This is a genomic window from Bacillus cereus group sp. BfR-BA-01383 (assembly GCF_022663495.1).
Classification (GTDB): Bacteria; Bacillota; Bacilli; order Bacillales; family Bacillaceae_G; genus Bacillus_A; species Bacillus_A cereus_AU.
On sequence record NZ_JAKUFP010000014.1, the window covers coordinates 1 to 57,671 of the forward strand.

The window sequence follows — 57,671 nt, forward strand, 5'->3', positions numbered from 1 at the left end:
GGGTAAAATAAATGCTTGATAATAGGAGGTAACGATACTGCCTCGTGTGGAGTGTTATACCCCTCGTCCCTTCGGGGTTGCGAGAACACGATGAAGCACTAACTTGTGTAAATTTGATTGAATTGTATAGATTTAGTTAAGTTTATCGTATCGGAAGTTATTTGCACGGTAATGAAAGAAAACGGTACAATAGAAAGTAGTAATGCGGTATCGGTGTCATATGCGAATCGTTATCAGTGAAAGTACAAGAAGAAGTATACTCATTCTAAAGGTTGCGTTCTTACAGTGAGTTGCTTATGATAAATGAACAGAAGAGAATATTTTTTAGAATTAAAGGAGACGTTTATGCAAAAGTTTGAACAAGCTGTTTCATATATTGAAAATGGAGAAGCGGAAAAAGGGTTACAATTATTAAAAGAACAATTACAAATTGCGAATGATGAAGAGAAGTATGATATCGCTCGCTATTACCATACACTTGGATTTATGGATGAGGCGCTAGCAATTACTGAAGACTTACGTTTACTGTATCCAGAAGAAAGTGAATTTACGGTATTTTTAGCAGAATTATATATTGATCTAGACAAAGAGGATGAAGCGATTGAAGTGCTTCATGATATTCCAGAAAATGATGATTTATATGTTCAATCGTTATTACTTGTTGCAGATTTATTCCAAATGCAAGGCTTTGATGATGTAGCGGAGCAAAAACTATTAAAGGCGAAAGAAATGATGCCTGACGAACCTGTTATTACGTTTGGATTAGCAGAATTATATAGTAGTAAAGGTGAAGAACAAAAGGCAATTACTTATTATGAGTCGCTATTAGCAGAACATAAAGTAATGGGTGGTGTTGTCATTGCGTTGCGCCTTGCGGAAACGTTAAGTGCGATTGGAAACTGGGAAGAGGCAGTCTCTTACTATGAAGCAGGATTAGAGGAGCAAAAAGATATTCACTCATTATTTGGATATGCCTTCACATTATACCAAGGAGAAGAATATCAAAGAGCAATTGGTGCTTGGCAAGAATTAAAAGAATTAGACCCTGAGTATGCATCATTGTACATGTATTTAGCGAAAAGCTATGAAAAAGAAGGAATGCTTCAAGAAAGCTATGAAACACTTCATGAAGGAATTAAAGTAGATGAGCTTTCTGTTCCGTTTTATGTAGAATTAGCTAACATTGCAGCAAAATTAGGGAAAGTAGCGGAAGCAGAAGAAGTGCTTCAAAAAGCGCTTGAGTTAGATCCAGGACATTTAGGTGCAACATTGAAATATGCTTATATTTTAAAAGAACAAGAAAAGTATGAAGAGTTAATTGCAGTTGTAGAGCGTGCAATTGATAGCGGAGAGCCAGATACACAACTACTTTGGGATCTTGCGTTTGCAAAAAAACAATTAGAAATGTATTCGGATGCATTAAAACACTATGAAAGTGCATATACTTCTTTTAAGAATCATCCAGACTTCTTGGAAGAGTACGGTTATTTCTTATTGGAAGAAGGAATGCGAAAAGAGGCGAAAGAAGTATTTACTCAGTTGATACAACTAGACCCGACACAAATTCATATTGAAGAGTTGTTATATAATTTATAGGATTTTTCATAAGTTGGAAGGAAACTGAATGCCGCTTCTTGAATCTAAAAAGAAAAGAGAAAGACAGAGGAGGGACTTAATTGCTATGAATACCCCTGTTTCTGTAAACGAGAAGAAGGATTTTGTAAAATGGTTTTTGAATAATTACCAACTGAAACAGCGTGAATGTGTATGGATTTTGAATTATTTAATGAGTCACGACCAATTAATGCATAAAGTCCACTTCGTAGAGCATGCAAAATATTGTCCGCGTGGCTTAGTGATGTCAGCGAATTGTGTGAAGGATACACCGTTTCACTTTTTTAAACAAAATGTTATGACAACAGATGCTGAAAAATCGTTTCATGATATTCGTTTAAATCGAGATGAAGATATTTATATTCAACTCAACTTTAAATCATCGTTCCAAAATGCAAATTATGTAGCTGTATTAGAAGAAAACCCATATTTACCAAAGCATATTGAAGTAAATGAAAAAGATCGTTTACTTGCAGAGAGATTTTTAGAAGAAAGTGTATTTTCATTTAGAAGAGAACGTCTTTTGAAACAAATTGATGAAGCGTTGGATAAGCAAGATAAAGAAGCGTTTCATAGGTTAACGGCGGAGTTAAAGATTTTATAGAATTTATTTGGATTATTAATTTTTTACAAATTTCAGACTTTTTTAAGAAAAACTACCGATATTAGGTAGTTTTTCTTTTTTTACCCCTTTTAGTATGGTTTAATATATATAAAGTGAAAGTTCTGTTATTTTGAAATGAGGGAGGGAAGAGACTTGAAATGGATTGCAAAAGATGTGGAACAGTTTGAGCAAGCAAGAGAGTATGTTGATACAGGAGTTATACCACTTTTATCAATTTCGGCAGCAAAAGAAATGAAAATGGTTGTAGAACAAGGTGAATTTATCGAATTGTTGAGTATGGAATTGGAAAGAGAATATAAAGGAAGAGTGCTTTTATTACCTGCATTTACGTATTTAGTAGAAAGTCAAAAGAATGAAAAAGGTCGTTTGCAAGAATGGACAGATCATTTACAAAGCCAAGGTTTTAAGCACATTGCTTACGTTACAAGTGATTTTTCATGGAAAGAAGATATGCAAGAATTACAAGGAGATTTATTTTGGTTTCCTTCATTAGCGTTAGAACAATTTAGTGATCAAGCGAAGAGAGAAGTCATTCACGCTCATATAAAAAATATAATGGTAATGTTAGAAGAAAAATGGGGAAAATAATAATAAACAGAAAGTTCCCATTATTATGAGTAGTATGATATTGACCTGCGCATGTGGGTATTATATCATGATAGTGTCCTAGTTTTTATTTTTTATATTATTTTTCACGAGGGGACAATTTCTGATAGAGGGGGGAAATTTTCGTGAGCGAGAAGGAACATCGTGTGTCAAGAAGACAGTTTTTAAATTACACACTTACAGGGGTAGGAGGCTTTATGGCAGCGGGTATTTTAATGCCGATGACGCGATTTGCGCTTGATCCGGTGTTAAGAAAAGAAGCAGGAACGGATATGGTTGCTGTTGCACAAGTGAAGGATATTACAACAGAACCGAAGCGTTTCGACTTTAAGGTGAAGCAGGTTGATGGTTGGTACAAGTCTGACGAGCCAAAATCAGCTTGGGTTCATAAAGATGAAAGCGGAGACATTGTTGCGTTCTCTCCAGTATGTAAACATTTAGGATGTACAGTGAACTGGAATTCAGACAAAGCACATCCGAATCAATTCTTTTGCCCGTGTCACGGGGGGCGTTACACAAAAGATGGGGTTAACATTAAAGGCACACCGCCCCTTGCTCCGCTTGATGTGTACGAGTCTAAAGTAAAAGATGGAACATTGTATTTAGGAAAAGCGAAGCCAAGAGGGGGTGCAAAGTAGATGCTAAATAAAATTTATGATTGGGTAGACGAGCGGTTAGATATTACACCAATATGGCGCGATATCGCTGATCATGAAGTACCTGAACATGTAAACCCGGCACATCACTTTTCTGCATTCGTTTATTGCTTTGGAGGGCTTACCTTTTTCGTTACTGTAATTCAAATTTTGTCTGGAATGTTTTTGACAATGTATTATGTGCCAGATATTAAAAATGCTTGGGAATCGGTTTATTATTTACAAAATGAAGTTGCGTACGGGCAAATTGTTCGTGGTATGCACCACTGGGGTGCTAGTCTTGTAATAGTAATGATGTTTTTACATACACTCAGAGTTTTCTTCCAAGGTGCATATAAAAAGCCTCGTGAGCTAAACTGGATTGTTGGTGTTCTTATTTTCTTTGTTATGTTAGGTCTTGGTTTTACCGGATATTTATTACCGTGGGATATGAAAGCGTTATTTGCTACAAAAGTAGGGATTCAAATCGCAGAACAAACGCCGCTCATTGGTCCTTATATAAAAACATTACTCGCTGGTCATTCCGAAATTGTTGGCGCTCAAACATTAACTCGCTTCTTTGCTATTCATGTCTTCTTCTTACCAGCAGCACTTCTAGGTTTAATGGCCTTCCACTTCATCATGATTCGCAAACAAGGTATTTCCGGTCCACTATAAGAGATTGCTAAATTAAAGGGGAAAGAACTAAAGGAGGGAGATTATGCACCGCGGCAAAGGGATGAAGTTTGTAGGAGATTCTCGGGTACCAGTAGCTCGGAAACCAAATATTCCAAAAGATTATTCTGAATACCCAGGAAAAACAGAAGCATTTTGGCCGAACTTCTTGTTAAAAGAATGGATGGTTGGTGCAGTTTTTTTAATCGGTTATTTATGTTTAACAGTGGCGCATCCGTCACCGCTTGAGAGAATGGCGGATCCTACAGATGCAGGATATATACCACTTCCAGATTGGTATTTCTTATTCTTGTATCAGTTATTAAAGTATTCTTATGCTTCAGGCTCATTTACTGTAATTGGAGCATTTATTATGCCAGGGATTGCGTTTGGAGCATTACTGTTAGCTCCATTTCTTGATCGAGGCCCAGAAAGACGCCCATTGAAGCGTCCTGTAGCAACTGGATTTATGTTGTTAGCAATTGCATCGATTATCTTTTTAACTTGGGAATCTGTAGCACACCACGATTGGGAAGCTGCAAAAAAACAAGGAGCAATTGTAAAAACAGCACCAGTGGATAAAAATGATGACGGTTATAAACTAATGCAAAAAAATACTTGTTTAACATGTCATGGTGACAATTTGCAGGGCGGGGCAGCAGCACCGGCTTTGCAAAACTTAACTTTAAAACCAGAAGAAATCGCTAAAATTGCGAAAGACGGAAAAGGCGCAATGCCTAAAGGTGTATTTAAGGGAACGGATGAAGAAGTGAAAAAACTTTCAGAATTTATCGCAAAGTATAATAAGAAGTAAGAGAGAGCTGACTACAAAATTTGTAGTCAGCTTTTTATTTTGATGATAGAAAGTTTACTATATAATAGAGTAGAGTTCGATGAAAGAATGACTTTGTTTGAAAGGTGTTGGACAGACAGCTTGGTTTACTTGTATGCAATGTTAAGGCAACGTTCGGTACTATTATTTTTATTGATTGTTAACATGTTAGGTACAATTTACGGATTTATATGGTATGGAAATCAATTAAAAGAAACTTCACCTATATTTTGGCCATTTGTACCAGATAGCCCTATGGCGAGTCTCTTTTTTGTCTTTGTTTTAATTGGTTTCTTAATAAAGAGAAACTGGGGATTAATAGAGGCTCTGGCAATTGTTACTTTAATAAAATATGGTATATGGGCTGTTGTTGTAAATGGGGTTTTGATTTATGTAAAAGGTCCTATTGGTCTTATGGGGTATATGTTAATGCTATCGCATTTTGCAATGGCTGTGCAGGGAGTGTTGTATGCTCCGTTTTACCGCATAAAAAAATGGCATTTTGTAGTAGCGGGTATATGGACATTACATAATGATGCAATTGATTATTTATTTTGGCAAATGCCGAGATACGGAATTATGCATTTGTTTGCAGAGAAAATTGGTTATTTTACGTTTTGGCTAAGTATTGCTGTATTGTGCATTACATATTATTATTGCTTACGTGAGAACCGAAAACAGTTTTCTTTATGATGGTGAGGACATTTAGGGGGAGAAAATGAAGAAAAATAAGAGTGGCACAAAAATATTGGATCGATTAATCACTTTAGTTGTTTCATATAGCATAGCATTTTCTATTTTTGCACTCGCAACAATGGCGGTTGTATACGGAAAATGGCTGTATTATTTTGAAATTGATTTTTTAAACATCCCAGATTTAGCGGATATGACGAAGGATGAAATTAAGAGAAATTATGATGTACTTATTACATATTTATCTCCGTTTTATGACGGAGCATTACAATTGCCAACATTAGATATGTCTACAAATGGCCGCATTCATTTTGTAGATGTTAAAAATATTTTAGTGAAGATTCAATATGTGATGTATGCGACAATTATGATCGTAGTAATAGGTGGCGTGTATTTATTAAAAAGAAAAAATGAAAAGTTTTTACTGCACGGATCGATTCTAACAATCGTATTTCCGATAGCACTGATGTTACCAATTGCTATTAATTTTGAAAAGAGTTTTGTATTATTCCATAAGCTTTTATTCAGTAATGATTATTGGATGTTTGATATTGAAACGGATCCGATTATATTAATGCTACCAGAAGAATTCTTTATGCATGCTGCGTGTGCTATTTTATTATTCATTTTATGTGGTAGTATACTTTGTTACAGCATGTATAGATATTTCGTAAAAAAGAAAAAGATTTCAAAGGAAAAATTCTCTGTTTAAAGAGAATTTTTTTGTTTATAAAACGATAATATATTTTTCAGCCTAGTTATGTTCTATTCTTGTCCAATTTAACATATTTTGTACTAGTAGTTATAGGGGGGACCGGGATGAAGAGAACATTAATTGGATTGATCGCATTTCTAATTATAATGTTTCCGTTACGTATATATGCTGAAGAGTGGAGTGAACTAACAGGATTGTTAGACGACTCGTTACAGTTAGTGAAACGTAATGAAGATGAAAAAGCAGTACAAGTATTACAGTATTTCTCGGAGCAGTTTGTAGTGAAGGGGAATGAAAAGAAGCAAGAAGTAACACCAAATCAAGTTAGAGTCATTTCTTTAGCTTATGACAAGGCGAAACAATCTCTCTCGGAAGAAAATTTAGGTAAGCAAGTTAAAATTGATAATGTGTTGGCACTGCAACTTGCTGTTGATGCGCAAGTATCGAAATATCAACCGCTTTGGATGGAAAGAGAAGGGAAAGTAATGGATGCCTTTTCTCAAGTGGAAAAAGCGATGAAAAAAGAAGATGCTGGACAGTTTCAACAAACGTTAAATACATTTTTAAATGAATTTAATATTATTTATCCAAGCCTAATGATTGCTTTACCAGAAAATGAGGTGCAACGTATAAATGCTCATTTATCTTATTTGGATGAATTTCGTAACGTTATGTTAAAGACGAAAGGCGGCCAAATGCAATTAGGAATCATTAAAGGGGATTTGCAAAAGATATTTCACACAGTAAAAAAGGATGAAATTGCACCATCTCTCATTTGGTTTATGACAATTACTGGAGGACTTATTTTATTCACATTAACTTATGTTGGATGGAGAAAGTATAAAGGGGAGAGAGAAAAAAGAAAAAGTAATGTACATTCTAAAAATAGATAATGCGGGTAAATAAAGATACGGATTGTAAGGTTTATTCATTGACAATAATGGCAGAAGAAAATAGAATGAGAAGTACTATAATTAAAACTTCAATGGAGGTTCATGATGTTTTATTTAATTTACTTCGCGATCATAATGATCATACCGTTGTATGCACAGTCAAGAGTACGTAGTGCCTATAGCAAGTATTCACAAGTTTATTCAACATCAGGTATGACAGGAGCGGAAGTGGCCCGAAAAATTTTAGATGAAAATGGATTATACAACGTAGCTGTAGAAGAAACACCAGGTCATTTATCAGACCATTATGATCCAACTGCCAAAACGGTTCGATTATCAACAGATAACTATTATGGTCATTCAGTTGCTGGTACAGCAGTTGCAGCACACGAAGTAGGACACGCGATTCAAGATGCACAAGATTATAACTTTATGCGTATCCGTCATTCGTTAGTTCCAGTGGCGAATTTTGGATCGAATATATCATGGGTATTTATTATGATTGGTATATTTGCGACAATGTCAAAACTATTGTTATTAGGAATTGTTTTAATGGCAGCAGGTGTTGTGTTCCAACTCGTTACATTACCAGTTGAGTTTGATGCATCAAAACGTGCAATGCAACAAATCGAAGCGCTAGGTATCGTATCCACAGATGAATATGGCCAAGCTCGTAAAGTATTAAATGCGGCAGCATTAACATATGTAGCAGCTGCAGCTGTAGCGGTATTTGAATTATTACGTCTCGTATTAATGTATACTGGTATGCAGCGTAGCGACGACTAAAGACTATCAATTATGATAGTCTTTTTTTGTTTAGAGGACTGAATTATATAATATATTGCAAATAGAAATAATAGAAGTAATGAGGAAGGGTGGTGAGGAAAATGAAATATCCAAACCATTTAGTAAAACAAGTGAACGAGCGTAGTACTTCTTATCAGTTAGAAGGGTTTATAAGTGGCCAAGGTCCTGAAAATCCAAAATTTATGCTCGTTGGAGAAGCGCCTGGTGAAACGGAAATTCATAATGGTATTCCGTTTAGTGGGAGAGCTGGAAAACAATTAATGGGGTTTTTAGAGCGGATTCACGTTACAAGGGAAGAAGTGTACATTACGAGTGCGGTTCGGAGTAGACCGTATAAGTGGAAAGAGAAAAGAGAACGAAGTGGTGAAATCATACAAAAAAAGTATAATAGAACACCGAATCAAGGAGAAATAATAGCGCATGCACCTTTATTAGATTATGAATTGGAACATATAGAGCCACCTGTTATCGTCACACTTGGTAATATTGCATTACAGCGTTTAGGTGGTAAAAATAATAAAATTACGGATGTTCATGGAGAATTATTAAAGCAACCAGTGCAACAACTGAAAGATAGTAGTGGTACAGAATTTATATGGACAGAAAAAGAATATTCTATTTTTCCGACCTTTCATCCAGCTTCAATTTTTTATAACCGGAGTTTATTGGAGTTGATTTATGAGGATTTAGAGAAACTGAAGCAACATATATCAATAAAAAACTAGAAAAGCTAAGCAGCTTTTCTAGTTATATTAATTATGTAACGGGTTTTTATTTTCATCTAATGTAAATCCTTCGCCGACGACATCATGTACATCACTTACAGCAACAAAGGCGTGAGGGTCTACAGAAGTAATGATATTTTTTAGTTTCACGATTTCATTTTTTGCAACAACGCAATATAGTACATTTCGTTCAACTTTTGTATAGGATCCAACTGCTTTTAAAAAGGTTGCACCGCGCTCCATTTCGGATAAAATTTTTGAAGCAATTTCATCGTTTTTATCCGAGATAATAGTAGCTCCTTTTGCTGCATAAGCTCCTTCTTGCATAAAATCAATAACTTTAGCTCCGATAAAAACAGCAACTAACGTGTACATGCCTTCGCGATATGATAAATATGTAAGAATAGAGACGACAATAACGACGGCATCAAACATAAACATCGTTTTTCCCATACTCCATCCAAAATATTTGTGAGCTAGCCTTGCAATAATATCAACACCGCCAGTAGTACCGCCGTATTTAAATATAATTCCAAGCCCGATACCGATAAATGCCCCAGCGAATAAAGCAGCCAGTGTCATATCATTTTGTAAGTTTAAATGTAAGTTGAGTACTTCGTAGCGCTGGAAAATCCATAGGAATAAAGATACGCTAAATGTACCTATTAAAGTGTACAAAAATGTCGTTCGGCCGAGTAACTTCCAACCGATAAAAAATATGGGAATATTTAAAATTAAGTTTGTATAGGAAGGGTCAAGCGAAAATAGAAAATATAATAATAGTGTAATACCGGTAAAGCCACCCTCTGCAAGGTGGTTTTCAATATTGATATTTACAATACCGAAAGAGAAAATAGCGGAACCAATTAAAATGAAAATGATATTTCGAATTTTCAAGTTTGCTTTCATATAGAAATCCCCCTAATTATGTAGATTGTATTGCTCCGCTGAAACGATAAAACATAATGCAAGTAATTTCTGGTTGCTAGTGAAAATAATAAAAGCTGTAGAACCCTGGTTGGTTCGGGCTAATTTTTTGCGAAAAAACCGGCAAAAGAAGTTTCACTTTATTATAGTCTATCCAAAAAAGGGTCGCAAATAGGTGATTGGCGGGGAATAATATTTGTCAAATCGCGATGAATTGGCTAACATGAAAGAGGAAGGATTAGAGGTGAATTATATGGAAGCAAAAACGATGAAAGATATGCAGAAAGAAGTAGATGCATATATTGGTCAGTTTAAAGAAGGTTATTTCAGCCCGCTTGCAATGATGGCTCGTTTAACGGAAGAAATGGGAGAGCTTGCGAGGGAAGTAAACCATTATTATGGTGAGAAACCAAAGAAAACTACTGAAAAAGAACGCAGTATTGAAGAAGAGCTTGGAGATGTATTATTTGTTATGATTTGTATGGCAAATAGTTTAAATATTGATTTAGAAACAGCGCATAACATTGTAATGAATAAATTTAATACACGCGATAAAGATCGCTGGACACGTATTGATGAGGGAGAGAAAGAATAATGAAAGAAATTAAAGTAATTATCGCTGGACCAAGAGGACGTATGGGACATGAAGCAGTCCTTCTTATGGAAAGAACAGAACATTTCAATCTAGTAGCAGCAGTAGACTATAAGCATGGTGGAGAAAAGATTTCGGATTTACCTGGTATGCCGATGTTAGACACACCAGTTTACGCAGATTTACATACTTGTTTAGATGAAGTAGAAGCAGATGTATTATTAGATTTAACAACACCAGAAGTTGGAAAGAAACATGTGACACTTGCAGTTGAACGTGGACTTCGATCTGTTATTGGTACAACTGGATTTACTGAAGAAGAACTAAAGCAATTAACAGAAAATGCAAAAGAAAAAGAAGTTGGAACAATTATTGCTCCAAACTTTGCAATTGGTGCAGTTCTAATGATGAAATTCTCACAAATGGCAGCGAAGTACTTCCAAGATGTTGAAGTAATTGAATTACACCATGATCAAAAATTAGACGCGCCATCTGGTACGGCTGTAAAAACAGTAGAATTAATCCGTCAAAATCGTGTGCCAAAAGAGCAAGGACACCCTAATGAAACGGAACAATTAGAAGGAGCACGTGGTGCGAATGTAGACGGTATTCACATTCATAGTGTACGTTTACCAGGACTTATTGCGCACCAAGAAGTAATGTTTGGCGGTGATGGACAAATGTTAACGGTTCGTCATGATTCATTCAATCGTGCATCATTTATGTCAGGTGTAAAACTATCAATTGAGACAGTAATGAACCTCGATCATCTTGTGTACGGTTTAGAAAATATTATCGACTAAAGGGGAAACAACGGATGAAAATTGCCTTAATTGCACATGACAATAAGAAAAACGATATGGTTTCGTTTGCATACGCATATAAACCAATTTTTGAAAAACATGAATTATTTGCAACCGGAACGACAGGACTTCGTATTATGGAAGCGACTGGTCTAGTTGTAACAAGATATCAATCAGGTCCTCTTGGGGGCGATCAAGAAATTGGTGCAATGATTGCAAAAAATGATATGGATATGGTGATTTTCTTCCGCGATCCACTAACAGCACAACCACATGAACCAGATGTGAATGCGTTGCTTCGTTTGTGTGATGTATATGCGATTCCACTTGCAACGAATATGGCAAGTGCTGAAATGTTAATGCACGCGTTAGAGCGAGGAGATTTAGATTACCGCAAGTTAAGAAAATGAGGGGAACAATTATGAGTGGATTACATATATTAGCGTTTGGTGCTCATGCCGATGATGTCGAAATCGGCATGGCGGGTACCATCGCTAAATATACGAAGCAAGGGTATGAAGTAGGTATTTGTGATTTAACAGAAGCTGATCTTTCTTCAAATGGAACGATAGAGTTGAGAAAAGAAGAAGCAATGGCTGCAGCTCGTATAATGGGAGTAAAGACGAGACTGAATTTAGCGATGCCGGACCGTGGTTTGTATATGAAAGAAGAATATATACGTGAAATTGTAAAGGTGATCCGTACATATAAACCAAAATTAGTTTTTGCACCGTATTATGAAGATCGCCATCCAGATCATGCGAATTGTGCAAGGCTTGTGGAAGAGGCCATTTTTTCAGCGGGAATCCGTAAATATATGCCAGAGTTTCCACCGCATCGTGTAGAGTCTTTTTATAATTATATGATTAATGGTTTTCATAAACCGAATTTTTGTATAGATATTAGTGAGTACCTTTCTAAAAAAGTCGAAGCGTTAGAAGCGTATGAAAGTCAGTTTTCAACAGGGAGTGATGGTGTTAAGACGCCGTTAACAGAAGGGTACGTTGAAACTGTGATCGCTCGTGAAAAGATGTTTGGGAAAGAAGTTGGAGTAATGTATGCCGAAGGATTTATGAGTAAGAAACCGGTCTTATTACATGCTGATTTAATAGGGGGATGTAAATGAAATTGAAAATAGGTATTACATGTTATCCTTCTGTAGGTGGTTCTGGAGTTGTTGGAACAGAGTTAGGAAAGCAATTGGCGGAACGCGGGCATGAAATTCATTTTATTACATCGGGTTTACCATTTCGGTTAAATAAAGTGTATCCAAACATTTATTTTCATGAAGTGACGGTAAATCAATACTCTGTATTTCAATATCCACCATACGATTTAGCGTTAGCGAGTAAAATGGCAGAGGTTGCACAAAGAGAAAACCTTGATATTTTACATGTTCATTACGCAATACCACATGCAATTTGTGCTTATTTAGCAAAACAAATGATTGGGGAGCGTATTAAAATTGTTACAACCTTGCATGGAACAGATATTACTGTGCTAGGTTCCGACCCTTCGTTAAATAATTTAATTCGCTTTGGTATTGAGCAGTCTGATGTTGTTACGGCTGTCTCGCATTCATTAATTAACGAAACGCATGAGCTTGTAAAACCAAATAAAGAAATTCAAACGGTATATAACTTTATAGACGAACGTGTATATTTCAAGCGTGATATGTCCCAATTAAAGAAAGAATACGGTATAAGTGAGAGTGAAAAGATACTTATTCACATTTCAAATTTCCGTAAAGTGAAACGTGTACAGGATGTTGTTCAGGCGTTTGCTAAAGTTGCTAAAGAAGTAGATGCGAAGTTGCTTCTTGTTGGGGACGGACCAGAATTTTGTACGATCTTACAGTTAGTGAAGAATTTACATATTGAAGATCGCGTCTTATTCCTAGGAAAACAAGATAATGTTGCAGAGTTACTTGCGATGAGTGATCTCATGTTGCTTCTATCAGAGAAGGAAAGTTTTGGTCTTGTTTTATTAGAAGCGATGGCGTGTGGTGTACCTTGTATCGGAACAAGGGTTGGAGGTATTCCAGAGGTCATTCAACATGGTGAAACAGGCTATTTATGTGAAGTTGGCGATACAACAGGAGTGGCAAATCAAGCCATTCAGCTATTAAAGGATGAGGAACTTCACCGTAATATGGGGGAGCGAGCAAGAGAAAGTGTTTACGAGCAGTTCCGCTCAGAAAAAATCGTCTCACAATATGAAACGATTTACTATGACGTACTAAGGGATGACAAAAATGGAAAGATTTAAAAAAGCTAGTTCTATTATTGAGACATTAAAACAACAAGGACATGAAGCTTACTTTGTTGGCGGGAGCGTACGAGATCTTATTATCGATAGGCCGATTGGAGATATTGATATCGCGACATCTGCTTTACCAGAAGAAGTGATGGGAATATTTCCAAGGCATGTTCCTGTTGGTCTTGAGCATGGAACTGTAATTGTTGTAGAAAATGGTGAGCCTTATGAGGTAACCACTTTTCGAACAGAAAGCGAATATGAAGATTTTCGAAGACCTAGTAGTGTTCAATTTGTTCGTTCATTAGAAGAAGATTTAAAGCGTCGTGATTTTACAATGAATGCGATTGCTATGACAGAAGAAGGCGAAATGGTTGATTTATTTGCTGGGCAAGAAGCGATTCAAAAGAGAGAAATTGTAACAGTTGGAAATGCGGCTGATCGTTTTCAAGAAGATGCCCTGCGAATGATGCGTGGTATTCGGTTCGTAAGTACGCTAGGATTTTCTTTAGAAACAAAAACGAAGCAAGCGATTGAAACGTATGGACATTTACTGGAACATATAGCAATTGAGCGAATTACAGTGGAGTTTGAGAAACTGTTAACGGGTACATATTGTGTGAAGGGCCTCCAAGAGTTAGTAGAGACGAAGCTATTTTCTCATTTACCATATTTACAAATGTCAGAAGAGAGACTGTTAAAAGCTACGCAGTATAAATGGGATTCTTTTGAAACGGATATTGAGGCATGGGCATTTTTCTTATATTGTATCGGAGAAGAGCATCCATCTGTCTTTTTACGTCAATGGAAGTTTTCGAATAAAAAAATAAAAGATATTGTTGCAGTTTTATTAACAATCCGTACTAGAAATGAGAAGGAGTGGGATACAGTCCTTCTTTATAAAACGGGAATTCATATTGCTGAAATGGCAGAGAGAGTATATGAAGCAATGATTGAAAGCTATGATCGTACATCTGTTAAACGAGTACAAACAATGTTTCATGCATTGCCAATCAAGGGTCGTCAAGAAATGAATGTGACTGGGAATGATCTATTAAGCTGGGCAAATAAAAAGCCTGGTCCGTGGGTTGCTGAAATGCTTCAAAAAATCGAAGAAGCAATTGTACAAGGAAATGTAGTTAATGAGAAAGAGAGTATAAAGGAGTGGCTGCAAAGATGCAATCTACTATAAGAAAGCAGTTATTGCAAGTTTTTTCTGAAGCGGATGGAGAGTTTGTATCTGGTCAAACGATTAGTGATAAACTTGGTTGCTCAAGAACCGCTGTGTGGAAACATATGGAGGACCTTCGAAGTGAAGGTTACGAACTTGAAGCTGTGCGTCGATTAGGTTATCGAATTGCGAGTAAGCCAGATAAAGTGACTGCTAATGAAATTCAGTTAGGGCTACAAACGAAGCGAATTGGTAGAACAGTGTATTTTGAAGAAACTGTTGAATCTACGCAGCATATTGCAGCAAAACTTGCTTATGAAGGTGCAGAAGAAGGAACTATTGTTGTGGCAGAAGAACAAACAGCTGGAAGAGGTCGCTTAAGCAGAAAATGGCATTCACCAAAAGGAACAGGAATTTGGATGAGTATTATTTTGCGTCCGTCGATCCCGGTCCATCATGCACCGCAACTTACTTTGTTAGCGGCTGTTAGCGTTGCGCAAGCAATTGAAAAATGTACAGGTGTAAACGTAGGAATAAAATGGCCGAATGATATATTAATTCAAGGTAAAAAGGCTGTAGGTATATTAACAGAAATGCAAGCAGATCCTGATAAAATTAATGCTGTCATTATGGGTATTGGTATTAATGCGAATCAAAAGCAAGAACATTTTGACGAAGAAATTCAGCACATTGCAACTTCATTAGCGATTGAATCAGGTAAGCCAATTGTTCGTGCAGAGCTTATGCAACAAATCTATTTACAACTAGAAAAACTATACGAAGAGTATTTGAAAAATGGATTCTCTGTAATTAAAATTCTCTGGGAAAGTTACGCTGTGAGCATCGGAAAAGAAATTACAGCTCGAACGATGAGACAGACGATTACGGGGCTGGCGAAAGGTATTACAGAGGAGGGTGTATTGCTTCTCGAGGATCACGAAGGAAAAGTACATCATATTCATTCTGCCGATATCGAAATTAAGTAAAAGAAGTTCCTGTTTTGGAACTTCTTTTTATTTCAATATTTTTGAGTTAAATTTGTAAATTAATAATAAATTTTTGAATATGTAAGTTTCATTTCAAAATATCGTCTAGCTGGCCTTGCATGTTATTTGACGATTACTTTGCCCTCCATTCCTTTAAGGAGGTGGTACCGACATATTAATTCATATGTACCAGTATTTTTAGGTTTCACAGTAATATTTTTTTCTTTTCCTGACTCGACTACGACGTCAATGCCGAGTTTTTTTACTGTAAAGGTGTGCTCGTTTTTACCTTTATTTTTCAATAGTAATGTTGTTGATTCTTCAATCGGAATCGTGATGACATTTGGATTAAAGTAATCATCATTTAGTTCGACCTCAATCACTTTCGTTGAATCAGTAGGTTGTGTTACGACGTTAACTGAGGCAAATACATTGAAGGATCCTAAAGTCATCCACCATACAATCATTACAAGCAAACTGATGAACCGAAATAACCAGCTGTTCATAGACATCTGCAATTCTCCTTCGCTAAGTACTTTTCCTCAATTAACCTGCATCATTAGTTTAAGAGTTATACTATACATTTAAATTGATTATAGAAGAAATTAACTTGGATTTTTTAAGCGTGCATTGAAAACCAAACCACTTATTTTTCCATGATTGAATTATCTATAAAAACTTTATAGCATATATACTCTTAATTTAAATTTCACATACCGTAATAGAAGTGAAAAATTATTTTTTCAAAAAAATGTAGTAATTTCTTTTTGCAATTTGCTATAATTAGTTCGAATATGGGCAGTATCAAAGCGAACTGCACCATTATTTTATGCAGTATGAAAAAATAATAATTTGGATTCTGCCTTGATCCAATAACGGACTGGGACAGAGGGATGAATAATGCCGACTAACACACAACCCTTCTGCCCTTTTGTGGCCAGAGGGGTTTTTATATGATTTCGGCCATCTCCTCTCTCCTGTATAAAGGAGGAGTAGTTTTTGAAAACAAAAACAGACTTTTTGAAGATGAAAGAGCAAGGTGAGCCGATTACAATGCTAACGGCGTATGATTATCCATCTGCTAAATTAGCAGAAGAAGCTAAGGTCGATATGATTTTAGTTGGTGATTCTCTAGGAATGGTTGTACTTGGATATGATTCAACAGTTCCAGTAACAGTAGAGGATATGATTCATCATACGAAAGCTGTACGCCGCGGAGCGAAAGAGACGTTTATTGTAACTGATATGCCATTTATGTCTTATCACGTCTCATTGCAAGATACGATGGTTAATGCACGTCGTATTGTTCAAGAGAGTGGGGCACATGCATTAAAGGTAGAAGGTGCTGGAGAAGTTATATCAACGATTTACTACTTAACGAATGCGGGAATTCCTGTTGTGGCGCATTTAGGTTTAACTCCTCAATCTGTAGGAGTGCTAGGTGGGTATAAAGTACAAGGGAAAGATGCTGAAAGCGCAAAAAAATTAATAGAAGATGCAAAGAAATGTGAGGAAGCTGGTGCGATAGCACTTGTGTTAGAGTGTGTGCCAATGCAATTAGCAGAACTTATTTCAGAGCAATTGACAATTCCTACAATTGGAATTGGAGCGGGACAAAAAGTAGATGGGCAAGTTCTTGTATACCATGATCTTATCTCGTACGGCGTAAATCGTGTTCCGAAATTTGTGAAGCAATATACGTCTGTTCAAGAAGAGATTGTGCGAGGGATTTCACAATACGTTACTGAAGTAAAGACAGGGCAATTTCCTGAAGAAAAACATTCGTTCACAATGAAAGAGGAAGAATGCTTAGCGTTATACGGAGGAAAACAATAATGAAAATCATAACTACAGTGCAAGAGATGCAGCAAATTACAAACGAACTTCGTACAAGTGGAAAAAGTATCGGTTTTGTTCCAACGATGGGTTATTTACATGAAGGGCATGCTACATTACTGCGTAAGGCAAGAGAAGAAAATGAAATTGTAGTTTTAAGTGTATTTGTAAACCCACTACAATTTGGACCAAATGAAGATTTAGATCGATACCCACGTGATATTGATAGAGATGAAAATGTAGCAAAAGAAAACGGTGTGGATTATTTATTTTATCCGAGTGTAGAAGAAATGTATCCGGCAGAACAAACGACAACAGTAGAAGTTGTGAAGCGTACCGACGTATTATGTGGCAAACAAAGACCTGGTCATTTTTCTGGAGTTGCGACTGTGCTAATGAAACTATTTAACATTACATTACCAACTCGTGCTTATTTCGGTATGAAAGATGCACAGCAAGTCGCTGTAATTGAAGGGTTCGTAACAGACTTTAATATTCCCGTTACAATTGTACCAGTTGATATTGTAAGGGAAGAGGATGGATTAGCGAAAAGTTCTCGTAACGTGTATTTATCACAAGAAGAACGTGAAGAGGCTCCTCATTTATACAGCAGTCTATGTATAGCGAAGGAACGAATTGAGGCAGGCGAACACAATCCAGAAATCATTATGAATCTTGTGAAAGAGCATATTGAGACGTATACGAAAGGCACTGTAGATTATGCGGATTTATATGCATATCCTTCATTGACTACAATAGATAAAATTGAAGGACGAATCATTTTAGCAATTGCTGTTAAGTTTGAAAATGTACGATTAATTGACAATATAACATTAACGGTTAAATAAGGGGGAGCATCTATGTTTCGCACAATGATGAGAGCGAAGTTACATCGTGCAACTGTAACAGAAGCAAATTTAAATTATGTAGGTAGTATTACAATTGATGAAGATTTAATGGATGCAGTAAATATTGTAGAAAACGAAAAGGTTCAAATTGTAAATAACAATAATGGTGCTCGCTTAGAGACATACGTTATTAAAGGAGAACGTGGTAGCGGTGTTGTTTGTTTAAACGGTGCTGCTGCAAGGCTTGTACAACCGGGAGATAAAGTGATTATTATTTGTTACGGTCTAGTTACGGAAGAAGAGGTTCATAAGCAAGAACCAAAAATTGCGGTGTTAGACGATCATAATCAAATTCTTGAAATGTTAGGCGCTGAAAAGGCCGGTACAATTTTATAAAATGGGAAGCTATCTCTATTTCAGGAGATAGCTTTTTTGTGCATCTTTTCATTAAGATCAGATAAAACGTGGTATAGTAACAATATATGAATTATTGTTGTTTGAAAGGTAAGAAATTGAGGTGTTACATATATGAGTAAGCGTTATGTCGTTGTTGATTTAGAGACGACCGGGAACTCCTGGAAAGATGGGAAAGATAAAATCACCCAAATTGCAGCTGTTGTAGTAGAAGATGGAGAGATATTGGAGATTTTTTCATCTTTTGTTAACCCGAGGAGAGAGATTCCCTTATTTATTACCGAATTAACAGGGATTGATGAAAATCTCGTAAAACAAGCCCCGTTATTTCAAGATGTAGCCCCGATGATTGTTGAGCTATTACAAGGTGCGGTTTTCGTTGCACATAATGTTCACTTTGATTGGAATTTTTTAACGGAAGAATTAAGGCGGGCTGGATATACAGAAGTACATTGTCCAAAAGTTGATACAGTTGAGTTGGCGCAAATTCTTTTGCCGACAGCTGATAGTTATAAATTACGTGATTTAGCTAAGAAACATGAACTAGAGCACGATCAACCGCATCGTGCAGATAGTGATGCTCTTGCAACAGCGGAATTGTTTTTACAATTTTTAAATGAAATTGAAAAGTTACCACTTGTCACATTGCAATCGCTATATGAATTAAGCGATGTTTTTCAAAGTGATATAGCTGATGTACTTTCTGAAAATATTTTAAAGAAAGTAATGCATGGAAAAGAAGCGACAGCAGAGTATGAAGTACATCGAAATATTGCGCTGCGAAAGCGGAACTATTCTTTAAGCATAGGAGAAACATGTTCATCAAAGTTCGATGCTTTCTTGAATAAAACGATGGATAAACTTGAATTACATATGCCAAAGTTTGAAAGAAGAGAAAGTCAACAAATGATGATGAAAGAGATATATACGGCGTTAAGAGATTCTCGTTTTTCTCTTATTGAAGCGGGTACAGGGACGGGAAAGACTCTTGCTTACTTACTTCCTAGTCTTTATTTTGCAAAGAAAAAAGAAGAACCTGTCATTATAAGTACACAAACGGTACAACTACAACAACAAATATTGGAAAAAGAAATTCCGTTATTACAGAAAATAATGCCATTTTCATTTGAGATAGCTCTTCTAAAAGGAAGAAAGCATTATCTTTGTTTACATAAATTTGAGTATGCTATGCAAGAGGAAGAGAAAAATTATGATATGGCACTTACGAAGGCAAAGATTTTAGTTTGGCTATTGCAAACTGAAACGGGTGATCGTGACGAATTAAATATTCCTGAGGGGGGAAAGTTACTTTGGAATCGCATATGTAGTGATGCGTATAGTCCAGGCGGTATGCAAAGTAATTGGTTTAGTCGTTGTTTTTACCAGCGAGCAAAGAATAAAGCTTTATTTGCAGATATCGTTATTACAAATCATGCGTTATTATTTCAAGATTTTTCAAGTGAAGAACCACTGTTTGCTTCATGCGAACATATTATTTTTGATGAAGCTCATCATATTGAAGAAGCTGCGAGTAGAACATTGGGCGAACAGTTCTCCTGTATGTATTTTCAATTGATTTTATCTCGCCTTGGTACACTAGAAACAGATGATGTGCTGTCCAAAGTATATAAAATGATGAAAAAATCAGAGCAAGCATCTCGTTCGACTTTCCGTATGATCAGCCATAGCTTGAAGGAACTAAAATTTGATGCGGATGAACTATTCCAAATGTTACGCACTTTTATATTTAAGCAAACAAAACAAGAACAAGGAACGAACAATATGCCGCTCATTTATCGATATAACACGGAAGTAGAGAAGGGTAAGTTGTGGGATAGTATTGTTGAATTAACAAATCGTTTTGTATATGAATTAAGAAGATTAGTGACTAATCTGGAGAAACAAGTGGATATATTACAAAGCAAGATAGAATGGGAGATGCATGTTGTTACAGGTGAATTTATGCATTTAATTGAGTTGCTGAGAAAGATGGCACAATCTTTACAATTACTCATTTTAGAAAAAAATTCATATGTGACATGGATGGAGACTGAAACGAAGGGAACGATTCATTCAACAGTTTTATATGCGCAGCCTGTTCATATTGGTGAGAGATTTGCTGATGAATTTTTAACGCAGAAAAAGAGTGTTATTTTTACATCTGCAACATTAACAGTTAACGATACGTTTGATTATATAAAAGAGGAGCTCGGATTACATGATTTCGCTCCAGATACTTTAAAGGTTTCATCACCATTTCGCTATGATAAACAAGTGAAATTAATGGTTTCAACGGATGTGCCTTTTATTAAGCAAGCGAGTAATGAAGAATATATTGAGTCTGTCTCGGAACATATTGCAAAAATAGCGAAAGCTACAAAAGGTAGAATGCTCGTTTTATTCACTTCGTATGAAATGTTGAAAGAAGCGTATGCGAATTTGAAAAATAATGATGCACTAGAAGGCTATTTATTATTAACACAAAGTGTGAATAATAGAAGTCGAAGCCGCTTAATTCGAAAGTTTCAAGAGTTTGACAAATCGATTTTGTTAGGCACGAGTAGTTTTTGGGAAGGGATCGATATTCCAGGAGATGCCTTAAGTTGTCTTGTCATTGTCCGTCTTCCGTTTACACCTCCTCATCAGCCAATGATGGAAGCGAAAGGTGAATGGCTAAGAAATCAAGGTGAGGACGTTTTTGCTAAATTAGCGCTCCCACAAGCAATATTACGTTTTAAACAAGGGTTTGGTCGTTTAATTCGAACAAATACAGATACGGGGACTGTAGTAGTATTAGATCGTCGTTTGACGAGTTCTTCTTATGGAAAACGATTTTTACAATCAATTCCTAGCGTGCCTCTTTATGAGGGACCGTTAGAAGAATTACTAGTACAATTAGAAGAACCGTCAAGTTAATAAAATTTGGAAGAAAAATACGCCTGAAGTATTTATAAACTTCAGGCGTAAAAAATGTGGGTAGGAGGAATTTTATTTTTCTTACTTCTTGTATACAAAATGTATTGGTTTTCGACTTGAAACCTTTTTTTGCTGTACATGTCCTGCTATAATAGATGGGTGATGAAGCAGGGGTTGTAAAGAATGTACTCTTATTGTAACCGTATTGCGTTCTTCTATAATTAGAAATTTTTGTGTAACGGAGGAGTTTTTTCATGGAGAAGAAAATCGAAGTACTATCAACGACACGTATTAAATATTCGTCTGATTTGTATAAAATTGTTGATAGTTTGAATCGTACGTTAAAAGAGCAGGACCTCATGTTCGGATTAGCATTAGACGAAAAAGACAAAGAAACAGCTGTATTTACCATTTACAGAACGTAGTGATACAATGAAAAAGTGGATCTTTGCAATCATTATTGTTATCGTTGCTAGCGGAATATATGGGGCGTATGTTTATAATAAAGCAATGGACAAGAAAATTCCAAAAGAATCAAAATCTGTAGAAATTGCTAAAGAAAAAGCAAAGCTTACAAAAGTAAAATCTGTTGATTATTATAACGGAAGATCTGCATATACAGTCGTGCAAGGTGTAGATGAAAAAGGAGAACAAATTATTGTTTGGGTACCTGATAAAAAAGGAAATGTCCTCGTGAAGAAAAAGAGTGAGGGTATTTCTGAGAAAGAAGCTTTACAAAGGTTGGCGGAACAAGCAACAGGAAAAGGCGATGAGCCGAAACCGAAGCCAAAGCAAATTGTAAAAGTAAAATTAGGTGCTGAAAACGATATTCCGTTGTGGGAAATTACATATATTGATCAGGAAGATCGTTATACGTATTATTATCTAGAATTTCAAAATGGGGTATATGCTGGACACTACAGCATTGAAAAATAGATGTAGGGGGAACTACAAATGAAATTAGCAAAGCGAGTAGCTGCTTTAACACCATCTGCAACTTTAGAAATTACAGCAAAGGCTCAAGCATTAAAAGCGGAAGGTCATGATGTAATTGGATTAGGAGCAGGAGAACCTGATTTTAATACACCAGAGCATATTATGGATGCTGCGCATAAAGCGATGTTAGAAGGACATACGAAGTATACACCAACGGGTGGATTACAAGCGTTAAAACAAGAAATTGTGAAGAAATTTACTCGTGATCAAGGCATTGCGTATGATCCGTCTGAAATTATTGTATGTAACGGTGCAAAGCATGCATTATATACATTATTCCAAGTGTTACTTGATGAAGGAGATGAAGTTATCATCCCAACTCCTTATTGGGTAAGTTATCCTGAACAAGTAAAACTTGCTGGTGGTAACCCAGTTTATGTAGAAGGTTTAGAAGACAATGAGTACAAAATTACAGCAAAGCAGCTGCGTGAGGCAATTACAGAGAAAACGAAAGCAGTTATTATTAATTCACCGAGCAATCCAACAGGAATGATTTACAGCAAAGAAGAATTACAACAGCTTGGAGAAGTATGTTTAGAACATGATATCTTAATCGTTTCAGATGAAATTTATGAAAAGTTAATTTATGGTGACGCAGAATATACTTCAATTGCCCAGCTTTCTAATGCATTAAAAGAACAAACACTTATTATTAATGGTGTATCTAAGTCTCATTCTATGACAGGGTGGCGCATTGGATATGCAGCAGGAAATAAACAGCTTATTAAAGCGATGACGAACTTAGCAAGTCATAGTACGTCAAACCCAACTTCCATTGCTCAATACGGTGCAATTGCTGCGTATGCAGGCTCGCAACAACCTGTAGAAACGATGCGTCAAGCGTTTGAAGAAAGATTGAATATTATTTATGATAAGTTAATCCAAATTCCTGGTTTCACTTGTATCAAGCCACAAGGTGCTTTTTACTTATTCCCAAATGTAAAAGAAGCTGTAGCACTAGCTGGGTATGAAACAGTTGATGAGTGGGCAAAAGCATTATTAGAAGAGGAAAAGGTGGCTCTTGTTCCAGGTACTGGATTTGGTGCACCAAATAACGTTCGCTTATCATATGCGACATCTCTTGAACAAGTAGAGAAAGCATTAGAACGCATTCATACGTTCATGAAAAGTAAAGTGCAAGCTTAATTGAATATTTCATTCATGTAATACAAAAAACCTCCCTACATAATAGGGAGGTTTTTTTGACGAATTGTAGCAAATTGAAATAGCGAAAGGTGTGTTATACTAGAGAGCGAGGTGTTTGGTGATGAAAAAGAAAATGATGTTACAGTGGTTTGAGCAGGGAAGCATTGCAATTCCAAAATTGCTTATGATGCACTATAAAAAATTAGGATTAAATGAAATGGAATTTATGGTTGTGCTTCATGTGCACACATTTTTAGAGTCAGGTAATTCGTTTCCGACTCCTTCAGAGATTTCAGAACGGATGACAATAACGGAAATGAAATGTATGGAAGTAATTCAGGCATTGATTCAAAAAGGTTTTTTATCACTAGAAGGTGGACAAAGATCAGAGGCGATGATGTGCGAAAGTTATTCTCTACAACCGTTATGGGAAAAAGTATTGCATTTCTTAATGGATGAATCAATAGAGGAAGAACAAAAAGAAACAAAACAGCTACAAATAAATTTATATACAGTATTTGAAAAAGAATTCGGAAGACCACTTTCACCATTTGAATGTGAAACGTTAGGAATGTGGGAGGACCAAGATCAACATCATCCGAATTTAATTCAAGCTGCTCTCAGGGAAGCTGTGATGAGTGGTAAGTTGAATTTCCGATATATTGATCGTATTTTATTTGAGTGGAAAAAGAATGGCATTAAAACAGTAGATCAAGCTCAAAATCAAGGACGGAAATTTAGAGCGAATCAGCAACGAACGCAACAAACGACACAACAAGAGACGAAATTTACTGGTAAAGTGCCTTTTTATAATTGGTTGGAGCAGTAATGTAGGAGGAAGTATATGTTAAATAAAACGCAAATTCGTTATTGTTTAGATACAATGGCGGATATGTATCCGGAAGCGCATTGTGAATTAATTCATGATAATCCATTTGAACTTGTAATTGCCGTGGCATTATCTGCACAATGTACAGATGTATTGGTAAATAAGGTGACGAAAAATTTATTTCAAAAATATAAAACACCAGAAGATTATTTAAGTGTTTCTCTAGAAGAATTACAACAAGATATACGCTCTATTGGATTGTATAGAAATAAAGCAAAAAATATTCAAAAGTTATGCCGAATGTTATTAGATGATTATAATGGGGAAGTGCCAAGAGATCGAGATGAGCTTACAAAACTACCAGGTGTCGGAAGGAAAACAGCAAATGTTGTAGTATCAGTAGCATTTGGAATTCCAGCAATTGCTGTTGATACGCATGTGGAACGCGTGAGTAAACGATTAGCGATTTGTAGATGGAAAGACTCTGTATTAGAAGTGGAAAAAACGTTAATGAAGAAAGTTCCGATGGATGAGTGGGGAGTTACGCATCACCGTATGATTTTCTTCGGACGTTATTATTGTAAAGCACAGCGACCACAATGTGAAGAGTGCCGATTACTAGAAATATGCCGAGAAGGAAAGAAACGAATGAAGGGGAAATAAAGGATGGAGCGAGTTATAGAAATACCGAAAGAGTTTCGGTGCGTACCATTTTTTAAAGAGAGTGCAAATTCGATTACGTATCACACGGACAAATCTTTTACAGAAATAATACAAAATACGTACTTTATATTTGATATAGAAAGACAATATGAGCCATGGAATGAAATTGAAAAAAGTGTTCCTGCGATGTTGCATGTATGGAAAAGCAAGCATGAAGAAATTGCTATACTATTTCGAAACAGAAAAAAACAAGAAGCTGAAGATCCAATGATTCTTTTTGCAGCGCACTTGCTATCGATTGTATATTGGTTAAATGGCCAGCCTGTTCATAGTTTGAATGAAATACAAGTAAATACGAATAAATTGGAAGTACAACCTGTTAATTTTATGGAGCGATATTCATTTATTATAAAGAAACCGAGTAATTATCATTCTTATATTCAATTAGCACAGTTGTATATCGAAATAGAAAAGCTATATGTAAAGAAAATGATAACAAAAAAGAAGTCCGTTTCTCGTTAAGAGAAAGGACTTCTTTTTGTTTATTAAGACGCTGTTGTAACAACATTTCCGTCTGCGTGAGGTGTATCTTCTCCGGTATTCTGTTGTTGTTCTTCTTCAGCTTTTTTCTTAGCTTCTTCTTCAGCCTTTTTCTTAGCTTCTTCTTCAGCTTTTTTCTTAGCCTCTTCTTCAGCAGCTTTCTTTTGAGCTTCTTCTTGCTGTTTACGTTCTTGCTCTTGTTGTTGCTGCTGTAGCTGTTCTTGTTGTTTACGCTGATCTTCCTCAGCTTTTTTCTTAGCTTCTTCTTGTTTTAATTTATCTTCATTAGCCTTTTTCTGATCTTCTTCAGCTTTTTTCTTAGCTTCTTCTTCAGCTTTCTGCTTAGCCGCGTCCTCAGCTTGCTTTGCATCCGGAGTTCCGCCAGGAGCAGTGAAGGATGCACCAATTGCAGGACTTGTTCCTGTACCTTTTTTCGCTACTACAGAGAAGCTGTAAGTAACACCTGGTTTAATGCCACCAAGAGTAGCTGTCGTGCCGCTTATTGATAAGCTACCACTTGAACCGTCAGAGGCTTTATAACTAGCCGCATATGCATCAACTTCTGCTGGCCCAGACCAGTTTAGTGTCACTGTGCTAGCGCCATCGAAATTGACATTCAGGCCACTAGGTGGATCTACTTTAATTTGTTTAATTGCATCTTTTTTCGCACCTTTTACGTATAACTCACCGTTTAGTTCTTGTACAGAAGAAGGACGTTCGAAACGAGATGTATCTGTAGCGAATTTGCTCATCATAACTTGGAACATTTGTTGTGCAATTCTAGTAGAACGATCGCCAATGTAATTTTCTGGGCCGTCCTTTTCGTAACCAGTCCACACAGCCATTGTATATTGAGGTGAATAGCCAGCGAACCAGCTATCTCTGTTTGCATCAGCTGGGATGCCATATTTTTTAATAACTGACTCATCAAAGTTCTGTGTTCCTGTTTTACCTGCTACGTCAATACCTGAAACATATGCTGTTGGACCTGTACCGCCAGAACCAGGCTTTACTACGTCACGAAGAACGTCAGTAATCATGTAAGCTGTATAGTCGTGCATTGCACGTTGTTCTTTCGGTTTAAAGCTTTTCTTTTTCCCATCTGGGAAGATAACTTCTTTTACGAAGTGAGGTTTATTATAAACACCGTCATTACCAAATGCTGCATAGGCACCTGCTAATTCTAATGGAGAACTATCGTTACTACCAATTGCAGTAGATTCAAATACTTCTCCCTTATTAAACGTCATACCTAAACCTTCAGCAAATTCTTTTGACTTATTAAGACCAACTGCTTGTGCTGTCTTTAAAGCCGGGATATTTAATGATTTTTTCAAAGCTTCACGTAGTGAAACGTCACCTTTGTAGCTGTTTGTTGCATTTCGTATCTTTTTACCATTAGAATACGTATATTCTGAGTCGTTTAACTGATGGTATGTAGACCATTGTAAATTCTCAATCGCAGGACCGTAGTCGAAAATTGGTTTCATTGTTGAACCAACTTGGCGTTTTAAATCAATGGCCATATTATGACCTTTAAAAGTAGACTTACTTTCTTTACGTCCAGCGCCAATTGCTCGAACTTCTCCAGATTGTGTATCCATAAATACGAATGACCCTTGGAATTGATCGTTTGGATACTTAATGATATTGCCATCCATAATTTTGTCGGCGTAATCTTGAGCATTTTGATCAAGTGTTGTATGGATTGTTAAACCATCTGAACCGATATTTACATCAGGGTATTCTTTTTCAATTTCTTTTACAGCAGCATCTAAAAATGCTTGATACTTCATTTCAGTTACTTCTGAAGATGGAAGAAGACCCTCAGTTACAGGGATTTTCATTGCGTTATTCATTTCTTCTTTTGTTATATAACCATGTCGATTCATTAATGATAATACGATATTACGACGATCTGTTGCTCGTTCAACATTTTCTGGTTTTGTTGGATCATATATGTTAGGACCTTGGGGTAAACCAGCAAGCATTGCAGCTTCATGTAATTGTAAATCCTTTAAATCTTTGTCATAATATTTTTTAGCTGCTGTTGCAATACCGTACGAACGGTTACCTAAGTTAATCTTGTTTAAGTACATTTCTAAAATCTCGTGTTTAGAGTATTGTTGCTCTAATTTGTAAGATAAGTACCATTCCTGCACTTTTCGTTTTGCGGTTTTGTCCATCGTTAGAAAATAGTTTTTAACTACTTGTTGTGTAATCGTACTACCACCTTGTGAACCGAAACCACCAGTGATGTTTTCCATAACCGCTTTAGTAGTTCGTTTAAAATCAATTCCATTATGATCATAGAAGCGTGAATCCTCAGTTGCTAGGAATGCATTTTCAACTACTTTTGGAATTTGATCGTAAGTAACATGGGTTCGTTTTTCAGCACCGTATTCATAGAAGAAATTTCCGTCCTTATCAAGGAACTTTGTTGATAAAGGATTGACAAGTTTTGATTTGTCTAATTTTGGAGCGTCCTTTATCATAACAAAGAAAGCGGAAACGCCAGCTACGAGACCGACGATACCAAGAAGTAGGCAACCTATAAGGAATTTCTTAAAAAAGGAGCCTTTTTTCTTTGGTTTTTCTTCTTTATTTGTTTCTTTCTTTTGATTTTTCACATGATTTCGTTCTGTACGAGAACGATAATTATCTGACATTATACTTTCTCCTACCTTTCATTCTCTCCCCCAAAAGTCGAAAAAAGAGCCTTAGTGATGACTCTATCACGAAAAATAAACCGTGTCTAGTACACGGATATAGTCAATCCGAGGGTGGTAACCGCATGACAATAAAGATCCATGCTCTTCTATTTCTTCTTTAGTAATTGATTTACGTCCACCAGTATTTTGACGATTCCAAAATGCAATAATATGTTTCGCATCGAGTAAATAAAGTTCATCAAAAAGTGTAAATCTAATAATAACAAATGCAATTCCATTATGAGCAATTACTTGCTTCATATGTTCAATTTGATGAAGGTGGAAGTTTTGAAGTGGGAAACTAGTTTTATTTTTTGTTTCTTTTGCTTCAAAATCGATGTATTTTCCTTTGTATACACCGTTGTAATCTGTTGTAGAAGGTTGTTTAAAATACGCTTCTTTTACCACTGCAGCACTTCGAGCGGGGTAATCTACTTTTACAATTTGAAGAGGTGTAGGTTTTTTATGTACACATGCAATATTATGGGTTAAGTAATATTCATTTGTTTCATTCAATTCCTCTTCAAGGGACATACCTCTATTACTATAAGTATGTTTTTTAATAGGTGTTTTATGAGGTTGTGAAGCTTGGTTGTACCGTTTTCCATTTGGGTAACGAATGGTCATAGTGTGTCCACTCCCAACTTGCTAAGAATTACTTACAAAGGTGATTATATCAAAAAATGAAAGAAGATGTGAGTTTTTTCAAGAAAGGTATGAGGACTTATTCATGTTTACACCGAATGATTATATGAAAATTAAACAATATCGTAAAAATATTGTTTGTACAGAAGAAGAAAAAGCTATAGTTTGCAATATTAAAAAGAATACAGAAATCACTAATGTTGACAACATTTCTCGGACACAATCGTATCAAGAATTTTACATAAGAAATAGTGAAATTCGGTGGTCTTTTTTAGCGAGTATGGTCTCGAGAAATGCCGGCTGGAATATGACCGATTTAGAAGGAAGATACTATGCTACTGTTTTACCTCAATCAGTGAAAAAACATTTTTTTCTTATGTATGAACAGGCTAATTGGATTATTTTCTTAGATGCATTTCCGCAGCTATTGCTATATGAAGAGAGTAAGAGGAGACGTATACCTCTCTTTCATTTGTTACAATTTTTCAATGTATCAATTTTTATGGAAAAAGAATGGACATTTTTCTGGGAGAGAAGAGATATCAATAGGCTTATGACAGCGCTTATTATAAATGAGCAAAATAAAATTCAAAAACCAGTCATTGAGAATACATATTTTAAAAAGCATGTATTTCATACTGCACTTTTTAAAGTGCAAGAGATGTTTCATATTAGTGCAGTTATTTTCCCAACAATTGAAGGAAGGCTGTATGGGTTTTCGGTTTATCAATTTGAAACGTTACAAAAGCGTATAGAACTTGGGAAAAAATTAGCGTGGCTATTGTTTCATGCGAAATATAAAAATTTATTTTATACGTTTGCATTGGAAACAACACATACAGGTTCAAGGGAGGATTATGAATATTACTTAAGGGAAACTAGAAAGTCTTATACACCGGTACTTAGAGATGTTTGTTCTGTTGTTGCGCATGAGGAAATAAGTATGAAGGATTGGTTTTACGAAGACATGGAAATGAATGTGCTGTTTCTATTTGAAGAACCAAAGAGTGAAGTTCATATAACAGAATGGTATAGAAGAAAGAGAGAGAATATTCATGCTGTTTCTATCGTAAATCGTTTTGTTAAAAGGATAGATGAGTTCATGATATAATAAAAAAGAAGTCCCGTCTTCAGTTTTGAAGACGGGACTTCTTAATGTGAAGTAATCCTACCGTGTATGTGCTAAGGATTTAATCTCAAAACTTAAAGAAAGTAAGAGATTAAAGATAGATTGGAAATTAGCTGTCCCTATTCATTAAAGGATCACTTTATCCCGCTATTTGCGGGCTGCCCGTAAAAGTTCGATTGGTGAAGGCTAATAATTAGTGGGGATGAAGAACCCCCCCATTGATTAAAGTTTCACTTTATGTAGCAGGAAAGTTTGGACCATCAAGCTTTGGATTACCAGTCTCAGTTTTGTTTTGTTGTTTGTTTTGTTTTTTCTTTTTTTCATTTTTATTTTTTGCCATCGTAATACACCTCCTTTTTGTATTGTTACCATTCTCATAAATGACATACAAAATGATTTCTTTGACGAATAACAACTAGTTTTGTCATGTGAGCAGGAGTGATAAATCGTTCGGCGAAATTACATGACAAAGGAAAAGCAAAGAAGGAGGCGTTTTGTATATGGCGATGGTTCAGAAGGAAGATGTAATGAAAAAAATGGATCAAATGTTAAGTTCTCTCGATTTGCTGGAAATGAATATAGGGATTAGAATGAATCATGCATTGAAGGACAAGGGTGAAAAAATATGCAATAAGATAGAAATAACAGAAATGCATATTGAGCATATGGAAAATAAATTAGTGCATCACGAAGAAAAAGGGAATTGGGTTAAAACGTTTCAAAACGTCGTAGTGAGTGCATAAGTAAGGTGGGAATGAAATGAGGTATGAAGCGTTAATACAGTCTTCTGAAAAACTCATGCAGTATAATAATGAAGCGAATGTGAAAAAAAGAGAAATGATCGAATACGATTTTTATAAGGATATGAAGCCATTTGTAAACATGGTAGATGAGGAATTAAATGTGTGGAAAGAATTAGCTTATAGATGGATTAAGGAAGAAAAACCGAAGTATATACATGTACAGCAAATTGATCAAGTGTACGATAATTTACAAACAAATGTGTTGCAATGTTTTGTAAATAAAGGTAAAGGTAAGCGATTCTTTGAAACACATCAAGCCATTTCGTATACTTTGCAAAATATAGTTGAGCAATGTAAGTAACAAGAGGGGAAACTCTCTTGTTTTTTATTCCGCTATTTGCGGACAGTAAAACCCCCACCTCAAAACTTTGCTGAAACAAAGAAGTAAGGTGGAGGTCGAACTACCAGTAAAAGCCCGATCAGTAAAGGCTAATAAGTAGTGGGATGAACAAAACCCCACCACTGCTTAAAGTTTCACTTTAAGCTTCTGTCATTGTTGTAGGTTTTGTTGCACCGTTTATTTCTAATTCTTTAATTAATGTTCGGTAATCTGATATACATATTTTCCCTTCGAGATAACAATGTCTCGCAAAGTCTAACAATTCATTTACATTCTCTGTGGAATACCCCTTCTTTTGAGAAAATGTTTGTTTTAAATCCCCTAATACCATGTTGATTCCTCCCCAATGAGAATCTTCTTCTTAATTATCATAGCATGGAAGGGTTTTCTTTCTTAATTTTTTAAAAATTTAAACTTCCGACAAAAATAGACAGATACTCCGTCACACATATTATTTTACAGGTACATATTATATATGTAGAAACTTATGTGAAGGAGGAGAGAATGCATGTTTCAAGAATCTAACGTATATCAGCAAGGTAATCCATATGCACAGCAAAATATGTACCAATATAATACGGATACATATTTACGGTATAATATGTATCCTTTCGAGCCTCATTATGGAAATCAAAATTATTACCAGCCATTTGAAGTGTCATTTATGAATCAACAGCAACAACAACCCTACATGAACCAATCACAACAGCAGCAACCTTATATGAATCAACAGCAGGAACCTTATATGAACTCACAATATTATATGCCGCCACCATCTCCCTATGGGAATCAACAAGCGATGTTTTATCCACCAAAACAACCGTATCCGACGCAGAGCAAACAAAAGCAACAACAGCAACCAAGTCAGTTCTCTAGCTTTGTTTCCCAATTTAAAACATCAGATGGAAACTATGATGTGAATAAAATGATGAATACAGCTGGACAAATGATGAATGCGATGAATCAAGTGACAGGAATCGTTAAGCAAGTTGGGGGTTTTTTTGGTAAATGATGATGGATTGTTGTCCATTATGCATATTATGAATGAAGCATAGTTCTAGACAAATTTCCATGAAATAAATGGGTGTATATAACAAGCGGCTTCACCTCTTTTCTCATATTGTAACAGTGTAATCAGATTTTTTTAATGAGAGAGGAGAGAAAAAACTATGCATCATTGTCATCCTTGTTTTGGAGGGCATAAGCCTGTAGGACCTATTTGTACAACTGCTCCTGTCATTCATCCGACGAAACAGTGTGTAACACACTCTTTTTCAACAACGGTGGTACCACACATTTTCCCAACGCATACAACACATGTACACCATCAACAAATTAAAAACCAAAACTTCTTCCCACAAACAAACTCGAACGTAAATGTTGTAGACCCTGGTGATCCAGGATCTGTTGGTGGATCTGTTGGTGGATTTGGTGGTGGGTGTGGACCATGTGGTCATGGTCACCATGGACATCATGGTCATCAAATATCTCCATTTGGACCAGGACCAAATGTATCACCATTTGGACCAGGGCCGAACGTGTCACCATTTGGACCAGGACCGAACGTGTCACCATTCGGACCTAATGTAGGACCAAACGTTGGTGGAATGTTTAAAAAGTAAATGATATGTTAGAACTAGCGAAATGCTAGTTCTTTTTTTGTAATTGAGGTGTGGATATGAAAGTTGTTGCTGTAACAGGATATAAGCCATTTGAACTTGGGATATTTAAAAATGATCATCCAGGAGTAGAATGTATAAAAAAGGCGCTGCGTCGTAAATTAACTGCTTTTGTAGAAGATGGTTTGGAGTGGGTGATTATAAGCGGCCAGTTAGGAGTCGAACTATGGGCTGCTGAAGTTGTTTTTGAAATTCAAGAAGAATATCCAGATTTAAAATTAGCGGTATTTACTCCATTTTTAGAACAAGAAGAAAATTGGAAAGAAGATAGTCGTGAATATTACGAATTTATTCTCTCGCAAGCAGATCATGTTGATAGTATCACGAAACGAAAGTACGAAAGCCCAGAGCAATTTAAATTAAAGAATCAATTTTTTATTGAAAAAAGCGATGCACTTTTAGCTGTATATGATGAAGAAAAGCTTGGGAGCCCTAAATATATTGTAGAAGTAGCTAAGAAAAAAGGAGAAATAGAAAATTATCACAGTTATTTCATTCTTTTTTCTGATTTACAAGATATAATGGAAGAGGAACAGTGGAATAATGCAGATTGACACTCCCACCGCTAAAGGCGGACTAAAGTCCAATATGGGATTTTCGGTATCACGAAATCTGTAATATGTCATATAGTGCTTGTATATTTGATTGACAAAAGGCATTGTTTCTGAAAAAATTTAGTTAATGAAAGCTTTGGCAAAAATTTGAGGTGAAGAAAATGATTTCGGATAAAATTAAATTAACAGCGAAAGATATTTTAGAAAAAGAATTTAAAACAGGTATGAGAGGTTATCAACAAGAAGAAGTAGATAAGTTTCTTGATATGATTATTAAAGATTATGAAGCCTTTCATAAGGAATTTGATCAATTAAAGCAACAAAATGCTCGTTTGAAACGTGAATTAGAAGAACAGAAAGTAGCGGCAACACAAGTTCCGCAACAACCGGTACAAACACCAGTTGCACAACCTGTATATAACAATACAAATACGGATATTTTAAAACGTCTATCTAATTTAGAAAAAGCTGTATTTGGAAGTAAGTTATACGAGTAATTAAAGGTGGTAAAAAGGTTAAAGGATTTTACATAGAAAAAAACATTGCAAAATCTTTTTGTTTCCACTATACTAATATTTGTCATAACGTTTGGGTAATCGCTGCAACGCCAACGTTGTAGAGGAAAGTCCATGCTCGCACGGCCTGAGATGGCTGTAGTGTTCGTGCCTAGCCAAGTCATAAGCTAGGGTATTCTGGCTGTAAGGCTGGTTTAACGGCAGGGAAAAAACCTAAGTCCTTTCGGATATGGTTTGACTACCTTTAAAGTGCCACAGTGACGAAGTCCTTGAAGAAATGATAGGAGTGGAACGAGGTAAACCCCACGAGCGAGAAACCCAAATAATGGTAGGGGAATCTTTTTCAAGGAAATGAACGATGGAAAAGGACAGGTTTTTGTAACCTGTAGATAGATGATTACCACCGGAGTACGAGGCGTGGGCCGTTTGCAGTACAAAGGAACAGAACATGGCTTACAGAACGTTATGAACCAACTATGAAATAACTCAGCTCTCCTTTGTTAGAGGAGGGCTTTTTATTTGTATGAAGTTATAAATTGTGAGTTAAAATGGTAAATGAGAAAATTTTTCGTAATATGTAATAATTAATAGGACAACATGTTATTAATTATTGTTTGATTATACATAAGAGGTGAATGCAAATGGGAAAAGTTACTTTAATTGCAACAGCGGCAATGGGTATTGAAGCGTTAGTTGCCCGAGAAGTTCGCGATCTTGGTTATGAATGTGAAGTGGAAAACGGAAAGGTAACGTTTGAAGCGGATGAAAAAGCAATTTGCCGTACGAATTTATGGTTACGTACTGCGGACCGTGTGAAAATTAAAGTCGGCGAATTTAAAGCAACGACATTTGATGAGTTATTTGAAAAAACGAAAGCGTTAAATTGGGGAGACTATATTCCGGAGAATGGAGAATTCCCTGTTATCGGAAAATCTTTGAAATCAACATTATTTAGTGTTTCAGATTGCCAACGTATTGTTAAAAAGGCCGTTGTTGAGAAATTAAAAACAACTTATAGACGTACAACTTGGTTTGAAGAAGATGGTCCGTTATTCCGTATTGAAATTGCAATGCTCAAGGATATTGCAACGTTAACAATTGATGCGAGTGGTGTAGGTCTTCATAAACGTGGATACCGTCTTGAACAAGGTGAAGCGCCTTTAAAAGAAACATTAGCTGCGTCTTTAATTAAGTTAACAAACTGGAAGCCTGATCGTCCGTTCGTTGATCCTTTCTGCGGATCTGGAACAATTCCAATTGAAGCGGCATTAATTGGACAAAATATTGCACCAGGATTTAATCGAGGCTTTGCGTCGGATGAATGGGACTGGGTTGGTAAACAAAATTGGCGTGAGGCTCGCCAAGAAGTTGAAGATATGGCAAACTATAATCAACCACTGCAAATCATTGGATCAGATATCGATCATCGTATGATAAGAGTCGCTCAAGATAATGCAGAAGAGGTTGGATTAGGGGATCTTATATCATTTAAACAAATGCAAGTAAAAGATTTCACAACAAAAGAGGATTATGGCTATGTTGTAACGAATCCTCCATACGGAGAACGTTTAAGTGAAAGAGCACTTGTTGAAAAATTATATAAAGAAATGGGAGAGGTATTCCGCCCATTAGACACGTGGTCAATGTATTTATTAACAAGTTATGAAGCATTTGAGAAGTGTTACGGAAAAGATGCGTCGAAAAAACGTAAGTTGTTTAACGGTTTTATCCGTACAGACTACTACCAATACTTCGGAAAACGTCCACCGCGTAACTCATAGTATAAAACTCCTCCAGCACGCATATACTGGCTATTATGTAATGCGTAAAGGAGGAACTGATATGGATAGTTTTCAATTATCAATGATTCAAAAAGCTATTCACCGTACGTATGATGAGATCGGAAAAGAAGTGGATAGTCAAGGTGCAATTGTAGATGAAATACAAAAAGCACAAGAAGAATATTTATCAGCTCTTTCACATGAAATAGCGATTGATAAACGGTATTTAAAGTCATTAATATAGAAAAAAATTTTCCTTTTTCGAAAGGGAAATTTTTTTTCGTGTATTTCTATGTATTGCAACAGGGGAAAGTAACTGCATACATATGAGTAGCAGTTACTGTGTCTTTTTATAGAAAAACTTTTTGGTTGGAGGCTAAGGATGTTTACTGAGAAGAGATTACCATTTGAAGTAGGGAAACAAGATAATTTTTATGATAAGTTGAATGAGTGGATTGGAGATGTGTTTTACGACATCCTTCCGGAAAAAGGCTTTGAAGAGCGTGATGAACAAATTTTTATGGCGTTTCAATTAGAGCGTGCTTTTCAAGAGAAGAAAGTTATGTTCGCAGAAGCAGGTGTAGGAACAGGGAAAACAATTGTATATCTTTTATATGCAATTTGTTATGCGCGTTATACAGGGAAGCCTGCTATTATCGCTTGTGCAGATGAAACGTTAATTGAGCAGCTTGTAAAAGAAGAAGGGGATATTGCTAAATTATCTGAAGCATTAGGACTATCTGTTGATGTAAGACTTGCGAAATCGATGGATAATTATTTATGTTTACGTAAACTTGAAGACGTTATGAGTGGACGAGCTCCAGAAGTAATTGAAGATGTATATTATGAATTACCACAGTTTGTATTTGATCATGGTACGATGCAAAACTTTACTCACTATGGTGATAGAAAAGAATTTCCACTTTTAAATGATGAGGAATGGTCAAAAGTAAACTGGGATTACTTCCAAGATTGCTTCACATGTGATTCTCGTCATCGTTGTGGTCAAACTCTTTCACGTGAACATTATCGTAAAGCGGCAGATTTAATCATTTGTTCTCAAGATTTCTATATGGATCATATTTGGACGTATGATGCTCGTAAGCGTGAAGGGCAAATCCCGTTATTACCTGAAAGTAGCTGTGTTGTATTCGATGAAGGTCACCTTGTAGAGTATGCAGCTCAAAAAGCTTTAACGTACCGTTTAAAGCAAACGATGATGGAGCAACTTTTAACGAGATTGTTGCAAAATGATATTCGTGAAGAGTTTGCACATTTAGTAGAAGAAACAATTTGGCAAACAGAGCGATTCTTTGATGTATTACAAGAGAACAAAAAGGAAATTGCTGGTTCTGATCGTTTGAAAATTACTGTGACAGAAAAGGTAACAGCTGAAGCGAAGCGACTTTATGCGAAAATTGGTGAAGTCGGTGATGCATTAGTGTTTGAAAGTGAAATGCATACGGTAAACACATATGATTTAAATATCGTTGATGAGCATTTAGATGTGTTAGAACATTCACTTCGTCTTTTCATGCATGAGAAAAATGTAATTACATGGGGTGAAGAAGGTGATGGTGCCTTCACATTAGTGATTATGCCGCGTGCAGTTGAAGAAGTGTTACAAGAGAAAGTATTCTCGAAGAAAATCCCTTATATTTTCTCTTCTGCAACATTATCTAATAACGATTCATTCGCATTTACAGCAAATAGTTTAGGGGTAAAAGATTATTTATCATTCTCAGTTGCCTCACCATTTGATTATGAAGAGCAAATGGCAGTAAACTTACTATCGCATACGAAAGAAAATGAATGGGAAAGAAAGTGCCAATATACACTTGAAAATATACAGAAAACAAATGGACGTACACTTGTATTATTCCGTACAACGCAAGAGCTTGCAGCGTTCAAAGAATATGTAAGTAAAGAGCAAATGTCAGTTCCGTTCCTATATGAAGGGGATCAAGAAATTAGTCAGCTCGTTTCTCGCTTCCAAAATGAAGAAGAGACTGTACTTTGTGCCGTTCATTTATGGGAAGGTTTAGATATTCCTGGTTCATCATTATCACATGTTATTATTTGGTCACTACCATTCCCTCCAAACGATCCTGTGTTTGAAGCGAAGCGCAAGCACGTAAACGATCCATTCTGGGATGTAGATGTACCATATATGATTTTACGTCTTCGTCAAGGAATTGGACGTTTAATTCGTACGAGTGACGATAAAGGTGCTATATCAATCTTCTTATCTGATACAGAAGATGAGAAAGTGATTGCAGCAGTGAAAAATGTACTGCCAGTAGAAGGTAAAGAATTATAAGGAGAAAGCTTGGCACTTGCCAAGCTTTTTTTCTATTATAAAAGGAATTTACGTCTCCATGTCGAATTAAGTTTGAGGTAGAAAAAGGAGGTTTTTTATACTATGACAGTTGTTACATATGAAGTAGAAAAACAATTTTTAACATATGTGAAGAAGATAGAGAATTACGGAGAAGCATTAAGCTTAATGTTTTGGGACTTAAGAACAGGTGCGCCTAAAAAAGGTGTGGACCAGCGTTCAGAAGTAATCGGCATGCTTTCATCAGAAGTGTTTGTAATGTCGACTTCAGATGAGATGGGAAACTATTTAACAGAGCTTGAAGCTTTAATACGTGAAGATAAACTTTCTGAAACGACGAAGAAAATGGTTGAAGAATGTCGTAAAGAATATGATAGAAATAAGAAAATTCCACAAGCGGAATATGAAGCATATGTGAAATTAGAAGCGAAAGCGGAAAGTGTGTGGGAAGAAGCACGCGAAAAATCTGATTTCGAAATGTTCCGTCCGTATTTAGAGAAAATTGTTGAATTCAAAAAGAAATTTATTACATATTGGGGTTACGAAACATATAAATATAATACATTATTAGACATGTATGAGCCAGGAATCACAGTAGAAGTATTAGATCATGTATTTGGTCAACTTCGTGAGCGTATCGTTCCGCTTGTGAAAGAAATTTCTGAGTCTAAAAAAGAATTAAAAACAAATGCTTTAGCTGAACGTTTTTCAAAAGAAAAACAAAAGAACTTTACATTAGAGCTATTAAAGCAATTGAATTATGACTTTGAAGCAGGTCGTCTTGATGAAACAGTACATCCTTTCGAAATTACATTAAATAGAGGGGATGTTCGTATTACGACACGCTATGATGAAAAAGATTTCCGGATGGCCGTGTTTGGAACAATTCATGAATGTGGTCATGCTGTATATGAACAAAATATTGCAGAACAATTTGAAGGTACACCACTTTGCAGTGGCACATCTATGGGTATTCACGAATCACAATCATTATTCTTTGAGAACTTTATTGGCCGTAATAAATCATTCTGGAAGAAAAATTATGATTTATTAAAAGAGTATAGCGATGGTCAATTTGACGATATATCAGTGAATGAGTTTTACGATGCAATTAACGAATCGAAACCATCATTCATTCGTATAGAAGCAGATGAACTTACATATCCGCTTCATGTTATGGTTCGCTATGAGCTGGAGAAAGAATTATTTGATGGCACATTACAAGTGAGGGACTTACCAACAGCTTGGAATGATAAGATGGAAGCATATTTAGGAATTCGTCCAGAAAATGATGCACAAGGTGTATTGCAAGATGTTCACTGGGCTGGCGGTTCATTTGGATACTTCCCATCTTATGCGCTTGGTTATATGTATGCAGCGCAATTTAAACAAAGGATGCTAACGGATATTCCAAACTTTGATGCATTATTAGAAGAAGGAAACGTAACACCAATTCGTGAATGGTTAACAGAAAATATTCACCAATATGGTAAAACGAAAAAACCACTTGAAATTTTAGAAGATGTAACAGGTGAAGGACTAAACGCAAACTACTTAGCAGATTATTTAGAAGCGAAATATAAAGAGATTTATGAGTTGTAAAAGAGCTGCTTAATTGCAGCTCTTTTTGTTAAAGGAGATAGGAGAATGAATTATACATATACAGTAATGACGCAAGAAGAAGCGGAGGAAATAGCACATAACTGGCATTACGAAGGGGAATATTCCTTTTATGATATAGAGGCAGATCAAGAAGACTTAGCTGAGTTTTTAGATGATGAGAGTAGAGGAGATGATACATTTGCTGTGAAGGGAAATGGTACTCTCATTGGGTTCTTTAGCTTTTGTAAAATAAATAACCGAACGATCGATATAGGGCTTGGAATGAGACCTAATATAACAGGCAATGGATTAGGTTTACAGTTCGTAAAAGCCGGATTAGATTTTAGTAAAGAAAACTATAACTGTGACTATATAACATTATCAGTAGCAGCATTTAATAAAAGGGCAATCAAAGTATATAAAAAAGTAGGATTCGAAGCAGTTGGAACGTTTATACAGAAAACAAATGGCAGTTGTTTTGAATTTTTGAAAATGAATTATATATGTAAGAATGATTAAAAAACAGAATGGCTCTTCTGTTTTTTATTTTGACCTAGAAATAAATGATACTTGTTGTAATTAGAAGTTTTGAAATTTTGGAAGAGGATGTGTATGATTGAATTTTAGTAGCAAATAGCAAGTTTAGTAAGGAGAGGTAGCATGATTACAATTAAAACGAAAAATGAAATAGATTTGATGCATGAATCTGGGAAATTACTTGCTTCATGTCATAGAGAAATTGCGAAAATGATAAAACCAGGAATAGCGACACAAGAAATTGAAACGTTTGTTGAAACGTATTTAGAAAAGCATGGTGCAACGTCCGAGCAGAAAGGTTACAACGGATATCCATACGCAATATGTGCATCTGTAAACGACGAAATGTGTCATGGGTTTCCAACGGATGTTCCTTTAAATGAGGGAGATATTGTGACAATTGATATGGTAGTAAACTTAAATGGTGGTCTCTCAGATTCTGCATGGACGTATGTAGTGGGAGATAGTTCTGATGAAGAAAAAAAGTTATTGTTAGTAGCTGAAAGCGCTTTGTATAAAGGGGTTGATCAGGCCATAATCGGTAACTATGTAGGGGATATTGGCTATGCAATTGAAAGTTATGTAGCTTCTGAAGGTTTTTCTGTTGCAAGAGACTTTACGGGGCATGGGATTGGGAAAGAGATTCATGAAGAACCAGCAATTTTCCATTTTGGAAAGCCAGGACAAGGACCTCAGTTACAAGAAGGCATGGTAATTACAATTGAGCCGATTGTAAATGTAGGGATGCGATATTCTAAAGTTGATTTAAATGGATGGACTGCGCGGACGATGGACGGGAAATTATCAGCTCAATATGAGCATACAATTGCGATTACAAAAGCTGGACCATTCATTTTAACGACGCTTTAATATGAAATGTAAGAGTTTACAAAACTCGAACGAAAATACTGTTTTTATGAAATTTGTACGTGTTTTTCATATAAATGCTTTTCAAAATATAAAAAGTACGTTATAATCCTTCTATAAAATAAATAGTTAGCTACACTCATATAATCGCGGGGATATGGCCTGCAAGTTTCTACCGAAGTACCGTAAATACTTTGACTATGAGTGAGGACGAATATATTTGCTTGTTTAGCATTCTTTTTTGCGAAACTCCAAAAGCGCGTCTCTCACTTGTAACGAGTGGTGGCGGCTTTTGGAGTTTTTTTATTGCATAAGAGGGGGAACAAACATGAAAGTATTACAAGAAAAGATTTTGAACGAAGGAAAGGTTTTATCTGGTGATGTATTAAAGGTAGATGCGTTTTTAAATCACCAAATTGATCCAGTACTTATGCAAGAGATTGGAAAAGAATTTGCTAAACGTTTTAAAGAAGATAACATTACAAAAATCGTGACGATTGAATCTTCAGGCATTGCACCAGCGGTTATGGCTGCATTAGAGCTTGGTGTAAAAGTAATCTTTGCAAGAAAACGTAAATCGTTAACGTTACAAGATAATATGTATGTTGCAAACGTATATTCATTTACAAAACAAGAAACGAATGAAATTTCATTATCTCGAAATCATATCGATGAAAGTGATCGCGTTTTAATCATTGATGACTTTTTAGCAAACGGCCAAGCTGCTTTAGGCTTAATGAGTTTAGTAGAGCAAGCAGGAGCAAGTATTGCTGGAATTGGGATTGTTATTGAAAAAGCATTTCAAGATGGAGGAAAGAAGCTTCGTGAACAAGGCGTTCGTGTTGAATCACTAGCAGAAATTGCATCACTTGATAACGGCACAGTTACATTTGTACAGCAAGAAACTGCGGAGGTGAAATAAACGATGAAGCAACATCCATTTAAAATCGCATCGCTTGGTATACAGCATATGCTTGCTATGTATGCGGGTGCAATTATCGTTCCGCTTATTGTCGGCGGCGGACTTGGTTTAAACCAAAAAGAATTAACATATTTAGTCTCAATTGATTTATTAATGTGCGGCGTTGCGACAATTTTACAAGCATTATCAAATCGCTTTTTCGGTATTGGACTTCCTGTTGTACTTGGTTGTACATTTACAGCGGTTGGGCCGATGATTGCAATCGGCAAACAATACGGCGTGTCTTCCATATATGGAGCGATTATTGCTGCTGGATTATTCGTTGTTATTTTTGCAAAGCTATTCGGGAAACTTGTAAAGCTTTTCCCGCCTGTTGTAACAGGATCTGTTGTTACAGTAATTGGAGTTACACTTGTTCCAGCAGCGATTAATGATATGGCTGGAGGAGTAGGAAGCAAAGATTTCGGAAGTCTTGAAAACTTAGCGTTAGCATTTGGAGTATTATTGTTTATTATCATTATGTATCGTTTCTTTGACGGATTTATCCGTTCAATCTCTATTTTACTAGGACTTTTGTTCGGTACAATCGTTGCAGCTTTTATGGGGAAAGTAAATTTGCAAGCGGTTGGAGAGGCTGATTGGTTCCACGGTATTCAGCCATTTTACTTCGGTACACCGACATTTGAATTAACGCCAATTATTACGATGATTCTTGTTGCTTGTGTAGGGATTGTAGAAGCAACAGGTGTATACTTTGCATTATCTGATATTTGCAATAAAAAGATTGGTGAAAAGGAATTAACAAAAGGCTATCGTGCAGAAGGTTTAGCGATGGTGTTAGGTGGTATTTTTAACGCATTTCCATATACAACGTATTCTCAAAACGTAGGGCTTGTTCAATTAACTGGAGTAAGAAATCGCGTTATTATTTATACTTGCGGTGGTATGTTAATCGTGCTTGGATTTATTCCTAAAATCGCAGCTATTACAACAATCATTCCGAAATCAGTACTTGGCGGTGCTATGCTAGCAATGTTTGGTATGGTTATGGCTTATGGTATTAAAATGTTAAGTAGCGTTGATTTTGGTAAACAAGAAAACTTATTAATTGTAGCATGTTCTGTCGGAATCGGACTTGGTGTTACAGTCGTTCCAACGTTATTCTCACAGCTTCCTGAAAACATTCGTATTTTAACTGATAACGGAATTGTACTTGGAAGTGCGTCAGCAGTATTGTTAAATATCGTGTTTAATATGGTGCCGCAGCGAAAAGTGAAAGTAAAAGAAGAACCAGTTCCGATGCAAAGTGCAGTAAGAGAAGCATAGAAAAGCAAGGTCTCATTATGAGACCTTGCTTTTCTTTTTAATTGGCATCATCTTTCCATATGTACCAAGGCGCCATATATACTCAAGTGGCCCGTATTGATAACGTGAAAGCCACCAGCGGCTCATAAAAATTTGCAATGTATAGAAACCGATGCAGAATAGTGGTCCTATCCATAATGGAGCAAGATAATCATTTTTGAATAGTAGTCCGAATACAAGTAATGTAACAATTGTATGGGAGATGTAATTCGTTAACGCCATTCGTCCAACGTATTGGAATGGGCGTAATAAGTTTTGCCATTTTTCTTTTTGTAATAAACGTATTAGCGTGAAAATGTAGAAGATGAATAATGTTTTTCCGCTAAACATTGTAAAGACCTGCATATAAATTGGTTCATAAGATGGTTTTGATAAGAAATAACGGACCATGAAGAACCACATTGGTAATGTTAAAATGAACATAATAATTTGCCATTTTTTAAGCTTTGGATCTAACTCTTTCGCGCGGCGGAAAATATCCTTTTTGCCGGCGTATAAACCAAGTAAAAATAGCCCAACTGTTTCTGGGAGCATGAATGCGTTTAGTCCAATTCCATCAGCATAAAATGCATGGAAACGATTTTGTATTTGTGACACCCAGTCTTCAAGTGGCATGATAGGTAAGGAAAATTCTAATTCTGCCTTTGGAACGAATGCAATAGCGATACCACCGATTAGCATGAAAAACTGAAAAATACTTAATAAAACGATTGCCCATATTAAAATAGTACGTGGCTCTCTCTTATAAAATAAAAATAAGAAAAATCCAGCGATTGCATAACTATGTAAAATGTCTCCGTCCCATAAAAGAACGTAATGCAAGAAACCAAATAATAATAAAATAAGCAAGCGACGAACAAATAAAGTTTTTGGACGATCTGTTTTCGCCTCAGCACGATTCATAAAAATATAAAAACCTAATCCGAATAAAAACGAAAAAATGGTATAAAATTTCGTTTGAATAAACATATCGTAAAATAGGCGAATGTAGCTGTCTATTCCTTCATAAATTCCTGAAATATCACGTGAGTCAACCCCGGCGATAACGGGCCAGTTAACAAGAAAAATACCTAGTACAGCTATTCCTCTAATAATGTCGATGGAGTGTATCCTCTCGCCTTGTGTGAGATTTTGTGTCATTATTTTCCTCCTTGTTAAGTAATTCCCTTTTATTATACAAAATGTAAGATGGAGGGTATAGGGTATATTTCCATTTTTTTAAACTGTTAAGATAGGCATTATGAGATATAATAAGAATGCACAGCAAGTTTTAAACTTCTTCAAAACAGGCAGTAAAGCTCCTTCTCGTAAGGGGCTTTCTTTATGAAAGGTGTTGATAATGATTCTCTTTAATGATAAAATATATTCAAAAGTGATAATCATTATCAAAAAAAGGTTGGTGCGTGAGTATGGTATATGCATTAGTAGCAGGTACGGTCGCTGTATATGCGGTTATTGCGAAGTATGTTTTAAATGGAGTAGGAACAGCAAAATGAATGATATGACATAAAATCCCTTTCATTTGTAAAAAGAATGAAAGGGATTTTTTATTTTTAATGAGAATATGCTGAAAATTTAGTATGATAGTAAAGTGAAACTGTAATCAGAAGGGAGGTTCATCTCTTACTGATTATTAGTTTGCAAATAGCGGGATAAAGTATATACATCTTGGATAAAGGGGAACAAGGGGATGACAAACATAGTACAGACAAACGGTATGAAAAAACTTGTTTGTTTTTATGAAGAATGGCAAAAACACGGCGATGCAGAGAATAGCTTAAAGTTGTTTGAAGTAATTCAAAAATATAAACAAGAACAGCTTATGATAGCGTTCTGCGGTCACTTCTCTGCAGGGAAATCAACGATGATGAATCATCTATATAAAGCGCAGCTATTACCAACAAGTCCGATTCCGACGAGTGCTAACGTCGTCAAAATTGAAAAAGGAATGGATCGTGTTGTTGTAACGGTTAAATCTGGAGAACAGTACGAGTATGACGGTGCATATTCAGCTGAAGAATTAAAACAGATTTGTAAAGACGGTGATGAAGTAATTGGTGTTCATATTTATCGTAATGATGCGCCAATTCCTGAAGGGGTTATGTTAGTTGATACACCAGGGATTGATTCAACAGATGATGCACATCAACTAGCAACAGAATCGACACTTCATTTAGCAGACGTAATTTTTTATATGATGGATTATAACCACGTCCAATCGGAAGTGAATTTGCAATTTGTTAAAGAATTGAAACAACGTAATAAAACGGTTTATCTCGTTGTAAACCAAATAGATAAACATAAAGAAAATGAATTATCGTTTGAGAATTATAAGGATAGTGTGAAACAATCGTTCTCTAACTGGGATATTGAGGTGGATGGCGTTTATTATACATCATTACGAATGATGAACCATCCACATAATGAAATTGGAACCTTAGAAACGTTAATTACTTCTATTATGGAAGAAAAAGAACAGAATGTAAGAAATGGAATGGAGAGGGAAACAGAATACTTAATGCAAGAACATTTCTCGTTTATTCTTTCTGAGAATGAAAAGGATTTGATGAAGTATGAGGAAGAGTTAGCATCACCGTTTTCGATTGCAGAGGTAGTTGAAAAAAAGGAAGAGCTAACTGAAACTAAAAATCGTGAGGCTGGTAAAGAATCTCATGTGAGAAACGAATTTATAAAAGGTTTGCAAGCTATATTAGATAACGCGTATTTAATGCCATTTGAAATGAGAGAAATGGCAAATGCGTATTTAGAAACGAAATTAACGAAATTTAAAGTTGGTTTGTTATTTGCGAAAGGGAAAACGGAGCAAGAAAAACAGAGACGTTTAGAAGCATTTTATTCTGCTTTGCAAAAGACTGTTGAAACGCAACTTGATTTTCATGTGAAAGAATTTATTGTAGCTTTCTTAAAAGAAGAAGGATTGTTCACAGAGGAAATTGGAAAAGACATATATGCTTTAGAGATTGCTTTTGGAACAGAAATGTTGGCTGAAGTAATTAAACAAGGCGCAGGTTTCACTGGTGATTACTTACTTCTTTATACAGCGGATGTAGCGAATGAACTGAAGAAGCGTTATTTTATAAAAGCACAGCAAATTTTTGATAAGAGTGCGGTAGTTTTAAAGCAAAAGGTGAAGGTAGCCGTTGCTCGTATTGAAGAAGAAATTGAAACATACACGATGGTGCAAACGGCGAAAGAAACGCAAGTTCAATACAGTAATGATTTTGAGGAATATGAGGGTTATTTACAAAACATTTGGCATGATCATATTGATACACCAGAAGGATTGCAAATAGATGAGATATTACAAAATAAAAAACAAATTGTTAGTGAGAAATTCACACTACAAGAGCAAGAAGTCGTAAGTGGTAACGTAATGGCTCGTGAGGAAGAGCTGAAAGGAACGGCAGTATTAAATATTCAACGTATACTAGAAAAAGTAAAAAAAGCTGAAACACTATTAGAACCATTGCCTGCACTGAAGCACGTACAGCAAGAGGTAATAGAAAAAAGACGCCGGGTGGAAACGAAACAATTTACAGTAGCATTATTCGGAGCTTTTAGTGCGGGGAAATCATCATTTGCCAACGCATTGCTAGGTGATAAGGTGCTTCCTGTATCACCGAATCCGACGACGGCAACAATTAATCAAATTTTGCCGGTCACAGAGGAAAAACCACACGGAACAGTAATTGTTCAGTTTAAATCAACACAGGCACTATTAGAAGATATGAAAGCTGTTTATAAGCTGTTTCATTATGAAATTACTACGTTAGATGAAGCGTTATCGCAAATCGAAAAAATTATAAAATATCCGTCACCAAGCGGGAAGCAAAAAACAACATTTAGCTTTTTACGAGCGGTACAAAAAGGATATGATGCAGTTTCTACTCATTTAGGGGAACAAGTACAAGTTACATTAGAAGAGTTCTCTGATTATGTAGCGAATGAGGAGAAATCATGTTTTGTTGAGTATATGGAGCTTTATTATGATTGTGCTTTAACAAGGCAGGGGGTAGCACTTGTAGACACGCCAGGGGCTGATTCTATTAACGCCCGTCATACGGACGTTGCCTTCCAATATATTAAAAATGCAGATGCTATTCTATTCGTAACATATTATAACCATGTGTTCTCTCGTGCTGACCGTGAATTTTTAATTCAGCTCGGACGTGTAAAAGATACTTTTGCTCTTGATAAAATGTTCTTCCTAATAAATGCGGCCGATTTAGCAGAGTCTGAAGAAGAACTTGAAATGGTAAAAGGTTATATTGCAGATCAGCTACTGCAATACGGTATTAGAAATCCGCGTTTATTTGCAATTTCAAGTTTATGTGCGCTTGAAGAGAAACAAGGAAAGAATATAGAAAAAGAGAAGTACGGTATTTTACAAAACTCTGGGATTGCTAAGTTTGAAGAATCGTTCACGTCATTTATGATGAGAGATTTAATGCTTGTGTCTGTACATGCTCTATATGGCGCATTACAAGGAGCGAATCACCTTCTTGTCAATATGATAAACGGTGCAAAGCAGGGGAATGATGAAAAAGAGAAGCAAACAAAAAAATATGAAGCAGAGCGTGATCAGCTACTTCATATCATTTCATCATATAGTGTGCTTGCTGAAGAACAAGCGATGCAAAATGAAGTGAAAGAATTACTTTATTACGTGCAACAACGCTTATTCCTACGCTATAACGATGTGTTTACTGAATTTATTAATCCAGCGTCACTTCGAACAGATGGGAATGTAAAAACACAGTTGCAACAGTGCGTTATGGAATTAGTAGCATTTATTCAGCATGATTTATTACAAGAAATGCGTGCGACATCATTACGCCTTGAAAAGTGGATAGATGAAGCGATGAAGCGTGCAAAGGATGAAATTGTAGTAAACTGTAAAGTAGAAAATGAATCAATTTCTATGAGTGGAACAGCGGAGTATGAATATAAAGATATTACACATAAAGAACCGTTCCCTTCAGTTGAAATAAAAGATTTCAAAAAAGCACTAGCACATTTCAAAAATGAGAAAAGCTTTTTTGAAAAAAATGATAAAGCTCTCATGCAAGAGGACGCAAAATTTGTATTAGAACCGTTCGTATCAAATTATGTAGCTGATGAAGAAGATTTATTTGTTCATCATTATAAGCAAGAGTGGGATGTAAAATGGAACTTATTCCAAACAGTGATGCAGCAAGATGTAATGAACTATTATGAAAGTATATTATTTGCATTGGCTGAAACGATTGATGTATCCCTATATGAACAAAGTAAAGAACAACTGCAAAGCCAGTTGGTAGAAATTGAAAAAGAAATTTATGTTAAATAGTTGTTATGAAAAAAAGATTCGTTCAATTTTCTTTTGTAGTACAGTATCTAAAGATTTTACAAACCCTGCAAATTCATCAGTAGAAATCATATGAGTAAGAACGAGTCGTCTGCCGTCTGGTGTTTCACCGCATAAGACGAATGAAGAAAATTCATATGTTTTGTTTTCTACTACTAATTTTGGATAGGAGTACGTGTCGCTTTTCTTCTTCTTTCCATCAATAGAGATGATGTTGCATTTTTTCTCATTGTTGTCCATGGTGATCCCTCCTTTCTATTACTTATGGTAGACAAGGAGGGTTTAGAACAATAGAGAAGGGGGAATTTTTATGTCTGTTGTAATAGAATGTATTTCGAAAGAAGCTATACCGAAATCTTTATTGTTAATTGCCGATCCGAGTGAACGGCAAATTAATACATATGTGCAAAGAGGATTAACATATGTAGCTAAGCAAGAGGACCGAGTTGTCGGTGTATATGTTCTTTTGGAAACAAGGCCGAAGACGATGGAAATTATGAATATTGCGGTTGTAGAGTATATGCAAGGTAAAGGTATTGGAAAGAAGCTATTGAAGCATGCTGTAGAAACTGCTAAAGGATATGGTATGTCTAAACTTGAAGTTGGTACGGGTAATTCTAGTGTTTCACAGCTTGCCTTATATCAAAAATGTGGATTTCGTATTTTTTCTATTGATTTTGATTACTTTTCGAAGCATTATGAAGAAGAGATTATTGAAAATGGGATTGTATGTCGCGATATGATTCGGCTTGCAATGGAATTGAATGAGAAAGTATAACTTATTTATTAGGGGGAAGAGAAGATGGAAGTACATAAAGCAATTACAGCACATTCTCGTAAACAAAATGAAAGTGTAAAAGCATGTTTACAATTAGATGCGCAGCGTGAAGCAGCTATTGAAGCAGCCGTATCTCTTGCGTCAAATGGGAAAGAATTTTCGGTTGATGTCATTAATACGGTAACAAAGCAAATTAATGATCTTGCAAAAAATGGCGTTGCACTGCAACGTAAATTTGTTACAAAAGATATGGTTATGGAGTATGTAAGTCGTTTGCAAGAGAAAGAAGGTCGTTAAAGATGATTGTTACAGTCGAATGGTTACGTGAGCATATAGAAGATGAGAACGTCCGTATAATCGATTGTCGGTTTGATTTAGCGAATCCTAATTGGGGTAGAGAAAAGTATGAGGAAGAACATATCCCTCATGCGTTATATTTTGATTTAAATTTAGATTTATCAAGTCCTGTAACAGAACATGGTGGCCGTCATCCATTACCGAATATTGAAGAGTTTGCAGACAAGCTTTCGCAAGCTGGTATTGATGAACATACGACAGTAATTGCGTATGACAGTCAAGCTGGCGCAAATGCTTCTCGTTTATGGTGGTTACTCCGTTATGTAGGACATGAGAAAGTATATATATTAGACGGTGGATTTCCTGCTTGGAAAGAGAATGGATTACATATAACAGCGGAAGTGCCTGTTGTTATACGAAAAACATTCAGAGCAAATATACAAGACCATATGCTTGTATCGATGGAAACGGTCAGAGAAAATATCCATGCAGGTGTAGATGTTACGTTAATTGATTCTAGAGAACCGAGACGTTATGCTGGTGTAGAGGAACTTGTTGACCATAAAGCGGGACATATTCCGACAGCAGTAAACTATTTTTGGAAGGATGGAGTGCTAGAATCAGGACAATTTAAAAATGAAGCTGAGCAACAAGAGCGATTCCAAAACCTTTCGAAAGATAAGGAAACAATTGTGTATTGTGGTTCTGGTGTTACAGCGTGCCCAAATATCCTTGCACTGAAAGTAGCTGGATTCCAAAATGTTAAATTGTATGCAGGTAGCTGGAGCGATTGGATTTCTTATCCAGAAAATCAAATTGCAAAAGAAGAAGATTAATCACTTGCATGCGAAAATAATTTGTATTAAAATAAGGTCACAAGCAAGAGATTGCTCGAAAAAGATTGTATTTTACACATTGGAAACAATGTGATAATATAACGACAAGTAAATAATACATCCTGCGGTGTACGTAACTTATTTATGTCTAAAACCGATGTTAGTTATACGGAAGCTCAATATTTAGCGACCATCATCAAGCCTTCCTTGTGGAGGAAGATGTACGGTAACTGTGAGGGCATCCACCTGCGAGTAGCGGGTTTTTGGACATTTACGAGGAGCGGCACGTGCGGGGGTCTTATTTCAACTAAACTTATATACAATTCCTACGGTGTACGTAGCTTATGCATGTCTTAAACCAATAAGTATAATACGGAAGTTCAATATTTAAATGTAGCTAACAGGCCATCTTTTTAAGAGGGAAGTTACAAACATTTGTGAGAGCATCCACCTGTGAGAGCAGGTTTATGGACATCTAGAGAGAACGGCATATGTGGGGCTATATAAAAACCTTACGTTTTATACGTAAGGTTTTTTTGTTGCATAAAAATATCGATATTATCTTGATTCACCTGTGAAGTTTCCATAATAAATATAACACTTTCTGTCTTCATCAATCTCTCTTGAATCTAAGGTGAACTCCATATGCATGCCGTCTCGTTGAATATATATAATATCTGAATGAAGGGATGGTAAAATTTCTTCATAGTTCCATACATCTTTACTATCAACTATGCTTGAACTCGTTTCTCTTAGTTCTCTAATTTCAAAACCTATATGGGAGTATGTAGGATCTGAAGGATCATTTGCAAAAACTTCTTTTTGAATATATATAACTGCTGTTCCGTCTGGATCTACCGACGTTGCAGTAACAACATATGTATTTTTCTCTTTAATAAAATATTCACAAGTCATGCGTGCGACGATTTCAGAGTTAGAAATATTTGCGTAGTTCCATAAAGCAGGATACCCTTTCGTTTCATCATTGAGCCGATATTCTAAGCGCATTTTATCCCTCTTCTTCCTTTTTCTTCTACTTTATCATGGCTTCTTATATAATAGAAATATAATTTAAAAAGGGGAGTGCGAAGGTGACAAAAACGAAATGGCTAGTAGGTAGTGTTTTAACGTCTTTAATGACTGGAACCTTATTTGGCTGCGCGCAAGATATTCCCCCCGAACCGAATGATAATAGTTGTTCTGATTGGGATTGGGATGATGAACTTGGGGTATGGCAGTGTGATGATAGCAGTTCAGGTTATCGAGGACATTACTTCTATGGCGGGAAATACTATCAAAATAAATCCACTTTTAAAAATTCATCAGCGTTTAAATCGTATCAATCGTCTGCGGAATTTAAAGGGGGAATTGGAAGCGGTTCAAAAGGAGGATATGGAGGCTAAAATATGTCGCAATACACAAGGGAACGAAAAGGGTTTTATTCGAAATATCCGAATTTTTGGTCGGATTTGTATGGATGTGAGTATAGTTTGTTTCATGTTTTTCCAATAACAGTTCACACTATGAAACAATTACAACTAGCGACTGAACGCATGGGGAAAATATTTTTTAAGACTGCTAGACTTCTGCGGACTTTATGTGACGATCAGCTTCTTGAACTTGGATTTCCTCCTGCGAGCTTACCTTTCATTAGAATGAAAGGGCTGTATCCTGAATCTGTTATTTCACGATTTGATTTCGTCTTAACGGGTGATAACCAAATTAAAATGCTTGAATTTAACAGCGATACACCAACTTTTATTATGGAGTGCTTTCAAATGAATGGGGAAATTTGTGAAGAATTAGGCTATGATGATCCAAACTTGGGCCAAGAACGATTACTTTCTTCTGGTGTTACAAAAGCCGTAATGGAAGCAATAAAGGGAATAGACAATCCAAATGTTGTTTTTACAGCACATCACGAACATATAGAGGATTGGAATACGACGGTGTATTTGAGTCAGCTATGCCATGTTGAAAATAAAGTGGTGCCAATGTCAGAACTTAGAATTACAAAGGATGCTTTAGTGGATAGGGATGGAGTGCAGATTGATGTTTTATATCGCCAAACATATCCGGTAGAAGATTTAGTTGAGGATCAAGATCCTGAAACAGGAGATTTAGTAGGTGTGGAACTGCTGCAACTTGTAAAAGCCGGAAAGCTTTTTATTATAAATCCTTTGTCAGCTTTCTTACTTCAGCCAAAATCAATTCAGTGTCTTATTTGGGGATTAGCAGAAGAAGAGGCTTTTTATACACGTGAGGAACAACAGTGGATTAAAGAATATATGTTACCTACATATTTAGAACCAGATTTATTTTTAGGAAAAGGTTCTTTTGTTCAAAAACCTTCATTTGGTAGAGAAGGTGATACAATTACAATTCGCGATAAAGATACGAATATTATGAGTCGAAATGTACATGAAACATATAAAACGTCATTACCGATATTTCAAAAGTATACAGAGCTTCCGATCGTATGTATGGAAACTGAAAAAGGAATGGAGAAACTATCGTATGTGTTTGGGGCGTTTTTAATTGCTGGAAAAGCAAGTAGTATCGGTATACGTGCTGGAGAAAAGATTACAGGCAATGAATCGTATTATTTACCAGTAGGTATGAAGAAAGGGGAAAATAAATGATTAATTTTTTACTATACTTAGCAGTATCACTCGTACTTTTATGTATCGGTCTGTTCCTTATGGAAGTGACAACGAAAGTAAAAGAGTTTAAGCTAATGGCCCAGGGGAACAAGGCGGTAAGTTATGTACTTGGAGGAAGGGTACTCGGGCTAGCTATTGTTTTATATTCGACAGCAGCTAATTCAACTTCACTTCTTGATATGGTTTCGTGGGGAGCTGTTGGTATTTTGGCTCAAATTATTGTCTTTTATTTAGCTGAGTGGCTTACACCACGCTTTAATATAAATAAAAGTCTCGAAGAAGATAATCAAGCAGTCGGCCTATTTCTTATGTTTTTATCACTTTCAATCGGTGTTGTAATTGCTGGTTGTGTAACTTACTAAAAACTTACGTTTTACACGTAAGTTTTTTTCGTTCGTTAACTTGTACTATATATGAAAAAATAGGCTAACAACAGAGATGGCTCTGCTGTAATAAGGAAAAGTTTCCATACAAAGTGTTGACATCTATTTTAAATAAGAGTAACATTTTCTATGTAATGAAATAAGTCTCTGTTAGGTGAGGCTCCTGTATAGAGAAATGCTACTGCCCAAAAATGTCGAGAGACGCCAATGGGTCAACAGGAATGATCGAATTAAGGTTTTTCTTAACGTAGCTGGTAATGAACCTATGCTATACAGTGCTAAAACTCGACGAGGGAGAGGTCCGTAGATTTCTAATTATATTAGGAATCGCTTATTTGTGTATGTAATGACCTTTGCTCTCTTATGAGTAAGGGTCTTTTTTGTTACAAATCTATGAGTAATTTCATAGTATAGATTATAACTATAAAATAAACGAGGAGGTGAGGAACATGTCAAATTCTGACTCGGTTCCGTTACCCATATACTTCAAATCAAAATTATATGATGTAGGCAGGAAACGACTTGTTCCTCCCTCTATATTTATCATAATGTAGCGTATATATATTTAAGCGCTAAACACTTTCACGATAAAGTGGATAAATCGAGAAACAAAGCGTTTCTTCCTATGTTGTAAAGGAGGAGACGATAATATGTTATATGCAAACAAAACTGTGGGTAACACGTCATATAAATTAAGTAAAAAATCAATGAAAGAACAAACAATGCTTCAAAAAAATAAAGATTTATTAATTGAAATCGCAACAAGAGATGTAAAATCTGTGTTTGCGTATTTTAAAACAACAAGAGACGGATTATCTATGAAAGAGGCGCAAAAACGTATTCAAGTATACGGCCGAAATGAACTTACTTCAAAAAGAGCACTACTTGCAGAAGTAATGATGAAATTAAGCGGAATGATTCCAGGCCTTTCAAAACAACATGTGCGTGATGGATTACAATGCGAAAAAATTACTGTGTCTAGAGTAGAATGTTCTAGTAGCACAGGGCTAAACACTGAACTGAAAATGATGGATATACCAGTACAAGAGCTTGTACCTGGAGATATGATTTTTCTTTCAGCTGGAGATACAGTACCAGCTGATGTACGTATCATTTATGCAAATGATTTATTAGTAAATGAGTCTGTGCTAACGGGAAACGACGCGAGTATAGAGAAATTTGAGAGTTGCTATCATCTTGAACGTAAACGATTTATTCCATTAAAACGGATGAAAGATTATAATCCACTTGAACTGGAAAATGTATGTTTCAAAAGTACGTATATTGTTAGTGGAAATGCAAAGGCTGTAGTTGTTTCAACTGGAAAAAATACGTATTCAGGAATATTGCATATTTGTTGTAGTAGATCGTCTTAATGTGTGAATGATGCTAAATATACAAAAACAATGTATAATAGACAAAGTTGAACAAAAACGTAGAATGGTAATCTATTTATATAACCTTACGTGATAACGTGAGGTTATTATTTTTTTTAGTAGGAGAGGAATTATGAAAAAAGTATTATTAGTTGATGGTATGGCACTATTATTTCGTGCTTTTTACGCAACAAGTGTTTACGGACAATTTATGAAACGACAAGATGGTACCCCGACGAACGGGATTCATGGTTATATGAAGCATTTATTAACAGCTACGCAAGCGATCGAACCAACGCATATCGTAACGTGCTGGGATATGGGAAGTACAACATTTAGAACGGAATCGTTCTCAAATTATAAAGCGAATCGTGCAGCGCCGCCAGAAGAATTAATTCCGCAATTTGATTTAGTACAAGAAATGACTGCGAAATTATCTATTCCGGTCATCGGTATGAAAGGTTATGAAGCAGACGATTGTATCGGTACACTTGCAAAACAATATTGTAATGAAGCGGATGTTTATATTTTAACTGGCGATACAGATTTACTTCAACTTGTTGATAAGAATGTTACAGTTATGCTTCTGCGCAAAGGAATTGGAAATTATGAGTATTACACACCAGAGAGAATTATGGAAGAGAAAGGTGTAGAACCGTGGCAAATCGTCCATGCGAAAGCGTTCATGGGAGATACGAGTGATAACTATCCAGGTGTAAAAGGCATCGGTGAAAAAACAGCGTATAAGCTTGTTCAAGAGTATGGGACAGTATCAGCTGTACTAGAAAACGTAGCATCATTAACGAAAGCGCAGCGTACAAAGATTGAAAGTGATTTAGAGAATTTAAATATTTCATTACAATTAGCACAAATTCACTGTGAAGTTCCAATTTCATGCTCATTAGAAGAAGGGTTACACACAATGGACGTAGAAAAACTTAGATTCGTTTGTGAAGAAATGAATTGGGGAAGACCTGAAATATTAATAAATATGTTATAAGAAGTAGAAAGGCCGATTAAATATTTTTAATCGGCCTTTCTTTTTGTTCACAAAGTTGTCAGAAAATAAACGGGATTTTCATATAAAGTTCAAATGGAATTCACAACAATCAATTATTATAAGAACAACCAGATAATTCTTTATCTTTTATATAAACCATCCCCCAAGGAGGAAAATGAAAATGCGAAAAAAAGTGAGAAAATCCTTTAAACAATTATTAATAGAAAATAAACAATCACTACTAACTAATAAGGAAAATATGAAAGAAATTGAAGAACGGATTGAGAAACGACATGTAGCATATAACGGAGCCAATAATTAAATAAAATAAAGAAAGATAGCCTATGTGGGCTATCTTTCTTTATTTTATATTAAAAACAAATACTTAAAATAAACGCTACTTTTCTTATAGTATTTTTATAAAATAGCAAGGTATATTTATAGTGTTTTTCTGCCAATATTTCTCATTTTCCGAGGTTGGAATTGGTATATACCAATTGTGAGGATTTACTATTCATAATATTACAAAAAATGTTACAATACATTCAAATTTACTATATAAAATCATTTTAATATGAAAAATTGGAATGAAAAGAAAGGAGAGGAATATGAATAATGGTGTCGCTTTGAAATGATTATTATCATTTCATTAGGAGTTGATGTAAAACGATGGAAAGGTATAAAGAACTGGATTCTATAAGAGGAATTTCATCATTGATAGTAATGGTTGGTCATCATTTAATGATTTTCTCAGCATTTCAAAATTACAGTTATGAAAATAATAAACCATTTGTTGTATATCTATTAAAAGAAACGCCTGCTCGTCTTATTTTTAGTAGTGGTAACGAATCTGTTATTATCTTTTTTGTTTTGAGTGGATTTGTTTTGTATGAATCCATTCAAAAAAACTACAATAGCTATGGATCATACCTTTTAAAACGTATATCCAGAATATATATCCCATACATTGTAGCAATAATTATAGCTATTATATGCAAGACTACGATCAGTGAATATGGTCTTTCTTATTTTAGTGAATGGTTTAATCGCTCATGGACGATTGAAAGTTCTTCAAGTCTAATAGCACAACATATTTTATTGGTTGGGAAATATAATACTGATGCGTATAATGGTGTGATTTGGTCTCTTGTGCATGAAATGCGAATATCAATGATTTTTCCGTTAGTATTAATGGTTTGTTTACGAAAAACAGTTCGGTATTCATTACTATCCTTGTTTAGTTTTAGTATATGCTCTGTTGCGGTAGTATTTTTATTTCACTCGAGTTTAACATTAACAAGCTATGCATTAACGCTGCATTACACAGTGCTGTTTTTACTAGGAGCACTAGTTGCGAAGTATAAAAAAAAATTAATCATTTTTTATAGTAATTGTACTAAAAATAATAAGATTGTATGGCTTTTATTTGCGATTTTGCT

General features: G+C 35.7%; 63 protein-coding genes, 3 other RNA genes and 2 riboswitches (1 of these 68 running past the window's edge). Of the genes, 57 read left to right on the forward strand and 9 right to left on the reverse strand.

Features of this window, described 5'->3' with window-relative positions; translation table 11 throughout:
- The first annotated feature begins 345 nt into the window (after positions 1-345).
- From MR065_RS14725 to MR065_RS14775, 11 genes are all read left to right on the forward strand, one after another.
- Positions 346-1,596, forward strand: a complete 1,251-nt coding sequence (locus MR065_RS14725; RefSeq protein WP_098989175.1) for a tetratricopeptide repeat protein — start codon at positions 346-348, stop codon at positions 1,594-1,596.
- An 85-nt stretch (positions 1,597-1,681) separates the two neighbouring features.
- Entirely contained in the window at positions 1,682-2,218 is a 537-nt protein-coding gene (locus tag MR065_RS14730; protein WP_002086615.1) for a ReoY family proteolytic degradation factor, read from the forward strand.
- Positions 2,219-2,353: 135 nt separating this feature from the next.
- Positions 2,354-2,827: a YpiF family protein gene (locus MR065_RS14735; RefSeq protein WP_141557830.1), complete on the forward strand. Its 474-nt coding sequence runs from the start codon at positions 2,354-2,356 to the stop codon at positions 2,825-2,827.
- 143 nt (positions 2,828-2,970) lie between these two features.
- On the forward strand, positions 2,971-3,483 hold the full coding sequence (qcrA, locus tag MR065_RS14740; RefSeq protein ID WP_001290417.1) for a menaquinol-cytochrome c reductase iron-sulfur subunit: 513 nt from the start codon (positions 2,971-2,973) through the stop codon (positions 3,481-3,483).
- Positions 3,484-4,158, forward strand: a complete 675-nt coding sequence (gene qcrB / locus MR065_RS14745; protein WP_000932700.1) for a menaquinol-cytochrome c reductase cytochrome b subunit — start codon at positions 3,484-3,486, stop codon at positions 4,156-4,158.
- 43 nt (positions 4,159-4,201) lie between these two features.
- Positions 4,202-4,969: a menaquinol-cytochrome c reductase cytochrome b/c subunit gene (gene qcrC, locus MR065_RS14750; RefSeq protein ID WP_097902306.1), complete on the forward strand. Its 768-nt coding sequence runs from the start codon at positions 4,202-4,204 to the stop codon at positions 4,967-4,969.
- A 120-nt stretch (positions 4,970-5,089) separates the two neighbouring features.
- A complete protein-coding gene (lhaT, locus tag MR065_RS14755) occupies positions 5,090-5,680 on the forward strand; it encodes a lipoprotein heptaprenylglyceryl N-acetyltransferase LhaT (RefSeq protein ID WP_242214182.1) in 591 nt (196 codons plus the stop codon).
- A 25-nt stretch (positions 5,681-5,705) separates the two neighbouring features.
- A complete protein-coding gene (lit, locus tag MR065_RS14760) occupies positions 5,706-6,392 on the forward strand; it encodes a lipoprotein intramolecular transacylase Lit (protein ID WP_097902304.1) in 687 nt (228 codons plus the stop codon).
- A gap of 107 nt (positions 6,393-6,499) precedes the next feature.
- Entirely contained in the window at positions 6,500-7,288 is a 789-nt protein-coding gene (ypjB, locus tag MR065_RS14765) for a sporulation protein YpjB (protein ID WP_097902303.1), read from the forward strand.
- A 102-nt stretch (positions 7,289-7,390) separates the two neighbouring features.
- A complete protein-coding gene (locus tag MR065_RS14770) occupies positions 7,391-8,074 on the forward strand; it encodes a zinc metallopeptidase (protein ID WP_097902302.1) in 684 nt (227 codons plus the stop codon).
- Between the two features lie 101 nt (positions 8,075-8,175).
- A complete protein-coding gene (locus MR065_RS14775; protein WP_277927421.1) occupies positions 8,176-8,820 on the forward strand; it encodes a uracil-DNA glycosylase in 645 nt (214 codons plus the stop codon).
- A 27-nt stretch (positions 8,821-8,847) separates the two neighbouring features.
- Here the strand turns inward: MR065_RS14775 and MR065_RS14780 are convergent, their stop codons facing one another.
- A complete protein-coding gene (locus tag MR065_RS14780) occupies positions 8,848-9,729 on the reverse strand; it encodes a YitT family protein (protein ID WP_097902300.1) in 882 nt (293 codons plus the stop codon).
- A 271-nt stretch (positions 9,730-10,000) separates the two neighbouring features.
- Between MR065_RS14780 and MR065_RS14785 the strand changes: the two genes are divergently transcribed.
- The 7 genes from MR065_RS14785 to MR065_RS14815 are packed head-to-tail and all read left to right on the forward strand — an operon-like array spanning position 10,001 to position 15,555.
- Entirely contained in the window at positions 10,001-10,342 is a 342-nt protein-coding gene (locus MR065_RS14785) for a nucleotide pyrophosphohydrolase (RefSeq protein ID WP_002108639.1), read from the forward strand.
- Positions 10,342-11,142, forward strand: coding sequence for a dihydrodipicolinate reductase (gene dapB / locus MR065_RS14790; RefSeq protein ID WP_097902299.1), 801 nt, complete (start codon positions 10,342-10,344; stop codon positions 11,140-11,142). The genes MR065_RS14785 and dapB overlap by 1 nt, the downstream gene beginning before the upstream one ends.
- Positions 11,143-11,156: 14 nt before the next feature.
- Entirely contained in the window at positions 11,157-11,552 is a 396-nt protein-coding gene (locus MR065_RS14795) for a methylglyoxal synthase (RefSeq protein ID WP_097902298.1), read from the forward strand.
- Between the two features lie 11 nt (positions 11,553-11,563).
- Entirely contained in the window at positions 11,564-12,268 is a 705-nt protein-coding gene (bshB1, locus tag MR065_RS14800; protein WP_097902297.1) for a bacillithiol biosynthesis deacetylase BshB1, read from the forward strand.
- Positions 12,265-13,410 (forward strand): N-acetyl-alpha-D-glucosaminyl L-malate synthase BshA, encoded by a 1,146-nt coding sequence (gene bshA / locus MR065_RS14805; protein ID WP_097902296.1) that lies wholly within the window; start codon positions 12,265-12,267, stop codon positions 13,408-13,410. Before bshB1 ends, bshA begins: the two co-directional genes overlap by 4 nt.
- Entirely contained in the window at positions 13,397-14,590 is a 1,194-nt protein-coding gene (locus MR065_RS14810) for a CCA tRNA nucleotidyltransferase (protein ID WP_242214184.1), read from the forward strand. Before bshA ends, MR065_RS14810 begins: the two co-directional genes overlap by 14 nt.
- Entirely contained in the window at positions 14,575-15,555 is a 981-nt protein-coding gene (locus MR065_RS14815) for a biotin--[acetyl-CoA-carboxylase] ligase (protein ID WP_097902294.1), read from the forward strand. The genes MR065_RS14810 and MR065_RS14815 overlap by 16 nt, the downstream gene beginning before the upstream one ends.
- Before the next feature lie 122 nt (positions 15,556-15,677).
- Here the strand turns inward: MR065_RS14815 and MR065_RS14820 are convergent, their stop codons facing one another.
- Entirely contained in the window at positions 15,678-16,067 is a 390-nt protein-coding gene (locus tag MR065_RS14820; protein ID WP_097902293.1) for a cupredoxin domain-containing protein, read from the reverse strand.
- Positions 16,068-16,554: 487 nt separating this feature from the next.
- Here MR065_RS14820 and panB point away from each other — a divergent pair, with 487 nt between their 5' ends.
- From panB to MR065_RS14870, 10 genes are all read left to right on the forward strand, one after another.
- Positions 16,555-17,391, forward strand: coding sequence for a 3-methyl-2-oxobutanoate hydroxymethyltransferase (gene panB, locus MR065_RS14825; protein ID WP_098989168.1), 837 nt, complete (start codon positions 16,555-16,557; stop codon positions 17,389-17,391).
- Positions 17,391-18,239 carry a pantoate--beta-alanine ligase gene (panC, locus tag MR065_RS14830; protein WP_097902291.1) on the forward strand — a complete coding sequence of 283 codons (849 nt, stop codon included), beginning with the start codon at positions 17,391-17,393 and terminating at the stop codon, positions 18,237-18,239. The genes panB and panC overlap by 1 nt, the downstream gene beginning before the upstream one ends.
- A gap of 12 nt (positions 18,240-18,251) precedes the next feature.
- Positions 18,252-18,635, forward strand: coding sequence for an aspartate 1-decarboxylase (panD, locus tag MR065_RS14835; protein ID WP_097902290.1), 384 nt, complete (start codon positions 18,252-18,254; stop codon positions 18,633-18,635).
- Positions 18,636-18,767: 132 nt separating this feature from the next.
- Positions 18,768-21,569, forward strand: coding sequence for an ATP-dependent DNA helicase DinG (dinG, locus tag MR065_RS14840; protein WP_242214185.1), 2,802 nt, complete (start codon positions 18,768-18,770; stop codon positions 21,567-21,569).
- A gap of 254 nt (positions 21,570-21,823) precedes the next feature.
- The gene (locus MR065_RS14845) at positions 21,824-21,994 is read left to right on the forward strand and encodes a YpmA family protein (protein ID WP_000412179.1); all 171 of its coding nucleotides are present in this window, start codon (positions 21,824-21,826) and stop codon (positions 21,992-21,994) included.
- A gap of 7 nt (positions 21,995-22,001) precedes the next feature.
- A complete protein-coding gene (locus MR065_RS14850) occupies positions 22,002-22,505 on the forward strand; it encodes a cell wall elongation regulator TseB-like domain-containing protein (RefSeq protein WP_097902288.1) in 504 nt (167 codons plus the stop codon).
- 18 nt (positions 22,506-22,523) lie between these two features.
- A complete protein-coding gene (gene aspB, locus MR065_RS14855) occupies positions 22,524-23,711 on the forward strand; it encodes an aspartate transaminase AspB (protein ID WP_097902287.1) in 1,188 nt (395 codons plus the stop codon).
- A gap of 121 nt (positions 23,712-23,832) precedes the next feature.
- Complete coding sequence (dnaD, locus tag MR065_RS14860) at positions 23,833-24,540, forward strand: DNA replication protein DnaD (protein WP_242214186.1); 708 nt, start codon at positions 23,833-23,835, stop codon at positions 24,538-24,540.
- 15 nt (positions 24,541-24,555) lie between these two features.
- The gene (gene nth / locus MR065_RS14865) at positions 24,556-25,203 is read left to right on the forward strand and encodes an endonuclease III (protein WP_242214187.1); all 648 of its coding nucleotides are present in this window, start codon (positions 24,556-24,558) and stop codon (positions 25,201-25,203) included.
- 3 nt (positions 25,204-25,206) lie between these two features.
- The gene (locus MR065_RS14870) at positions 25,207-25,725 is read left to right on the forward strand and encodes a YpoC family protein (protein ID WP_242214188.1); all 519 of its coding nucleotides are present in this window, start codon (positions 25,207-25,209) and stop codon (positions 25,723-25,725) included.
- A gap of 23 nt (positions 25,726-25,748) precedes the next feature.
- Here the strand turns inward: MR065_RS14870 and MR065_RS14875 are convergent, their stop codons facing one another.
- Both MR065_RS14875 and recU read right to left on the reverse strand, forming a co-directional pair.
- A complete protein-coding gene (locus tag MR065_RS14875; RefSeq protein WP_242214189.1) occupies positions 25,749-28,412 on the reverse strand; it encodes a penicillin-binding protein 1A in 2,664 nt (887 codons plus the stop codon).
- A 66-nt stretch (positions 28,413-28,478) separates the two neighbouring features.
- A complete protein-coding gene (recU, locus tag MR065_RS14880; RefSeq protein ID WP_097902282.1) occupies positions 28,479-29,081 on the reverse strand; it encodes a Holliday junction resolvase RecU in 603 nt (200 codons plus the stop codon).
- A 103-nt stretch (positions 29,082-29,184) separates the two neighbouring features.
- Here recU and MR065_RS14885 point away from each other — a divergent pair, with 103 nt between their 5' ends.
- The gene (locus tag MR065_RS14885) at positions 29,185-30,210 is read left to right on the forward strand and encodes a DUF2515 domain-containing protein (RefSeq protein ID WP_242214190.1); all 1,026 of its coding nucleotides are present in this window, start codon (positions 29,185-29,187) and stop codon (positions 30,208-30,210) included.
- A 253-nt stretch (positions 30,211-30,463) separates the two neighbouring features.
- On the opposite strand, the gene MR065_RS27605 is transcribed toward MR065_RS14885, so the two are convergent.
- Positions 30,464-30,643: a phage portal protein gene (locus MR065_RS27605; protein WP_313895163.1), complete on the reverse strand. Its 180-nt coding sequence runs from the start codon at positions 30,641-30,643 to the stop codon at positions 30,464-30,466.
- Between the two features lie 85 nt (positions 30,644-30,728).
- Here MR065_RS27605 and MR065_RS14890 point away from each other — a divergent pair, with 85 nt between their 5' ends.
- Together MR065_RS14890 and MR065_RS14895 are read left to right on the forward strand one after the other, a co-directional pair.
- On the forward strand, positions 30,729-30,971 hold the full coding sequence (locus tag MR065_RS14890) for a hypothetical protein (protein WP_141436212.1): 243 nt from the start codon (positions 30,729-30,731) through the stop codon (positions 30,969-30,971).
- 16 nt (positions 30,972-30,987) lie between these two features.
- Entirely contained in the window at positions 30,988-31,332 is a 345-nt protein-coding gene (locus tag MR065_RS14895; protein ID WP_097902278.1) for a YppE family protein, read from the forward strand.
- 178 nt (positions 31,333-31,510) lie between these two features.
- Here MR065_RS14895 and MR065_RS14900 read toward each other — a convergent pair whose 3' ends face one another.
- Positions 31,511-31,702 (reverse strand): YppF family protein, encoded by a 192-nt coding sequence (locus tag MR065_RS14900; protein WP_097902277.1) that lies wholly within the window; start codon positions 31,700-31,702, stop codon positions 31,511-31,513.
- 177 nt (positions 31,703-31,879) lie between these two features.
- On the opposite strand from MR065_RS14900, the gene MR065_RS14905 reads away from it, so the two are divergent.
- The 13 genes from MR065_RS14905 to pbuX all read left to right on the forward strand — a co-directional run bounded on the left by MR065_RS14905 (position 31,880) and on the right by pbuX (position 43,492).
- Positions 31,880-32,383: a YppG family protein gene (locus MR065_RS14905; RefSeq protein ID WP_242214191.1), complete on the forward strand. Its 504-nt coding sequence runs from the start codon at positions 31,880-31,882 to the stop codon at positions 32,381-32,383.
- A 157-nt stretch (positions 32,384-32,540) separates the two neighbouring features.
- Positions 32,541-32,993: a CotD family spore coat protein gene (locus tag MR065_RS14910; RefSeq protein WP_242214192.1), complete on the forward strand. Its 453-nt coding sequence runs from the start codon at positions 32,541-32,543 to the stop codon at positions 32,991-32,993.
- Between the two features lie 56 nt (positions 32,994-33,049).
- Positions 33,050-33,604, forward strand: coding sequence for an SLOG family protein (locus MR065_RS14915; RefSeq protein WP_097902274.1), 555 nt, complete (start codon positions 33,050-33,052; stop codon positions 33,602-33,604).
- Between the two features lie 161 nt (positions 33,605-33,765).
- On the forward strand, positions 33,766-34,101 hold the full coding sequence (gene gpsB, locus MR065_RS14920; RefSeq protein WP_000622426.1) for a cell division regulator GpsB: 336 nt from the start codon (positions 33,766-33,768) through the stop codon (positions 34,099-34,101).
- An 87-nt stretch (positions 34,102-34,188) separates the two neighbouring features.
- An RNA gene (rnpB, locus tag MR065_RS14925) (RNase P RNA component class B) lies at positions 34,189-34,580 on the forward strand.
- 180 nt (positions 34,581-34,760) lie between these two features.
- Positions 34,761-35,900, forward strand: coding sequence for a THUMP domain-containing class I SAM-dependent RNA methyltransferase (locus tag MR065_RS14930; RefSeq protein WP_097831696.1), 1,140 nt, complete (start codon positions 34,761-34,763; stop codon positions 35,898-35,900).
- A 61-nt stretch (positions 35,901-35,961) separates the two neighbouring features.
- Positions 35,962-36,144 carry a DUF3921 family protein gene (locus MR065_RS14935; RefSeq protein ID WP_098267254.1) on the forward strand — a complete coding sequence of 61 codons (183 nt, stop codon included), beginning with the start codon at positions 35,962-35,964 and terminating at the stop codon, positions 36,142-36,144.
- 138 nt (positions 36,145-36,282) lie between these two features.
- Complete coding sequence (locus MR065_RS14940) at positions 36,283-38,220, forward strand: ATP-dependent DNA helicase (protein WP_097902272.1); 1,938 nt, start codon at positions 36,283-36,285, stop codon at positions 38,218-38,220.
- 102 nt (positions 38,221-38,322) lie between these two features.
- Positions 38,323-39,840: a carboxypeptidase M32 gene (gene ypwA / locus MR065_RS14945; RefSeq protein ID WP_242214193.1), complete on the forward strand. Its 1,518-nt coding sequence runs from the start codon at positions 38,323-38,325 to the stop codon at positions 39,838-39,840.
- A 45-nt stretch (positions 39,841-39,885) separates the two neighbouring features.
- A complete protein-coding gene (locus MR065_RS14950; RefSeq protein WP_242214194.1) occupies positions 39,886-40,359 on the forward strand; it encodes a GNAT family N-acetyltransferase in 474 nt (157 codons plus the stop codon).
- 141 nt (positions 40,360-40,500) lie between these two features.
- Positions 40,501-41,247, forward strand: coding sequence for a type I methionyl aminopeptidase (locus tag MR065_RS14955; RefSeq protein ID WP_242214195.1), 747 nt, complete (start codon positions 40,501-40,503; stop codon positions 41,245-41,247).
- Between the two features lie 116 nt (positions 41,248-41,363).
- Positions 41,364-41,465, forward strand: a riboswitch (purine riboswitch).
- Between the two features lie 107 nt (positions 41,466-41,572).
- Positions 41,573-42,166 carry a xanthine phosphoribosyltransferase gene (locus MR065_RS14960; RefSeq protein ID WP_097902268.1) on the forward strand — a complete coding sequence of 198 codons (594 nt, stop codon included), beginning with the start codon at positions 41,573-41,575 and terminating at the stop codon, positions 42,164-42,166.
- Between the two features lie 3 nt (positions 42,167-42,169).
- Positions 42,170-43,492: a xanthine permease PbuX gene (gene pbuX, locus MR065_RS14965; protein WP_098989157.1), complete on the forward strand. Its 1,323-nt coding sequence runs from the start codon at positions 42,170-42,172 to the stop codon at positions 43,490-43,492.
- 15 nt (positions 43,493-43,507) lie between these two features.
- Here pbuX and MR065_RS14970 read toward each other — a convergent pair whose 3' ends face one another.
- Entirely contained in the window at positions 43,508-44,671 is a 1,164-nt protein-coding gene (locus MR065_RS14970) for a DUF418 domain-containing protein (protein WP_242214196.1), read from the reverse strand.
- A gap of 550 nt (positions 44,672-45,221) precedes the next feature.
- On the opposite strand from MR065_RS14970, the gene MR065_RS14975 reads away from it, so the two are divergent.
- Positions 45,222-48,881, forward strand: coding sequence for a dynamin family protein (locus MR065_RS14975; RefSeq protein ID WP_242214197.1), 3,660 nt, complete (start codon positions 45,222-45,224; stop codon positions 48,879-48,881).
- 3 nt (positions 48,882-48,884) lie between these two features.
- Here the strand turns inward: MR065_RS14975 and MR065_RS14980 are convergent, their stop codons facing one another.
- Complete coding sequence (locus tag MR065_RS14980) at positions 48,885-49,139, reverse strand: DUF3931 domain-containing protein (RefSeq protein WP_097902264.1); 255 nt, start codon at positions 49,137-49,139, stop codon at positions 48,885-48,887.
- A 70-nt stretch (positions 49,140-49,209) separates the two neighbouring features.
- On the opposite strand from MR065_RS14980, the gene MR065_RS14985 reads away from it, so the two are divergent.
- The 5 genes from MR065_RS14985 to ssrS (MR065_RS15005) all read left to right on the forward strand — a co-directional run bounded on the left by MR065_RS14985 (position 49,210) and on the right by ssrS (MR065_RS15005) (position 51,314).
- Positions 49,210-49,677: a GNAT family N-acetyltransferase gene (locus MR065_RS14985; protein WP_242214198.1), complete on the forward strand. Its 468-nt coding sequence runs from the start codon at positions 49,210-49,212 to the stop codon at positions 49,675-49,677.
- Between the two features lie 24 nt (positions 49,678-49,701).
- Positions 49,702-49,974: a YpbS family protein gene (locus MR065_RS14990; RefSeq protein WP_242214199.1), complete on the forward strand. Its 273-nt coding sequence runs from the start codon at positions 49,702-49,704 to the stop codon at positions 49,972-49,974.
- 2 nt (positions 49,975-49,976) lie between these two features.
- On the forward strand, positions 49,977-50,810 hold the full coding sequence (locus tag MR065_RS14995; protein ID WP_242214200.1) for a sulfurtransferase: 834 nt from the start codon (positions 49,977-49,979) through the stop codon (positions 50,808-50,810).
- A 116-nt stretch (positions 50,811-50,926) separates the two neighbouring features.
- A non-coding RNA gene (gene ssrS, locus MR065_RS15000) (6S RNA) lies at positions 50,927-51,109 on the forward strand.
- A 21-nt stretch (positions 51,110-51,130) separates the two neighbouring features.
- Positions 51,131-51,314: non-coding RNA, 6S RNA (ssrS, locus tag MR065_RS15005), on the forward strand.
- A gap of 54 nt (positions 51,315-51,368) precedes the next feature.
- Here the strand turns inward: ssrS (MR065_RS15005) and MR065_RS15010 are convergent.
- Positions 51,369-51,818: a hypothetical protein gene (locus tag MR065_RS15010; protein ID WP_097902260.1), complete on the reverse strand. Its 450-nt coding sequence runs from the start codon at positions 51,816-51,818 to the stop codon at positions 51,369-51,371.
- Positions 51,819-51,901: 83 nt separating this feature from the next.
- Between MR065_RS15010 and MR065_RS15015 the strand changes: the two genes are divergently transcribed.
- The 7 genes from MR065_RS15015 to MR065_RS15045 all read left to right on the forward strand — a co-directional run.
- A complete protein-coding gene (locus tag MR065_RS15015; protein WP_097902259.1) occupies positions 51,902-52,213 on the forward strand; it encodes a hypothetical protein in 312 nt (103 codons plus the stop codon).
- Positions 52,214-52,216: 3 nt separating this feature from the next.
- Positions 52,217-53,452, forward strand: a complete 1,236-nt coding sequence (locus MR065_RS15020) for a glutathionylspermidine synthase family protein (RefSeq protein WP_242214201.1) — start codon at positions 52,217-52,219, stop codon at positions 53,450-53,452.
- On the forward strand, positions 53,449-53,835 hold the full coding sequence (locus MR065_RS15025; RefSeq protein WP_097902257.1) for a DUF350 domain-containing protein: 387 nt from the start codon (positions 53,449-53,451) through the stop codon (positions 53,833-53,835). Before MR065_RS15020 ends, MR065_RS15025 begins: the two co-directional genes overlap by 4 nt.
- Positions 53,836-53,995: 160 nt before the next feature.
- A riboswitch (M-box (ykoK) riboswitch) is annotated at positions 53,996-54,161 on the forward strand.
- A 345-nt stretch (positions 54,162-54,506) separates the two neighbouring features.
- The gene (locus MR065_RS15030) at positions 54,507-55,232 is read left to right on the forward strand and encodes a P-type ATPase actuator domain-containing protein (protein ID WP_242214202.1); all 726 of its coding nucleotides are present in this window, start codon (positions 54,507-54,509) and stop codon (positions 55,230-55,232) included.
- A gap of 133 nt (positions 55,233-55,365) precedes the next feature.
- Entirely contained in the window at positions 55,366-56,232 is an 867-nt protein-coding gene (locus MR065_RS15035) for a 5'-3' exonuclease (protein ID WP_242214203.1), read from the forward strand.
- A 181-nt stretch (positions 56,233-56,413) separates the two neighbouring features.
- Positions 56,414-56,554, forward strand: coding sequence for an FbpB family small basic protein (locus tag MR065_RS15040; protein ID WP_001228050.1), 141 nt, complete (start codon positions 56,414-56,416; stop codon positions 56,552-56,554).
- Positions 56,555-56,901: 347 nt separating this feature from the next.
- Positions 56,902-57,671 carry the 5' portion of an acyltransferase family protein gene (locus MR065_RS15045; protein ID WP_242214204.1) on the forward strand. 424 nt of this gene lie beyond the right edge of the window, so only the first 770 of its 1,194 coding nucleotides appear in the window; it begins with the start codon at positions 56,902-56,904; its stop codon lies off the right edge, out of view.

Excerpts from the sequence above, each read along its gene's own strand:
- MR065_RS14725 (WP_098989175.1), top strand. The coding sequence starts at position 346 with ATGCAAAAGTTTGAACAAGCTGTTTCATATATTGAAAATGGAGAAGCG.
- MR065_RS14730 (WP_002086615.1), top strand. The coding sequence starts at position 1,682 with ATGAATACCCCTGTTTCTGTAAACGAGAAGAAGGATTTTGTAAAATGG.
- MR065_RS14735 (WP_141557830.1), top strand. The coding sequence starts at position 2,354 with ATGAGGGAGGGAAGAGACTTGAAATGGATTGCAAAAGATGTGGAACAG.
- qcrB (WP_000932700.1), top strand. The coding sequence starts at position 3,484 with ATGCTAAATAAAATTTATGATTGGGTAGACGAGCGGTTAGATATTACA.
- qcrC (WP_097902306.1), top strand. The coding sequence starts at position 4,202 with ATGCACCGCGGCAAAGGGATGAAGTTTGTAGGAGATTCTCGGGTACCA.
- lit (WP_097902304.1), top strand. The coding sequence starts at position 5,706 with ATGAAGAAAAATAAGAGTGGCACAAAAATATTGGATCGATTAATCACT.
- ypjB (WP_097902303.1), top strand. The coding sequence starts at position 6,500 with ATGAAGAGAACATTAATTGGATTGATCGCATTTCTAATTATAATGTTT.
- MR065_RS14770 (WP_097902302.1), top strand. The coding sequence starts at position 7,391 with ATGATGTTTTATTTAATTTACTTCGCGATCATAATGATCATACCGTTG.
- MR065_RS14775 (WP_277927421.1), top strand. The coding sequence starts at position 8,176 with ATGAAATATCCAAACCATTTAGTAAAACAAGTGAACGAGCGTAGTACT.
- MR065_RS14780 (WP_097902300.1), bottom strand. The coding sequence starts at position 9,729 with ATGAAAGCAAACTTGAAAATTCGAAATATCATTTTCATTTTAATTGGT.
- MR065_RS14785 (WP_002108639.1), top strand. The coding sequence starts at position 10,001 with ATGGAAGCAAAAACGATGAAAGATATGCAGAAAGAAGTAGATGCATAT.
- dapB (WP_097902299.1), top strand. The coding sequence starts at position 10,342 with ATGAAAGAAATTAAAGTAATTATCGCTGGACCAAGAGGACGTATGGGA.
- MR065_RS14795 (WP_097902298.1), top strand. The coding sequence starts at position 11,157 with ATGAAAATTGCCTTAATTGCACATGACAATAAGAAAAACGATATGGTT.
- bshB1 (WP_097902297.1), top strand. The coding sequence starts at position 11,564 with ATGAGTGGATTACATATATTAGCGTTTGGTGCTCATGCCGATGATGTC.
- bshA (WP_097902296.1), top strand. The coding sequence starts at position 12,265 with ATGAAATTGAAAATAGGTATTACATGTTATCCTTCTGTAGGTGGTTCT.
- MR065_RS14810 (WP_242214184.1), top strand. The coding sequence starts at position 13,397 with ATGGAAAGATTTAAAAAAGCTAGTTCTATTATTGAGACATTAAAACAA.
- MR065_RS14815 (WP_097902294.1), top strand. The coding sequence starts at position 14,575 with ATGCAATCTACTATAAGAAAGCAGTTATTGCAAGTTTTTTCTGAAGCG.
- MR065_RS14820 (WP_097902293.1), bottom strand. The coding sequence starts at position 16,067 with ATGTCTATGAACAGCTGGTTATTTCGGTTCATCAGTTTGCTTGTAATG.
- panC (WP_097902291.1), top strand. The coding sequence starts at position 17,391 with ATGAAAATCATAACTACAGTGCAAGAGATGCAGCAAATTACAAACGAA.
- panD (WP_097902290.1), top strand. The coding sequence starts at position 18,252 with ATGTTTCGCACAATGATGAGAGCGAAGTTACATCGTGCAACTGTAACA.
- dinG (WP_242214185.1), top strand. The coding sequence starts at position 18,768 with ATGAGTAAGCGTTATGTCGTTGTTGATTTAGAGACGACCGGGAACTCC.
- MR065_RS14845 (WP_000412179.1), top strand. The coding sequence starts at position 21,824 with ATGGAGAAGAAAATCGAAGTACTATCAACGACACGTATTAAATATTCG.
- MR065_RS14850 (WP_097902288.1), top strand. The coding sequence starts at position 22,002 with ATGAAAAAGTGGATCTTTGCAATCATTATTGTTATCGTTGCTAGCGGA.
- aspB (WP_097902287.1), top strand. The coding sequence starts at position 22,524 with ATGAAATTAGCAAAGCGAGTAGCTGCTTTAACACCATCTGCAACTTTA.
- dnaD (WP_242214186.1), top strand. The coding sequence starts at position 23,833 with ATGAAAAAGAAAATGATGTTACAGTGGTTTGAGCAGGGAAGCATTGCA.
- nth (WP_242214187.1), top strand. The coding sequence starts at position 24,556 with ATGTTAAATAAAACGCAAATTCGTTATTGTTTAGATACAATGGCGGAT.
- MR065_RS14870 (WP_242214188.1), top strand. The coding sequence starts at position 25,207 with ATGGAGCGAGTTATAGAAATACCGAAAGAGTTTCGGTGCGTACCATTT.
- MR065_RS14875 (WP_242214189.1), bottom strand. The coding sequence starts at position 28,412 with ATGTCAGATAATTATCGTTCTCGTACAGAACGAAATCATGTGAAAAAT.
- recU (WP_097902282.1), bottom strand. The coding sequence starts at position 29,081 with ATGACCATTCGTTACCCAAATGGAAAACGGTACAACCAAGCTTCACAA.
- MR065_RS14885 (WP_242214190.1), top strand. The coding sequence starts at position 29,185 with ATGTTTACACCGAATGATTATATGAAAATTAAACAATATCGTAAAAAT.
- MR065_RS14890 (WP_141436212.1), top strand. The coding sequence starts at position 30,729 with ATGGCGATGGTTCAGAAGGAAGATGTAATGAAAAAAATGGATCAAATG.
- MR065_RS14895 (WP_097902278.1), top strand. The coding sequence starts at position 30,988 with ATGAGGTATGAAGCGTTAATACAGTCTTCTGAAAAACTCATGCAGTAT.
- MR065_RS14900 (WP_097902277.1), bottom strand. The coding sequence starts at position 31,702 with ATGGTATTAGGGGATTTAAAACAAACATTTTCTCAAAAGAAGGGGTAT.
- MR065_RS14905 (WP_242214191.1), top strand. The coding sequence starts at position 31,880 with ATGTTTCAAGAATCTAACGTATATCAGCAAGGTAATCCATATGCACAG.
- MR065_RS14910 (WP_242214192.1), top strand. The coding sequence starts at position 32,541 with ATGCATCATTGTCATCCTTGTTTTGGAGGGCATAAGCCTGTAGGACCT.
- MR065_RS14915 (WP_097902274.1), top strand. The coding sequence starts at position 33,050 with ATGAAAGTTGTTGCTGTAACAGGATATAAGCCATTTGAACTTGGGATA.
- gpsB (WP_000622426.1), top strand. The coding sequence starts at position 33,766 with ATGATTTCGGATAAAATTAAATTAACAGCGAAAGATATTTTAGAAAAA.
- MR065_RS14930 (WP_097831696.1), top strand. The coding sequence starts at position 34,761 with ATGGGAAAAGTTACTTTAATTGCAACAGCGGCAATGGGTATTGAAGCG.
- MR065_RS14935 (WP_098267254.1), top strand. The coding sequence starts at position 35,962 with ATGGATAGTTTTCAATTATCAATGATTCAAAAAGCTATTCACCGTACG.
- MR065_RS14940 (WP_097902272.1), top strand. The coding sequence starts at position 36,283 with ATGTTTACTGAGAAGAGATTACCATTTGAAGTAGGGAAACAAGATAAT.
- ypwA (WP_242214193.1), top strand. The coding sequence starts at position 38,323 with ATGACAGTTGTTACATATGAAGTAGAAAAACAATTTTTAACATATGTG.
- MR065_RS14950 (WP_242214194.1), top strand. The coding sequence starts at position 39,886 with ATGAATTATACATATACAGTAATGACGCAAGAAGAAGCGGAGGAAATA.
- MR065_RS14955 (WP_242214195.1), top strand. The coding sequence starts at position 40,501 with ATGATTACAATTAAAACGAAAAATGAAATAGATTTGATGCATGAATCT.
- MR065_RS14960 (WP_097902268.1), top strand. The coding sequence starts at position 41,573 with ATGAAAGTATTACAAGAAAAGATTTTGAACGAAGGAAAGGTTTTATCT.
- pbuX (WP_098989157.1), top strand. The coding sequence starts at position 42,170 with ATGAAGCAACATCCATTTAAAATCGCATCGCTTGGTATACAGCATATG.
- MR065_RS14970 (WP_242214196.1), bottom strand. The coding sequence starts at position 44,671 with ATGACACAAAATCTCACACAAGGCGAGAGGATACACTCCATCGACATT.
- MR065_RS14975 (WP_242214197.1), top strand. The coding sequence starts at position 45,222 with ATGACAAACATAGTACAGACAAACGGTATGAAAAAACTTGTTTGTTTT.
- MR065_RS14980 (WP_097902264.1), bottom strand. The coding sequence starts at position 49,139 with ATGGACAACAATGAGAAAAAATGCAACATCATCTCTATTGATGGAAAG.
- MR065_RS14985 (WP_242214198.1), top strand. The coding sequence starts at position 49,210 with ATGTCTGTTGTAATAGAATGTATTTCGAAAGAAGCTATACCGAAATCT.
- MR065_RS14990 (WP_242214199.1), top strand. The coding sequence starts at position 49,702 with ATGGAAGTACATAAAGCAATTACAGCACATTCTCGTAAACAAAATGAA.
- MR065_RS14995 (WP_242214200.1), top strand. The coding sequence starts at position 49,977 with ATGATTGTTACAGTCGAATGGTTACGTGAGCATATAGAAGATGAGAAC.
- MR065_RS15010 (WP_097902260.1), bottom strand. The coding sequence starts at position 51,818 with ATGCGCTTAGAATATCGGCTCAATGATGAAACGAAAGGGTATCCTGCT.
- MR065_RS15020 (WP_242214201.1), top strand. The coding sequence starts at position 52,217 with ATGTCGCAATACACAAGGGAACGAAAAGGGTTTTATTCGAAATATCCG.
- MR065_RS15025 (WP_097902257.1), top strand. The coding sequence starts at position 53,449 with ATGATTAATTTTTTACTATACTTAGCAGTATCACTCGTACTTTTATGT.
- MR065_RS15030 (WP_242214202.1), top strand. The coding sequence starts at position 54,507 with ATGTTATATGCAAACAAAACTGTGGGTAACACGTCATATAAATTAAGT.
- MR065_RS15035 (WP_242214203.1), top strand. The coding sequence starts at position 55,366 with ATGAAAAAAGTATTATTAGTTGATGGTATGGCACTATTATTTCGTGCT.
- MR065_RS15040 (WP_001228050.1), top strand. The coding sequence starts at position 56,414 with ATGCGAAAAAAAGTGAGAAAATCCTTTAAACAATTATTAATAGAAAAT.